24 protein-coding genes and 1 pseudogene (1 of these 25 running past the window's edge) are annotated in these 57,671 nt (G+C 73.6%); 8 read left to right on the top strand and 17 right to left on the bottom strand.

Features of this window, described 5'->3' with window-relative positions:
* The 4 genes and pseudogenes from J7E94_RS27520 to J7E94_RS34965 all read left to right on the top strand — a co-directional run.
* Positions 1 to 13,514: the 3' portion of an SDR family NAD(P)-dependent oxidoreductase gene (locus J7E94_RS27520; RefSeq protein WP_215019507.1), read on the top strand. It extends 6,175 nt beyond the left edge of the window; the window shows 13,514 of its 19,689 coding nt (coding positions 6,176-19,689); the start codon falls outside the window, past its left edge; it ends in the stop codon at positions 13,512 to 13,514.
* Positions 13,511 to 20,500 carry an SDR family NAD(P)-dependent oxidoreductase gene (locus J7E94_RS27515; protein WP_215019506.1) on the top strand — a complete coding sequence of 2,330 codons (6,990 nt, stop codon included), beginning with the start codon at positions 13,511 to 13,513 and terminating at the stop codon, positions 20,498 to 20,500. The genes J7E94_RS27520 and J7E94_RS27515 overlap by 4 nt, the downstream gene beginning before the upstream one ends.
* Positions 20,497 to 29,781 (top strand): type I polyketide synthase, encoded by a 9,285-nt coding sequence (locus J7E94_RS34970; protein WP_251057303.1) that lies wholly within the window; start codon positions 20,497 to 20,499, stop codon positions 29,779 to 29,781. The genes J7E94_RS27515 and J7E94_RS34970 overlap by 4 nt, the downstream gene beginning before the upstream one ends.
* A 369-nt stretch (positions 29,782 to 30,150) precedes the next feature.
* A pseudogene (locus J7E94_RS34965) lies at positions 30,151 to 30,337 on the top strand (CrcB family protein); the annotation flags it as partial.
* Here J7E94_RS34965 and J7E94_RS34960 read toward each other — a convergent pair.
* The 5 genes from J7E94_RS34960 to J7E94_RS27460 form a co-directional block, all read right to left on the bottom strand.
* Positions 30,258 to 30,680 (bottom strand): AMP-binding protein, encoded by a 423-nt coding sequence (locus J7E94_RS34960; RefSeq protein ID WP_251057302.1) that lies wholly within the window; start codon positions 30,678 to 30,680, stop codon positions 30,258 to 30,260. The pseudogene J7E94_RS34965 and the gene J7E94_RS34960 overlap by 80 nt on opposite strands.
* 350 nt (positions 30,681 to 31,030) lie before the next feature.
* Positions 31,031 to 32,221, bottom strand: a complete 1,191-nt coding sequence (locus tag J7E94_RS27475; RefSeq protein ID WP_215019505.1) for a cytochrome P450 — start codon at positions 32,219 to 32,221, stop codon at positions 31,031 to 31,033.
* On the bottom strand, positions 32,218 to 33,408 hold the full coding sequence (locus J7E94_RS27470) for an MAB_1171c family putative transporter (RefSeq protein ID WP_215019504.1): 1,191 nt from the start codon (positions 33,406 to 33,408) through the stop codon (positions 32,218 to 32,220). Before J7E94_RS27470 ends, J7E94_RS27475 begins: the two co-directional genes overlap by 4 nt.
* Positions 33,405 to 33,932 carry a regulator component gene (locus tag J7E94_RS27465; RefSeq protein ID WP_215019503.1) on the bottom strand — a complete coding sequence of 176 codons (528 nt, stop codon included), beginning with the start codon at positions 33,930 to 33,932 and terminating at the stop codon, positions 33,405 to 33,407. The genes J7E94_RS27470 and J7E94_RS27465 overlap by 4 nt, the downstream gene beginning before the upstream one ends.
* Before the next feature lie 240 nt (positions 33,933 to 34,172).
* Positions 34,173 to 34,628 carry a helix-turn-helix domain-containing protein gene (locus J7E94_RS27460; RefSeq protein WP_215019502.1) on the bottom strand — a complete coding sequence of 152 codons (456 nt, stop codon included), beginning with the start codon at positions 34,626 to 34,628 and terminating at the stop codon, positions 34,173 to 34,175.
* 606 nt (positions 34,629 to 35,234) lie between these two features.
* On the opposite strand from J7E94_RS27460, the gene J7E94_RS27455 reads away from it, so the two are divergent.
* Positions 35,235 to 35,432, top strand: a complete 198-nt coding sequence (locus J7E94_RS27455; protein WP_215019501.1) for a hypothetical protein — start codon at positions 35,235 to 35,237, stop codon at positions 35,430 to 35,432.
* A gap of 21 nt (positions 35,433 to 35,453) precedes the next feature.
* Here the strand turns inward: J7E94_RS27455 and J7E94_RS27450 are convergent, their stop codons facing one another.
* The 9 genes from J7E94_RS27450 to J7E94_RS27410 form a co-directional block, all read right to left on the bottom strand.
* A complete protein-coding gene (locus J7E94_RS27450; protein ID WP_215019500.1) occupies positions 35,454 to 36,605 on the bottom strand; it encodes a sensor histidine kinase in 1,152 nt (383 codons plus the stop codon).
* Positions 36,606 to 36,646: 41 nt separating this feature from the next.
* Positions 36,647 to 36,796: a hypothetical protein gene (locus J7E94_RS27445; protein WP_215019530.1), complete on the bottom strand. Its 150-nt coding sequence runs from the start codon at positions 36,794 to 36,796 to the stop codon at positions 36,647 to 36,649.
* A gap of 74 nt (positions 36,797 to 36,870) precedes the next feature.
* Positions 36,871 to 37,158 carry a hypothetical protein gene (locus J7E94_RS27440; protein WP_215019499.1) on the bottom strand — a complete coding sequence of 96 codons (288 nt, stop codon included), beginning with the start codon at positions 37,156 to 37,158 and terminating at the stop codon, positions 36,871 to 36,873.
* 145 nt (positions 37,159 to 37,303) lie between these two features.
* A complete protein-coding gene (locus J7E94_RS27435; protein WP_215019498.1) occupies positions 37,304 to 38,548 on the bottom strand; it encodes a nucleotide sugar dehydrogenase in 1,245 nt (414 codons plus the stop codon).
* 55 nt (positions 38,549 to 38,603) lie between these two features.
* On the bottom strand, positions 38,604 to 39,338 hold the full coding sequence (locus J7E94_RS27430) for a PIG-L deacetylase family protein (RefSeq protein WP_215019497.1): 735 nt from the start codon (positions 39,336 to 39,338) through the stop codon (positions 38,604 to 38,606).
* Positions 39,335 to 40,567, bottom strand: a complete 1,233-nt coding sequence (locus J7E94_RS27425; RefSeq protein WP_215019496.1) for a glycosyltransferase — start codon at positions 40,565 to 40,567, stop codon at positions 39,335 to 39,337. Before J7E94_RS27425 ends, J7E94_RS27430 begins: the two co-directional genes overlap by 4 nt.
* Before the next feature lie 118 nt (positions 40,568 to 40,685).
* Entirely contained in the window at positions 40,686 to 41,945 is a 1,260-nt protein-coding gene (gene ccrA, locus J7E94_RS27420) for a crotonyl-CoA carboxylase/reductase (protein WP_308345477.1), read from the bottom strand.
* Positions 41,946 to 42,287: 342 nt separating this feature from the next.
* Positions 42,288 to 43,325, bottom strand: coding sequence for an aminoglycoside phosphotransferase family protein (locus J7E94_RS27415; RefSeq protein WP_215019494.1), 1,038 nt, complete (start codon positions 43,323 to 43,325; stop codon positions 42,288 to 42,290).
* Between the two features lie 28 nt (positions 43,326 to 43,353).
* Positions 43,354 to 45,030 (bottom strand): MDR family MFS transporter, encoded by a 1,677-nt coding sequence (locus tag J7E94_RS27410; RefSeq protein ID WP_215019493.1) that lies wholly within the window; start codon positions 45,028 to 45,030, stop codon positions 43,354 to 43,356.
* A 361-nt stretch (positions 45,031 to 45,391) separates the two neighbouring features.
* On the opposite strand from J7E94_RS27410, the gene J7E94_RS27405 reads away from it, so the two are divergent.
* The 3 genes from J7E94_RS27405 to J7E94_RS27395 all read left to right on the top strand — a co-directional run bounded on the left by J7E94_RS27405 (position 45,392) and on the right by J7E94_RS27395 (position 49,767).
* Positions 45,392 to 47,050, top strand: a complete 1,659-nt coding sequence (locus J7E94_RS27405) for an NAD(P)/FAD-dependent oxidoreductase (protein ID WP_215019492.1) — start codon at positions 45,392 to 45,394, stop codon at positions 47,048 to 47,050.
* A 17-nt stretch (positions 47,051 to 47,067) separates the two neighbouring features.
* Positions 47,068 to 48,840, top strand: coding sequence for a fatty acyl-AMP ligase (locus tag J7E94_RS27400; protein ID WP_215019491.1), 1,773 nt, complete (start codon positions 47,068 to 47,070; stop codon positions 48,838 to 48,840).
* A gap of 183 nt (positions 48,841 to 49,023) precedes the next feature.
* The gene (locus J7E94_RS27395) at positions 49,024 to 49,767 is read left to right on the top strand and encodes a response regulator transcription factor (RefSeq protein WP_308345474.1); all 744 of its coding nucleotides are present in this window, start codon (positions 49,024 to 49,026) and stop codon (positions 49,765 to 49,767) included.
* 92 nt (positions 49,768 to 49,859) lie between these two features.
* Here J7E94_RS27395 and J7E94_RS27390 read toward each other — a convergent pair whose 3' ends face one another.
* The 3 genes from J7E94_RS27390 to J7E94_RS34955 all read right to left on the bottom strand — a co-directional run.
* The gene (locus tag J7E94_RS27390) at positions 49,860 to 50,483 is read right to left on the bottom strand and encodes a DUF1453 family protein (RefSeq protein ID WP_215019489.1); all 624 of its coding nucleotides are present in this window, start codon (positions 50,481 to 50,483) and stop codon (positions 49,860 to 49,862) included.
* A 157-nt stretch (positions 50,484 to 50,640) separates the two neighbouring features.
* Complete coding sequence (locus J7E94_RS27385; protein ID WP_215019488.1) at positions 50,641 to 56,853, bottom strand: type I polyketide synthase; 6,213 nt, start codon at positions 56,851 to 56,853, stop codon at positions 50,641 to 50,643.
* Between the two features lie 20 nt (positions 56,854 to 56,873).
* Positions 56,874 to 57,671: phosphopantetheine-binding protein (locus J7E94_RS34955; protein ID WP_251057301.1), on the bottom strand; the 798-nt coding region annotated here is incomplete at its 5' end.

Raw genomic sequence — 57,671 nt, 5'->3', positions numbered from 1 at the left:
TCGACGCCCCCGCCGGCGGCCCCTACGCACTGCGCCGCGGCGTGCTCCACCACCGCAGGCTCGTCCCGGTCGCCCTCACACCCCCGCAGGAGCGGATCCGCCGGGACGGCACCTACCTGATCCTCGGCGGGGCCGGGGGCATCGGCCTGGAACTCACCGAATGGCTGGTGCGCGGCTACCGGGCGAAGGTCGTCCTCCTCGGCCGCAGCGAACTCGACGCCGAGCGCCGCGCACGGCTGCGCGCCATCGACCCGGACGGCACCCTCGTCTCCTACCGCAGGGCCGACGCGACCGACCCCGCCGCGTTGCGGGAGGCCGTCGAGTGGACCAGGAGCGCCCACGGCGCCCTGCACGGGGTCTTCCACGCCACGATCGTCCTGCGCGACCAGACCGTCGCCACGATGACGGAGGAGACCTTCCGCTCCGTCCTCGACGCCAAGGCGCACACCTCGGTCGCACTGCACGCCGCCCTGAGAGGCGTGGGCGGCCTCGACTTCGTCCTCTTCTTCTCCTCGGCGGTCGCCCTGTCCGGCAGTGCCGGCCAGGGCAACTACGCGGCCGGATCCACCTTCGAGGACTCCTTCGCCCACCACCTCGACTGGATGCTGGCGGCCCGGGTGGCCGTCATCAACTGGGGCTACTGGGGGACCGTCGGCATCGTCGCCGACGAGCGCTACCGCGAGCGGCTCGCCGCCACCGGAATCCACTCGATCACCCCGGAGGAGGGGATGGCCGCCGTGCACGCCGTGCTCGGACGCGAGGACCGCCAGGTCGTCGTGGTCAAGGCCGACGCGGCCGCACTCGCCGCGGTCGGCGCCCAGCCGCGTCGGACCGCCGGGCAACCGGCCGGCCCGGACACCACGACGTCCGGCACGGGGACGCCCCCCGACGACGTGGCCTTGGTGCCGTCGCTGGCCCAGCTCCCCCCGGTCGCCCGGCTGCTCACCGAGGCCGACGACGCCCGCCTGACCGAGGTCATGTGCGACTGGCTGTGGACGCTCTTCCGTCGCGAAGGGGTCTTCCTCGGCGACGCCGAGAGCTGGCAGCCCGCCGCCCTCGCCGAACGGCTGGCCGTCGTCCCCGCGCAGCGCAGGCTCTTCGCCGAGCTCCTGCGCCAGCTGACCGAGGGCGGCTTCCTCGACGACCGGGGCGGAGCACTCGTCCCCGCCGGACGCGAGGCCGCCAAGGACCCCGAGGGAGACCTGGTCGAGCTGTGCGAGCGCAAGCCCGCGCTCAACCGCTTCGACCGGCTGCTGCGCCCCTGCATGCAGAACCTCTTCGGCGTGCTGCGCGGCACCGTCCGCGCCACCGACGTGATGTTCCCGGGCGGCTCCAGCGCCCTCGTCGAGGGCGCCTACCGGGGAAGCCCGGTCGTCGACCGCGCCAACGAACTCGTCGTCGGCGCCGTCCAGGACCTGCTGTCCCGCCACCAGGGCCCGCTCACCGTCATCGAAATCGGCGCGGGCACCGGAGGCACCACCGCGAGCGTCCTGCCCGCCCTCGCCGCCTCGGGCACGGAGGTGACGTACGTCTACACGGACATCTCCCGCGCCTTCCTTCGGCACGGGGAGCAGCGGTTCGCCGAGGCGCACCCGTACGTCCGCTTCCAGCGGCTCGACATCTCCGCGGACCCCGAGACCCAGGGCTTCACCCCGGGCAGCGCCGACCTGGTCGTGGCGGCCAACGTCCTGCACGCGACCGCCGACCTGCTCGCCACCCTGCGCGCGGTGACCCGGCTGCTCAAGCCCGGTGGACGGCTGGTCCTCAACGAGGCCAGCAGCAACGTCCTCACCGCCACCCTCACCTTCGGCCTGCTCGACGGCTGGTGGCTGCACGAGGATGCCGAACTGCGCCTGCCCGGCTCCCCGTTGCTCTCCGCGCCCGGATGGCGCAAGGCCCTCGCCCTTGCCGGCTTCACGCGCAGCCGGGCCGTGCCGGCGGACGAGGGGCTGAGCCAGCACGTGGTGGTCGCGGAGACCGCACCGGGCGGCACGGCTCCCGCCGCCGCGGCGCCCGCCGCGTCGCCGCGCGCCGCGGTGCCCCCGCTCCCCTCGGCCGGGCCGTCCGGCACGGAGGGCGACGCGCTGCTGGAGGCCGCGCGGGAGTACGTCAAGGACGCCTTCGCGCAGATCCTCCAAGTGCCGCGCGAGCGGCTCTGGCTGGACGAGACGTACGAGAACTTCGGCGTCGACTCGCTGACGGTGCCCCTCATCGTGGACGTCCTCGCCGAGGGCATGGGCGAGCTGCCGGTGTCCCTGCTGTTCGAGTACCCGACCGTCCGCGAGGTCGCCGACTACCTGGTCGAGCGGCACGCCGAGCGGGTGCGCGCGCTCCTTCCCGAGCCCGCCGCCGAGCCCGCCCCGGCGCAGGTCGCCGTTTCCGCCCCCGTGCCGGGCACCGTCCCGGCCGTCCAGGCGCCCGCTGCCGGCGTACGTCCGGCCGCGCGCCCGGCGCAGCCGGTGCCGGCCGCCGACCACCGCGTCGCGATCGTCGGCGTGGCCGGCCGCTACCCCCAGGCCGAGGACCTCGACGCCTTCTGGGAGAACCTGCGGTCCGGCCGCGACTGTGTGGGCCAGGTGCCCGCCGACCGCTGGGACCACCGGGCCGCCGCCGACGCGGACGGCCGGCCGGTGAGCCGCTGGGGCGGATTCCTCGACGGGATCGACGAGTTCGACCCCCGCTTCTTCCAGATGTCCCTGCGGGAAGCTGAACTGACTGACCCTCAAGAAAGGCTGTTCCTCCAGACCTCCTGGCACGCCATGGAGGACGCCGGCTACACCCGGGCCCGCCTCCGGGGCAGCCGCGTCGGCGTGTACGTCGGCGTGATGTACGGGCACTACCAGCTGTTCGAGGACGAGCGGGGCCTCGCCGGCGGCATGGGCTACGCGTCCATCGCCAACCGCGTCTCGTACTTCTTCGACTTCCACGGGCCGAGCCTGGCCGTCGACACCATGTGCTCCTCCTCCCTCACCGCCATCCACCTCGCCTGCGAGGCCCTGGCGTCCGGACAGGCGGACTACGCGCTCGCCGGCGGCGTCAACCTCGCCCCGCACCCGCGCAAGTACCGCCAGCTGGCGGCCGGCGGGTTCACCGGCGAGAGCGGGCGGTGCCGCAGCTTCGCGGCGGACGGCGACGGCATGGTGCCCGGTGAGGGCGTCGGCGCCGTCCTGCTCAAGCCGCTGGCGGCGGCCGAGCGCGACGGGGACCGCATCCTCGGCGTGATCCTCGGCAGCTCCGTCAACCACGGCGGAAAGACGGGCGGATTCGCCGTGCCCAGCCCCGGCGCCCAGGGCGAGGTCATCGCCCAGGCCCTGCGCACGGCCGGAGTGCCGGCCGACGGGATCTCGTACGTCGAGGCGCACGGCACCGGGACCCAGCTGGGTGATCCGGCCGAAGTCGCCGGACTCGTACGGGCCTTCGGTGACCTGCCGGCCGGCTCGGTCGCGCTCGGCTCGGTCAAGTCCTCCGTCGGCCACCTGGAGTCGGCCGCGGGCATCGCGGCCCTCACGAAGGTCCTGCTCCAGATGAAGGCCCGCGAACTGGCGCCCTCCCTGCACGCGGACGCCCTCAACCCGGCCGTCGACTGGAACACCGTGCCCTTCCGGGTGCAGCGCGAACTCGCCCCCTGGAAGGGCTCCGGGCCCCTGCGTGCGGGCGTCAGCGCCTTCGGTGCGGGCGGCTCCAACGCCCACCTCGTGGTCGAGGAGCACCGGACACCGGACCCGTGGCCCGATGCCGCGGCGGGACCGGACGTCTTCCCGTTCTCCGCGCGGGACGCGGAGGGCCTGCGCCGCGTCGTCGCGGGCATGCGGACCTGGCTGGGTTCGACGGGCACCGGCGCCGATCCCCGGGACATCGCGGCCGCGGCCGGCGTCCCCGTCACGGCGGTGGACGAACCCCTCGACGAACTGGGCCTGGACCCGGCCACGATGGTGCGGCTGTTGGGCCTCGGCGACGCGGTCGGGGCGGGCTCCGTGCACGGCGGCACCACCCTGCGCGAATTCGCGGGCCGCGCCGCGGGCGGCGACGGCGTCGACCTCGTCCGGCTCGCCCGCACCCTGCAGACCGGCCGCGAGGCCATGGCCCACCGATTCGCCGTCGTCGCACGGTCGGCGGGGGAACTCGCCGAGGCGCTCGACGCGTTCCTCGCCGGACGGCCCGGCGGCCACACCGGCGTCGTGACGGCCGAGCCGGGGGCCGCGGTCCGCCCCTCCGCGGCGGATCCACACGACACGGCCCGCCGCTGGGCCGCGGGAGAGGTCTTCGACTGGGAGGCCGGCCGGCCCGGTCCGGTAGCGGCCCTGTCCCTGCCCGGATACCCCTTCGCGCGCACCCGCTGCTGGATCGACGCCGTCACCCCGGCCGCCCTCGCCGCCCCGGCGGCCCCCACGGCCCCGACGGCATCAGGGACCGCGGACGCCCCCGCCAGGGGCGCCCGGCTCCGGGCCGCCGTACTGACCCTGCTGGGCGCGGTCACCGGATACGCCCCCGCCGACCTCGACCCGGCGGACTCCTTCCACGAGCACGGCCTGGACTCCCTCGGTCTCATCCGGCTCGCAGACGAGGTCTCCAACGCCTTCGGCGTGCCCATCGGCCCCGACCAGCTGCTCGCCACCCCCACCCCCTCCGCGCTCGCCGAGTGGCTGGAGAACGAGCACCCGAACGCCGCCGCGCCCCTGTCGGCCGGCCCCGCGCGGGACCTGCCGGCCGAGGACGACCCCGTCGTGATCGTCGGCATGGCGGGCACCCTGCCCGGCGCACGGAACCTTGACGAGTTCTGGGCGGCCCTCCAGAAGGGCGGCGACCTCTTCTCCGAAGTGCCCGCCGACCGCTGGGACAGCCGCGCCCACTACGGGGACCCGGCCCTGCACCCCGACCGGACCCGGATCACCCGGGGCGGCTTCATGCCGGACATCGACCGCTTCGACCCGCTGTTCTTCGGCATCTCGCCCCGCGAGGCCCGCTGGATGGACCCCCGCCAGCGGCTGCTGCTGCGCACGGTGTGGTCAGCGCTGGAGGACGCGGGCATCGACCCGACCCGCCTCGCCGGCACCGACACCGGCCTGTTCGTCGGCGTCGGCTCGTCCGAGTACGCCGAGCTCGTGCAGCGCTCGGACACGGCCACCGACGCCTACTCCTCGACCGGCCTGACCCCCTCCATGCTGGCCAACCGCATCTCGTACCACCTCGACCTGCGCGGCCCCAGCGAACCCGTGGACACCGCCTGCTCCAGCTCGCTCGTGGCCCTGCACCGCGCGGCGGAGGCCCTGCGGCTCGGACACTGCGACACGGTCATCGCGGGCGGCGTCAGCCTCATGCTCTCCCCGGTCACCTTCGCCTCCCTCGAACGGGCCGGCATGCTCAGCCCCGACGGCGTGGGCCGGGCCTTCGACAAGGACGCTGCGGGATACGTGCGCGGCGAGGGCGTCGGAGCCGTGGTGCTCAAGCGGCTCAGCCGCGCCCGCGCCGACGGCAACCCGGTGCTCGCCGTCCTGCGCGGCACCGCCGTCAACCACGGCGGCCGCTCCAACTCGCTGACCGCGCCCAACCCGCGCGGCCAGGCCGAGGTGATCGTGAAGGCCCACCGCGAGGCGGGCGTGGACCCGGCGACCATCGGGTACGTCGAGACCCACGGCACCGGCACGGTCATCGGCGACCCCGCCGAGACCAACGGCCTGCGCCAGGCCTTCGCCGAGCTCTACCGTGACTGGGGCCACCCCGCCCCGGCCGCCCCGCACTGCGCCCTGGGGGCCCTGAAGAACACCATCGGCCACCTGGAGCCGGCCGCGGGCATCGCCGCCGTGCTGCGCGTCCTGCTGTCGATGCGGCACGGACGGATCACCGGGGACCCGCACGGCCCGGAACTCAACCCCCACCTGGCGCTGGAGGGCACGGCCTGCGAGATCGCGGTCGAGGCACGTGACTGGAAGCCCGTGGCGCCCGGTGTCCCGCGCCGCGCCGGGGTCAGCTCCTTCGGCTACGGCGGGGTCAACGCCCATGTCGTGCTGGAGGAGTATCCGGCGGACGAACCGGCGCCCTCCGGCCGCCCGGCGGTGTTCGTCCTCTCCGCCCGCGACCCGGAGCGGCTGCGGGCCGCCGCCCACTCCCTCGTCGACACCCGGGACGGCTGGCAGCACGACCTCGCCGGCACCGCCCGTACCCTCCAGTCCGGCCGCACCGAACACGCCGAACGCCTCGCGTTCGTCGCGGACTCGGGCGAGCACGCGGTGGACACCCTGCGCCGCTACCTCGCCGGGGACCTCGCCGGCATCCACCAGGGGCGCGTGGAACGGCACGCCGACCGTGCGCCGTTCGACGGGCGGGGCGACGAGGAGACCGCCGCCGCGTGGGTGCGCGGCGCGACGGTCGACTGGTCCGCCCGGTGGGAGCGGACGCCGAAGCTGCGTTCGCTGCCGCCGTACCCCTTCGCCGCCGACCGGTACTGGTTCTCCGACGGAGCTCCGGCGGCTCCGGCCGCGTCGGCCACCGTCCCGGCGACGGCCACCGCGGCCGTCCCGGCGACCGGGCCGAAGGCCGACACCGGGTCCGCCGCACGGATCGATGCCGCATCCGCTCCCGGGCTCGCTGCCGATTCCGGCTCCGGGGCGGCCGACGGCCCCGCCGGCCGGGCACCCGTCAGCCTCTTCACGGCCGCATGGGTGGCCGAGCCCGTGCCGCCCGCCGCCCCGCACCCGGGCCGGGTGCTGGTCTTCGGCGACCTGCCGGTCCCCGGCGCCGTGACCGTACGGGCCGGATCGGCGTATGCCGACGAGGGCTCCACCGTCACGATCCGCCCCGGCGAGGCCGAGGACTACGCCCGGCTGCTCGCAGCCGGAGCGGACCGGATCGTGCACCAGTGGCCGCTGCTCCACCCCGAACGCACGGACCTGGGCATCGAGTCGGCCTTCCTGCTCGTACGCGCCATGACGGCCTCCCGGGCCGCCGCGCGGATCCAGGTCCTGGTGCCGGAGGGCGCCATGGCGGAGGCCTGGGGAGGGTTCGACACCTCGCTGCGCGCCGCCCTGCCCGGCACCGCCTTCGGTGTCGTACGCGTCGCCGGCCGGGTCGAACCGGCCGCCCTGCTCGCCGAGGTGGCCGCCGAGCGGCTCTCCTCGGCAGCCGTCCGCCTCTCCGTGACCGGCCGCACCGTGCGCGTGCTCACGGAGGCCGACCCGAGCCCCGTCACGGAGTCCCCGCTGCGTCCGGGGGCCGTCCACCTGGTGACCGGCGGCACGGGCGGCCTCGGGCTGCTGCTCGCCCGTACCCTGCTGTCGCGCGGCGCCCGGGTGGCGCTCACCGGCCGCTCCTCCGCCGCGGACCGGGCCGGGGAACTCGCAGGCCTGCGCGCTGTCGGCGACGTCGCCTACTTCCAGGCGTCCGTGGAGGACCGGGCCGCCATGGCCCGCGTCGTGGCGGACGTCAAGCAGAAGTGGGGCGCGCTGCACGGGGTCTTCCACCTGGCGGCGACCGCCTCGCGCACTCCGCTGCCCGGCAAGGACCTCGCGGAGTTCCGCTCCCACCTGCGGGCCCGCTTCGAGGGCACCCGTGTCCTGGACGAGGTGACCCGTGACGAACCGCTGGACCTGTTCGTGCTGTACTCCTCGCTGGCCGGGCAGCTCGGCGACTACGGCCTGGTCGACTACGCCGTCGGCGCCCGCTACCTCGACGGTTTCGCCGAGGAGCGCGCGGCCCTGCGTACTGCGGGCCGCCGCAGCGGGCACACGGTCTCGGTCGACTGGCCCATGTGGCGTGCCGGAGGCATGCACGTGGAGGCTGAGGACGAGCGCCGCTACCTCGCCGAGACGGGCTTCCGCTACCTGGAGGCCGAGGAGGGCGAACGGCTGCTTGACCTCGTCCTGCGGCTGGGACGCCCCCAGGTCGCCGTACTGCCCGGAGCGCCCGAGCGGATGCGCGAGCAGGTCGCCGCGATGCGGATCCGGGAGCACGGGCACCGCGCCCGCCCCGCCGCCCCGGCGCCCGCCCCCTCCGCTCCCGCCGCTCCCGTGCACGCGGGCGAGCTGACCGAGCGGCTGCGGGAGCTCGTCGCCGAACTGCTGGGCCTGGCGCCGAAGGCGCTCGACCCGGAGGCCGGCTTCGGGGAGTACGGACTGGACTCCTTCGGGCTCCAGTCCCTCTCCGTGGCATTGGAGGAGCGCTACGGCGTCTCGGTGCCGACGACGACCCTGTTCGGTGAGAACACGGTCGAAAGGCTCGCCCGGCACCTGCTCGCGGAACACCCCTCCCTGGCGGAACCGACCCGGACGCCCGCCACCGTGGGCGCGGAACCGGCCGCCGGACCCGCCACCACCACCGTCACCACCGCCTCCACTCCCTCCCTCTCCACCGCTCCTTCCACCACGCCCGCCCGGGAGGACGCCGTCGCCATCGTCGGCATGTCCGGACGTTTCCCGGGCTCGGCGGACCTGGAGGAGTTCTGGCGGCACCTCAGGGACGGTGAGGACCTCATCACCGAGACACCCGCCGACCGCTGGGACTGGCAGGAGGTGTCCCGGCGCTTCGGCGGCACCGCCCGCTGGGGCGGATTCCTGAGCGACGTCGACCGGTTCGACGCACGGTTCTTCAAGATCTCGCCCGCCGAGGCGGAGGTCATGGACCCGCAGCACCGGCTGTTCCTCGAACACACCTGGGCCGCCCTGGAGGACGCGGGCTGCCGGGCCGACCGGCTCGCAGGCCGCCGCGTCTCCGTCTTCGCCGGCGTCCAGTTCAACGACTACGAGTCGATGGTCCTGCGCGGCGAGCAGGTCAACCCCCACGCGGGCACCGGGCTCGCGCGGACCATCCTGGCCAACCGCATCTCGTACCTGCTGGACCTCAAGGGCCAGAGCGAGAGCATCGACACCGCCTGCTCCAGCTCCCTGGTGGCGCTGCACCGCGCCGTCCAGGCCCTGCGCGCGGGGGAGAGCGAGCTCGCCGTCGCCGGCGGCGTGAGCCTGGTGCTCTCGCCGCAGACCGTGGTGGCCGGGAACCAGCTCGGGGTGCTCTCCCCGGACGGCCGCTGCAAGGCCCTGGACGCCACGGCCGACGGGTACGTCAAGGGGGAGGGCGTGGGCGTACTCGTCCTCAAGCCGCTCTCCCGCGCCCTCGCCGACGGCGACCGGGTGCACGCGGTGATCCGCGGCAGCGCGGTCGGCCACGGCGGGCACGCCTCGTCGCTGACCGCCCCCAACCCGCTGGCGCAGGCCGCCCTGCTGGTCGAGGCCTACCAGGACGCGGGGGTACCGGTCGGGACGGTGTCCTACACCGAACTCCACGGCACCGGCACTGCCCTCGGCGACCCGGTGGAGATCGACGGCCTCGTCCGGGCCCACCGGACCCTGGCCGACGGACCCGCCACGCCCTGCGGCGTCGGCACGGTGAAGAGCAACATCGGCCACCTGGAACCCGCCGCAGGCGTCGCCGGAGTCATCAAGGTGGTGCTGGCGATGCGGCACCGCACCCTGCCGAAGACACTGCACCTCCAGACGCTCAACCCGCTGATCGACCTCACCGGTACGCCGTTCCGGCCCGTACGGGAGACGACCCCGTGGGCGCCCGCGGACGCCGACGGCGCACCCCTGCCGCTGCGCGCGGGCGTCAGCTCCTTCGGCTTCGGTGGCGTCAACGCACACGTCGTCCTGGAGGAGGCGCCCGCCAGCGCGCCCCCGGCCCCGCTGCGGGACGACGCCGAGGAGGTGTTCCTGCTGTCGGGCAGGGACGAAGCCGCCCTGCGCCGGTACGCCGCCGCGATGGTGGAGTTCCTTGACGCGGACACGGATGCGGACGCGGACCATGGCAGCGCCGGCATCGGCGCCGGCGGTACGGATGTGCCCGCCCCGTCGCTCGCCTCGCTCGCGTACACCTCCCAGGTCGCCCGCGTCCCCATGGCCGCCCGGCTCGCGGTGGTCGCCCGCTCCACCCGCGACCTGCGCGAACAGCTGGCCGGCCACCTCGCTGCCGAGCACGCCCACGGCGGTACGGACGGCGACCACGCCTGGCTGTCCGAACCCGAGGGCGCCGAGTACCTCGCCCGTCTGGTCCGGGAGGGACGGCTCGACCGGCTCGCACGGCTCTGGCAGGACGGCGCCGACATCGACTGGGCCGCGCTGCGTACCGACCGGCCGCAGCCGACGTCCATGCCGACCTACCCGTTCGCCCGCGAACGGCACTGGCTCACGGCGCCGGCCGCTACCGCGGGCACGTCCGCCCCGCAGGACTCCGCACTGCTCCTGGTCAAGCGATGGGAGGCCGCCCCGCTGCCCCCCGCCGAACTGCCCGCGGGGATCCTGGTGCTGGCCCGCGCCGAGAACGAGTCCCTCGCCACGAGGGCCTTCGGCCCCGACGCCACCGTGGTCCGCATGGACGACGGCGACGAGGACGCCGCCCGGCGGATCGCGGAAGCGGCCCGCCTCGCGACGGCCGTGATCGACCTGGCCGACGTGTCGGACACGCCGCTCACCGCGCCGGACCCCGACTGGTCTCGGATCGCGCTCCTGCGCGAACTGGTCACCGCGAACCGCACCCGCGGCTTCACCTATCTCCACCTGACCCGGGGGCTCACCACCTTCCGGACGGAGCGGCCCACGCTGCGCGGCGCGGCCTACGCGGGCCTCGTCCGGATGCTCACGGCCGAGTACCGCGGTCTGTCCGCCCGCACCCTCGACCTCGACACCCTGGAGCCGGCCGCGCTGCGCGAGGCGGCCGCTGCCGAACTCGCGGCGACCGACCCGGTCACCGAGGCCTGCGTACGGGCGGGCGTACGGCTCCGGCCGGTGCTGCGCCCCGCCGACGGGGTGCCCGCCTCCGCCGACTGGTCCGCGGACCTGGCGGGCCGGACCGTCGTGATCACCGGAGGGACGGGCGCGCTGGGCCGGCTGCTCGCGGCCCGGCTCGTCGAGCGGGGCGCCGACCGGCTCGTGCTTCTCGGCCGCACCCCGCTGCCCGCCCGGACCGAGTGGCCCACCCTCCTCGCGGACCCCGGCACCGACCCGGCCCTCGCGGCCAGGCTGCGCGACCTCGCGACCCTGGAACGCCCCGGGGTCCGGATCGCGGTCGAGACCGGTCCACTGGACGGGATTGCCGAGGTGCTCGACCGTGCCCGGCGCGAGATGGGCCCGATCGTCGGCATCGTGCACTGCGCCGGACTCGGCGTCATGCGCGACCCGGCCTTCATCGGTAAGCGGACCGAGGACGTGCAGCGGGTCCTGGAACCGAAGACCTCAGGGCTCCAGGCCGTCTTGGACGGCTGCGCCGGCGACCCGCTGCGCTTCGTCGTGCTGTACTCGTCCGTCGCGGGCGGTGTGCCCGCGCTGGCCGTGGGCCTCAGCGACTACGCGCTGGCCAACTCCGTGCTGGACCGCGTCGCCGAGTACCGGACCGCCACCGGCGGTGAATCCGCCCCCGTCATCCGGTCGCTGCAGTGGCCGAGCTGGCGTGCGGCCGGCATGCCCGAGGTCGACACCCCGGCCTACCGGGACCTCGGCCTGCGCACCCTGGCCCCCGAAGCGGGGCTGGACCTGCTGGACCGCGCCATGAGCGGCCCCGACCCGGTCGTGCTGCCCTGCGTCGTGGACGCCGGACGCTTCGACGCAGCCCGGCTGTTGGCCGTGCCCGCGCCGGGCCGGCCGGACGGGACGGCGCCCGCGCCGGCTCCGTCGGCGGCCCCGCGCGGGGTAGCGGCCGCGGACGGACTCGTCCGCCGTGTGACCGGGGTGCTCGCCTCGATGCTCCGGCTGGACCCCGCTGCGATCGGAGGGGACGAGGACTTCGCCGACCTGGGTGTGGACTCGATCATGATCGCCCAGATCCTCGCCGCGCTGGAGCGGGAGCTCGGCGTCGTCGCGGAGCCCTCGACCATCCTGGAGAACCCGACCGTGGCCCTCCTCGCCGAGGCCCTGCGCGACCTGGTGCCGGACCTCGCGCCCCCTTCGCAGGACGCCGTCCCGGCCATCGCGCCCGCCGTCCCGCCGGCCCCTGCCGAGGTCACGGCTTCGGCTCCGGCCCCGGCGCCGGCTGAGGCCGTCGTGTCCGGCGCTCCCGTCGAGGGAGCGGCCGCGCGGCGTGAGGACATCGCCGTCATCGGTATCGCCGCCCACTTCCCCGGCGCCCCCGACCACGGGACGTTCTGGCGGAACCTGATGTCGGCGACCGACTCCGTCACGGAGGTGCCGCCCTCCCGCTGGGACAAGGACCGCTTCTGGCGGCCCGATCCGCAGCCCGGCACCACGGTCAGCAAGTGGGGCGGCTTCCTCGACGCCATCGAGGACTTCGACCCGGAGCACTTCCGGATCGACCCGGCCGGGGCCGCACACGTCGACCCCCTGGTCCGGCAGGTCCTGGAGACCGGCGTGGAGTGCCTGGCCGACGCCGGGCTCACCCCGGAGGAGGTCGCGGGCCGGCGCGTGGGCGTCTTCGCGGGCGCCCGTGCGGCGAACTACGGCGCACACGTCGCCGCCGCCGGTCCGCACTCGATCAGCGGAATGGCGCAGAACTTCATCGCCGCGCAGCTGTCCCACCACCTCGACCTGCGAGGACCGTCCGTCGTCGTCGACACGGCCTGCTCCAGCGCGCTCGTGGCCGTGCACATGGCCGCTGCCGGCCTGCGGACCGGGGAGTGCGACCTGGCCTTCGCGACCGGGGTCGACATCCTCCTCGACGAGGTGCCCTTCGTCGGGATGAGCGGGGCGGGCGCGCTGTCGCCCACGGGGCGCTGCCACACGTTCGACGAGCGGGCCGACGGCATCGTGCTCGGCGAGGGCGCCGGCACGCTGCTGCTCAAGCGGCTGTCCGACGCCGTGCGCGACGGCGACCGGATCTACGCGGTGATCGAGGGCAGCGCCGTCAACAACGACGGCCGCACCATGGGCATCACGACACCGAACCCGCGCGCACAGCGGGAGGTGATCGAGGCGGCCCTGGCCGACGCCGGTGTCTCCCCGGCCCAGCTGGGCTACGTGGAGGCCCACGGCACCGGCACCATGATCGGTGACCCGATGGAACTGAAGGCGCTCACCGAGGCCTTCCGCGCCCGCACCGACGAGGTCGGCTTCTGCGGCGTCGGCAGCGTGAAGACCAACATCGGACACACCCTCAGTGCGGCCGGCATGGCCGGACTGATCAAGGTCCTGCTGTCGGTCCACCACGCGCAGCTGCCGCCGACGCTGCACTGCGCGACCCTCAACCGCCGTTTCCGCTTCGAGGAGTCGCCGCTGTTCCCCGTACGGGAGCCGCGCGGGTTCACGGGCCGCGACGGTACGCGCCGGGCCGCCATCAGCTCCTTCGGGTTCGGCGGCACCAACGCCCACATGGTGGTGCGCCAGGCACCCGAAGCCCACGTCCCCGCGCGCGGACCGCTGGACCCGCCCCGCTACCGGCGGCGGCGCTTCTGGTTCGACGCGCCCGCGGACGCCCCCGCACAGCCCGCACAGCCCGTACAACCGCCCGCGCGAACGCCCGCACCGGCCCCCGCGCCGTTCTTCGAGCTCGAGTTCTCCGCCGTGCCGGAAGGAAAGAAATGAACCTGTTGGACGGCCTGACCTGCTCCGTGGTGGTGCGCGGTACCGACCCGGTGCTGCGTGACCACCGCGTGCACGGCACGCGCATCCTGCCCGGAGTGTCGTTCCTCGACATGATCTACCGGATCCTGCGGGCTCGCGGCGTCGACACCTCCCGCGTGGAGCTGCGCCGCGTGCTGTTCCGCAACCCCGTGGCCGCCGGCCCGGACTTCGACACCGAACTACGGGTGGAGTTCACGGCGGACGCGGACGGCTACCGGGTCTCCGTCACCGGAACCCGCCGCCCCACGGGCGAGAGCGAACCGGTCCTCGACTGCCGGCTCCACCTGGACGTGCCCTTCCCGGCCGAGGCCGTTGACCTGTCCGCCCTGCGCGCGGGCATGCCCCTCACGGCCGACATGGCCGACCTGTACGCGCTCGTCCGCCGGACCGGCATCGAGCACGGGGAGTTCATGCGTGCCCGGGGCACCCTGCACGTCGGCGAGCGCGAGCTGCTCGCGGACCTGTCGCTGGGCCCGGAGGCCGCCGCGTACGCGGAGTACTTCCACCTGCACCCGGCCGCGCTGGACTCGTCGACCCTGCTGCCGACGCAGTTCGCCACGGCCGGGGCCGGCGAGGCGGCCCGGCCCTACATCCCGATGCTCATCGACTCCTTCCGGGCCCGCGGGCCGGTCGGGGACCGCACCCTGGTGCACGCCACCCCGCCCCGCGCCACCGGCCCGGCCGGCGACCTGACCACCTGCGACCTGCGCTTCTTCGACGCCGATGGCGGCGTCCTGCTGTGGCTGCGGGGCCTCACCTCGAAGCGTGTCCGGGAGGAGGACGCCATCACCCGGCTGGACGGCTCCCCGCGCGCGGCGGAGCCGGCGGGGACCGCGCTGTCCGGGGGGCTGCCCGTCGGGGAGACCACGGCCGGCCTGGTGCGCGGCCTGCTCGCCGAACGGCTCGGCCGGGCCGAGTTCGACGAGGAGGCGGGCTTCTACGAGCTGGGCCTGGACTCGACAGCCCTGCTGGGCATCGCCGCCGACCTGGAGCGGGCGTACGGCACCGACTTCTCGCCCACCCTGCTGTTCGAGCACAGCTCCTTTGAGGCCCTGGTCGAGTACCTGGGCGTGTACGGACTGCCTGAGGGCGGGGCCCGCCGGGCCGTCGGGGCGCCGCTGGAGCAGGACGTACGCGAGGACGTGCCCGCCGAGGTGGTCTGGTTCGAGTCCCGCTGGCGTGACGCGCCGCTGCCGCCGGCACCGACTCGGGCTCCGGCACCGGCCTCCGTCCTGACCGTCGACGCGAGGACCGGGCGCGACTGGGCGGCGCTGCTCACCGAGCACGACGCCTGCGACGTGCTCTGGACCCCCGCCGATCCGCAGGACGTCGAGGGTGAGGCCGTCGCCCTGACCGGCTTCGCGGCCGCCCTGCTGCGCAACCGGCGCAGCCCCGTACGGATCGTCTGCCACCTGCCCCTGGGTGCGGCGGCCTCGGCGGTCGCGGGTCTGCTGCGTACGCTCCACCGGGAGCAGCCCGGCGTACGCGCCGCGGTGGTGTGCTCCCCGGAACGCGCCGATGCCCTGGCCGAGCTTGCCGCGGGCGTACCGGACGTGGAGGTGCGCTACGAAGCGGGCAGGCGCCTGGTACGTGAGATCCTGCCCACCCCGGCCCCGGACCGGCCGGCCCGGCTGCGCGAACGGGGCGTGTACCTGATCACGGGCGGGCTCGGCGGCGTGGGCCTGTCCCTGGCCCGGCACCTGGCGCGGACCGTGCGGGCCCGGCTCGTGCTCTGCGGACGGACGGCCACCGACTCAGCGGCGACCGCGGCGCTGAGCGCCGAACTGACCGCCCTCGGGGCCGAGGTGGAGGTGGTCGGCGCGGACGTCTCCCGCGCCGAGGACGTGCGCCGCGTGGTCGACCGGGCGCTCTCCCGGTTCGGCGCGCTGGACGGCGTGGTGCACGCCGCCGGTGTGCTGCGCGACGGGCTGATCGCGGGCAAGAGCGCCGCGGACGTCCGCGCCGTACTGGCGCCCAAGGTCACCGGCACCCGCCTGCTGTACGAGGCCACCCGGGACCTGGGGCTGGACTTCCTCGTGCTCTGCTCGTCCACGGCCGCCGCCTGGGGGAACCAGGGCCAGGCCGACTACGCCTGCGCCAACGCCTTCCTCGACCGGTTCGCCGAGGGCAAGCCGGGGGTCGTGTCGATCGGGTGGCCCGGCTGGTCGGACGGAGGCATGCCGCTCGACGACCGCGCGCTGCGCCGGATGGGCCTGAGGGCCATGGACACCCCGACCGCGGTGGACATCATGCTGCGGGCCGCCGGCAGCGGCCGCCCGCACCTGGTGGCCCTCGTGGGCTCGGCGGCCGAGATCACCGAACGGTTCGCCCCCGCGGTCGCGGCCCCCACAGCCGAGGCCCCCGCCGTTCCGGCCACGGCCCCCGCCGTTCCGGCCGCGGCAGTCACCCCCGTCACCGCCCCCGCGACCCCCCTGCCGGGGGCCTCCGCCGGCACCGGTGACGAGGAGGACGCGATCGCCGTCGTGGGGATCAGCGGCCGCTACCCGGGCGCCCGCACGCTCGACGAGTTCTGGGAGAACCTAAAGGCCGGCCGTGACGGCATCACCGAGGTGCCCGCCGACCGCTGGGACCACCGTGCGATCCACAGCGACGCCAAGGGCGTGCCCGGACGCTCGTACGGCCGCTGGGGCGGATTCGTCGACGGCATCGACGAGTTCGACGCTGTCTTCTTCCACGTCTCGCCCAACGAGGCCGCCGTTCTCGACCCGCAGGAGCGGCTGTTCCTCCAGGAGGCCTGGCACGCCTTCGAGGAGGCGGGACACGCCCCCTCCGCCTGGCGGGGCCGCGCAGTCGGCGTGTTCGCGGGCGTGATGTACAACCAGTACCAACTGCACGGCGTCCGGGAGGAACCGGGCCTCGTGCCCTCGTCGTTCAGCGCGTCGATCGCCAACCGCGTCTCCTACTTCCTCGACCTCAAGGGGCCGAGCATCGCGCTCGACACCATGTGCTCCTCCTCGCTGACGGCGCTGCACCTGGCCGTCGAGGCGATCCGGCGGGGCGAGTGCGAGGCCGCCCTCGCGGGAGGCGTCAACCTGCACGTCCACCCCAACAAGTACCTGCTGCTCAGCCAGTCGTCCTTCCTCTCCACCGACGGCCGCTGCCGGGCCTTCGGCGAGGGCGGCGACGGCTACGTGCCCGGCGAGGGCGTCGGCGTGGTGCTGCTGAGGCCGCTGCGCGACGCGCTGCGCGACGGAGACCACGTACACGCAGTCATCCGCGGTACGGCCCTCAACCACGGCGGTCACACCGGTGGGTTCTCCGTGCCCGATCCGGCCTCGCAGGCCGCCCTCGTCCGCGACTCGCTCACGGCGGCGGGAGTGGACCCCGCCGACCTCGGCTACCTGGAGGCCCACGGCACCGGCACCAGCCTGGGCGACCCGATCGAGATCACCGCCCTGGAGCGGGCCTTCGACGCCGTCGGCGCGGGCCGGGGGCCCTGGCCCATCGGCTCCGTGAAGTCGAACATCGGCCACCTGGAGTCGGCGGCGGGCATCGCCGCCCTCACCAAGGTCGTCCTCCAGATGCGCCACCGCGCACTGGCGCCCTCGCTGCATGCCGAGCCGCTCAACCCGGCGGTGGACTGGGCGGGTTCGCGGTTCCGCGTGCAGCGCACCCTGGAACCCTGGAACCCGCCCGCGGACGCTCCGCTCACCGCGGCGATCAGTTCCTTCGGCGCGGGCGGCGCCAATGCCCACGTGGTGCTGGCCGAACACCCGGTCGCGCGGGGCCCGCAGGCCCCGGAAGAGGACCGTCCCCGGCTCTTCGTGCTCTCCGCGAAGGACGCCGCCCGGCTCGACGAGACCGTGGCGCGGATGCTCGCCCACCTCGACCGGGCCGGCCGGGGCGCGGGCCCCGAAGCCCTGGATCGGATCCTGACCGAGGTCGTGGGCTTCCCCGTCGATCCCGGTGAACCCTTCGCGGAACTCGGCCTCGACTACCCGCGCCTGTCCCGCTTCGCCCGCCGCGTCGAGGAGGAGTTCGGCGTCCGGCTCCACGTCGACGGGGGGACGACCCCGGCCGAGCTGACGCGCCGCCTCACCGGTACCGGCGGCGGCGTGGACCCGGCGGCGCTCGCCTTCACGCTCTGGTCCGGACGCGACCACCTCGACGAGCGGCTCGCCGTCGTCGCCACGACGACGGCCGAGTTCGCCGACGCGCTCCGCACCGGCACGGGCTGGTACCGCGGACGAAGGCGCCGCTCCGCCGCACCGGTCCACGGCGACGACCTGCGCGAGCTGGCCCGGGGCTGGGTCGAGGGCGCCGCGATCAGCCTGCCCGCGCCCGACCGGCCGCGACGGCTCTCGCTGCCCGGCTACCCCTTCGCCCGCGAGCGCCACTGGGTCGCCACCACCCGGACCCCGTCCGGGAGTTCGCCGGGCGCGGCCGAAGAGGTCGAACTGCCGGACGGACACGTGTTCAGTGAGCGGATCTCCACGGCGGAGCAGCCCTGGCTGGCCGACCACGCCGTGGACGGCGTCGTCCTGGTACCCGGGACGTACTTCGTCGACCTGGCCCTGCGGGCGGGAGCCCGGCTGCACTGCCCGCGGATCGCCGAACTCGTCACCCACACACCGCTGGCATCGGGCGAGGCCGACCTGCGCCTCGTCGTAGACCTCGCCGAGCCCGACGGTACGCGGGCCTTCCGGATCCACGCCCGCACCGGGGACGGCGGCTGGACGAGCCACGTCACCGGCGTCCTCGCCCCCGCACCCGAGGAGCCGCCGGCCGCCCCGGCCCTGCCCGGTGACGCCGAGGAACTCGACGTCACCCGCCTCTACGAGACGCTCACGGGGTACGGGCCGGCCTTCCGGGGCCTGCGCCGCGCCTGGCGCACCGCCGACGCCGTCTTCGCGGACGTAGCCGTACCCGACGGTGTTCGCGACGGCGGTACCGGGGAGCACGCGCTGCACCCCGTGCTCCTCGACGCCGCCCTGCACACGGTGGCCCTCACCTCGGCCCTCGACGGGGACAGTCCCTACCTGCCGTTCGCCTGGTCCGGCGTACGCGTGCACGCCCCCGGTGCGACCGCCGCCCGGGTACGGATGGTCCACCACCGGGCCGACGCGGTCGAGCTCCTCCTCACGGACCACGCGGGCGCGCCCGTGGCCTCCGTCGACTCGGTGGTGCTGCGCCGGGCGGACGCTCCGGCCGAGCCGCTCCACCAGGTGGAGTGGCTGCCCGTAGAGACCCCCGAGCCGTCACCGGGGGCCCGCTACGCGATCGTCGGCCCGGACCCGGAGGGGATCGGCGCCGCCCTGGAGGCCTCCGGTGCGCGGCTGGTGCGGGCCGCGGACCTGGACACCCTGACGGACGTGCCGCCGGTGGTGATCCTGCCCGTCCCGGCCGCCCCGTCCGGCGCCGCCGAGGGGGCCCCGGCCGCCCGCGCCCTCACCACCGAGGTGCTCGGCCGGCTCCAGCAGTGGCTCGCCGGCCGCCGGTTCGCGTCCGCGCGGCTGGTCCTCGTCACCACCGCCCCCGGCCTGGCCACGGCCGCGGCCTGGGGACTGGTGCGCTCCGCCCAGTCCGAACACCCCGGCCGCTTCGGCCTCGTGGATGCCGAGGACCTCGCGCCGCTGCACCGCGCGCTCGGTTCCGACGAACCGCACCTGCGCCTGCTCGACGGCCGGGTGCTGGGAGCCCGGCTGGTCCGCGTACCGGCCGCGGCGCCGGCGCCCGAACCGCGCCCGGCCGGCACCGTCCTGGTGACCGGTGCGAGCGGCGCCCTCGCCGGACCGGTGGTCCGCCACCTCGTCGAGCGGCACGGCGTACGCGACCTGCTGCTGGTCAGCCGCAGCGGCCGGGTCCCGGCCGGGCTGGCCGGGCTGGACGCCCGGGTCGAGGCGGCCGCCTGTGACGTGGCCGATCGCGTCGCCCTGCAGACCCTGCTGGCCGGCCGCCGGGTGACCATGGCCGTGCACGCCGCGGGAGTACTGGACGACGGAGTGGTCACCGCCCTCGACGCGGACCGTCTGGAGCGGGTGCTGCGGCCCAAGACCGAAGGCGCCGCCCACCTCGCCGACCTGCTGCCCGAGGCCGAACTGGTGCTGTTCTCCTCCGTGGCGGGCGTACTGGGCGGCCCGGGGCAGGGCAACTACGCCGCCGCCAACGCCTTCCTCGACGCCCTCGCCCGACAGCGCGCCGCAGCCGGCCGCCGGGCCGTGTCCGTGGCCTGGGGGCCGTGGGCGCTCGACGAGGGCATGGCCGCCGACCGGGACCGCCTGGCCCGCGGCGGCATCGAACCGCTTCCCACCGGGGCGGCCCTCGCACTGCTCGACGCGGCCCTCGCCGGACCGCACCCGGCGGTCACCGTCCTGCGGCTCGGGCGCGGTCCGGCCGCCGTCGTACCGCACGTGCTGCGCAGCCTGGTGCGCACCACGGCGGCAGCCCCCGCCGCCGACCCGGGCCTGGCCCGCCTCGGCCCCGACGAGCGGCGCGCCAGGCTGTCGGCGCTGGTCCGGGGACAGGCCGCGGCCGTCCTCGGCTACGCGGACGCCACCATGATCGAATCCGACCGGTCGTTCCAGGAACTCGGGTTCGACTCGCTGAGCTCCATCGAGTTCCGCAACCGGCTGGGCACGGCCGTCGGCCTGTCGCTGGAGGCCACGCTCGTCTTCGACCACCCCACCCCGGCCGATCTGGTCACCCACCTCGACGAGCGGTTCGCCGGCGAGTCCGAGGCGACCGACCTGCCGACCCTGTTCGCGGTCTTCGACCGCCTGGCCGCCGCCCTCACGGCGGCGGCCACGGACGACGTGTCCCGCGACCGCACCGCGGAACGCGTCCGCGGCCTGCTCGACCACCTGACGCCCCACACCGCGACAGAACCCGTCACCACGTTCGCCTCGGCGACCGACGACGAGGTCTTCGCCCTGATCGACGCCGAGCTCGGCAGCCCGCTGCCGGGACTGGAGGAACGCTCCCGATGACCAACGAGGACAAGCTCCGCGACTACCTGCGCCGGGTGACCGCGGAACTGCAGTCGACGCGGCAGCGGCTGCGCGCCGTGGAGGAGCGATCCGCCGGGCCGGTCGCCATCGTCGGCATGGCCTGCCACTACCCGGGCGGCGTCGAGTCCCCCGACGACCTGTGGTCGCTCGTCGCCGAGGGCCGGGACGGGATCACCCCTTTCCCCGGCGACCGGGGCTGGGACCTGGACACGCTCCACCACCCCGACCCCGACCACCCGGGCACGACCACCGTCCGCGAGGGCGGATTCCTGCACGGCGCCGCCCGGTTCGACGCGGGATTCTTCGGGATCTCGCCCAAGGAGGCGCTCCACACCGACCCCCAGCAGCGGCTGATCCTCCAGACGTCCTGGGAGGCCGTCGAGCGCGCCGGCCTGGACCCGAGCTCGCTGCGCGACAGCCGCACCGGCGTGTTCACCGGCGTCATGCACCACGACTACCCGGGCGCCCAGGGCGCCGGCAGCGTCGTCTCCGGCCGCGTCGCCTACCAGCTGGGCCTGCGCGGCCCCGCCATCACGGTGGACACCGCCTGCTCCTCGTCGCTCGTCGCCCTCCACCTGGCCGTCCGCTCCCTGCGCCGGGGCGAGTGCGACATGGCCCTCGTCGGAGGGGCCACGGTGATGGCCACCCCCGCCGCCTTCGCGGAGTTCAGCCGCCAGCGCGGCCTGGCCCCCGACGGCCGCTGCAAGCCCTTCGCCGCCGGGGCGGACGGCACCGCTTGGTCCGAGGGCGCCGGCGTCATCGTCGTCGAACGCCTCGCGACCGCCCTGGCCGCCGGCCGCCGCGTACTCGCCGTGGTCCGGGGCACCGCCGTCAACTCCGACGGTGCCAGCAACGGCCTCACCGCACCCAACGGCCCCGCCCAGCAGCGCGTCATCCGCGAGGCCCTCGTCGACGCCGGCCTGACCCCCCAGCAGGTCGACGCGGTGGAGGCACACGGCACCGGCACCCCCCTCGGGGACCCGGTGGAGGCCCAGGCCGTGCTCGCCGCCTACGGCAGGCAGCGCACCCGGGCGCTGCGCCTGGGATCGGTCAAGTCCAACATCGGGCACACCCAGGCCGCCGCGGGCGTCGCCGGGATCGTCAAGATGGTCATGGCCATGCGGCACGGGGTACTGCCCCGGACCCTGCACCTCGACGCCCCGACCCCGTACGTGGACTGGTCGGCGGGGGGTGTGGAACTCCTCACCGAGGACGCACCCTGGCCCGCCGGTACGGAACCCCGCCGGGCTGCCGTGTCCTCCTTCGGGGTCAGCGGCACCAACGCCCACGTGATCCTCGAGGAACCCCCGCTGCCGGTGGACGACCGGACCGCCGAACGGCCCGACGCCGAGCGGCCGGCGAGCGCCGAGAGCGCCGAGAGCGCCGAGAGCGCCGAGAGCGCCGAGAGCGCCGAAAGTGCCGAGACCCCCGCGGCGTCGCCCGCCGGGCCCGGCCCCCTGGCCTGGACCCTGTCCGCCCGCTCCGACGCCGCACTGCGCGCCCAGGCCGCCACCCTCACCGCCTTCCTGACCGGGCACCCGCAGGAACCGCGCCCCGAGGACGTGGCCCTCTCCCTGGCCACCACCCGCGCCTCCCACGAGCACCGCGCGGTCGTCCTCGGCGGCGACCGGGCCGAACTCCTCGCCGCACTGGACGACCTGGCCGCCGGCCGGCCCTCGCCCGCCGTCGTCGAAGGGACCACCGGGCCGAGCGGCGGCGTGGCCTTCCTCTTCCCCGGCCAGGGTTCGCAGTGGCGGGACATGGCCGTGCGCCTGCTGGACACCAACGCGGTGTTCCGGGAACGGATAGCCCAGTGCGAGAGCGCCCTGGCCCCCTACGTGGACTTCGAGCTGACCGCCGTTCTGCGCGGCGAACAGGACCTGGACCGGGTCGACGTCGTCCAGCCCGCCCTGTTCGCCGTCATGGTCGCCCTCGCCGAGGTGTGGCGCTCCCTCGGCGTCCGCCCGGCCGCCGTCGCCGGACACAGCCAGGGCGAGATCGCCGCCGCCTGCGTGGCCGGCGCCCTCACCCTCCAGGACGCCGCCCGTGTCGTCGCCCTGCGCAGCCGGGCCCTGACCACCCTTTCGGGCCGCGGCGGCATGATGTCCCTCGCGCTGCCCGCCGACGAGGCACGCGACCGGCTCCGCCGCTGGGACGGCAGGCTGTCGCTGGCCGCCGTCAACGGCGCGGCCTCCGTGGTCGTCTCCGGCGACACCGACGCCCTCGACGAACTCCTCGCCGCCTGCGAGGAGGACGGCGTACGGGCCCGGCGCGTCGACGTGGACTACGCCTCGCACAGCGCGCACGTGGAAGGCGTCCGCGCGCAGGTCCTGGAGGCCCTCGCCCCCGTCAGCCCGCTCGCCCCCGAAATCCCCTTCTTCTCCTCCGTGGAAGGCCGCTGGATCGAGGCCGCCGACGCCTTCGACGCCGACTACTGGTACCGGAACCTGCGCGAGACCGTCCGTTTCGACGAGGCCGTCACCGCCCTCGTCCGGCGCGACTGCACCACCCTGCTGGAGGTCAGCCCCCACCCGGTGGTCACGACCGGCGCACAGGAGACCGTCGACGCGCTCGGCACCGACACCGCCGTCGCCCACACCCTGCGCCGCGACGAAGGCGGCCCCGGGCAACTGCTGCACGCCCTCGCCCAGCTGTACGTGAAGGGCGTACGCCCCGACTGGTCCGCGCTCTGGCCCGAAGCCCGCCGGATCGACCTGCCCACCACCACCTTCCTCACCGAGCCGTACTGGCTGCGCCCCGGCCCCGGCACCGGCGGCGCGGGCGCCCTGGGCCTCGACGAGGTCGACCACCCCGTCCTGCGCGCCGCCCTGCGCGCCGCCGAGGGCCTGGTGCTCACCGGCCGGCTCGGCCTGGCCGCCCAGCCCTGGCTCGCCGACCACACCGTCGAAGGACAGGTGGTCCTGCCGGGCGCGGCCCTCGCGGAGCTCGCCTCCCGGGCGGCGGACGAGGCCGGCTGCGCCGCCGTCGACCAGCTCACCCTGCTCACCCCGGTCGTCCTCCCCGACAAGGGCGACATCCGGCTGCGCGTGGACATCACGGCCCCGGCCGAGGACGGCTCGCGCGGACTGACCCTGCACACCCTCACCGGGGCGGGCCACTGGACCACGCACGCCACCGGCGTCCTCCTGCCCAACGCCGCCGAACCGGTGGCCGCCACCACCGCGTGGCCGCCGGCCGGCGCCGAACCCCAGGACGTCGAAGCCCTCTACGCGACCCTGGAGGACGCCGGCCTGATCTACGGCCCGGCCTTCCGCGGCCTGCGGGCACTGTGGCGGGGACGCGACGGGGACCTCCACGCCGAGGTCGCACTGCCCGACGCCGACCAGGCCGGCGCGTTCACCCTCCACCCGGCCCTCCTCGACGCGTGCCTGCACCCCGTCGCCCTCGGCGGGTTCCTCACCACGGGAGAGGGCCGCCGCCCGGCACTGCCCTTCGAATGGCAGGGCCTGCGCCTCCACGCCGCAGGCGCCGACACCGTGCGCGTGACCCTGTCCGCCGCGGGCCCCGACGCCGTCCGCCTCACCCTCACCGACACCACCGGGGCACCCGTCGCCTCGGTCGACACCCTCGTGCTCCGCGAGCTTCCGGCGGGCGCCCTCGGCCGCCCCGACCGGGGCGACCTGCTGCGCCCCGACCGGGTGACCCGGGCCCTCCCCGGCGGCGCGCACGAGGACTTCGCCGTACAAGACCCGGAACTCGCCCGGCAGCTGGGGAAGCAACCCACCCAGGACCCCGCGCGCCACGTCCTGGTGCCGACTCCGGCAGGCGAGCCCGGCGAGGCCGTGCGCGGCGCGCTCACCCTCGTCCAGGACTGGCTGGCGGACGAGAGCCGTACGGATTCCACGCTCGTCTTCGTCACCCGCCGGGTCCACCACGACGTGGCGGAAGCCGCCGTCGCGGGTCTCGTACGGTCCGCCCAGCTCGAACACCCCGGCAGCTTCCGGGTGCTGGACCTGGCCGATCTCGACGCGACCACCCTCGCCGCGATCCCCGCCGCCCTCGCCGCGGACGAGCCCCAGCTCACGCTGACGTCCGGGACCGCGACCGTGACCCGGCTGGTGCGCGCCCTCCCCGCTCCGGCGGGGACCGGCGAGCTCGGCAGGACCCTGGTGACCGGCGCCTCCGGCACCCTGGGGCAGCTCGTCGCCCGGCACCTCGTCCACGCACACGGCGTACGCGACCTGGTGCTGGCCGGCCGACGCGGCTCCGACGCCCCCGGCATGGCCGCCCTCACGGAGGAGCTGGCCGGGGCCGGGGCACAGGTCCGTGCCGTCGCCTGCGACGTCACCGACCGTGCCGATCTCGCGGTCCTGGCCGGCGGAGCCTCCTTCACGACCGTCGTCCACGCTGCGGGCGTCCTCGACGACGGCCTGGTGACCGGACTGACTCCCGAGCGCCTCGACCGCGTGCTCGGGGCGAAGCTCGACGCCGCGCTCCACCTCCACGAACTGCTGCCCCAGGCACGCCTGGTGCTGTTCTCCTCGGCCGTGGGCATCCTCGGCGGCCTCGGCCAGGCCAACTACGCCGCCGCCAACGCCGGCCTCGACGCCCTGGCCCGACGCCGCCACGCCGCGGGCCTGCCCGGGATCTCCCTGGCCTGGGGCCTGTGGGACGCCACCAGCGGTATGACCGACGGCGTCGACCGGGAGCGCCTGGGCCGCTCCGGCTTCGAGCCGCTGCCGACCGCGGACGCCCTCGCCGCCCTGGACGCCGCCCTGGTCTCGGACGAGCCGGTGCTCGCCCCGATCCGGCTCGACCCCGGTGCCCTGCGGGCCCAGGGCGAGGACGTCCCCGCGCCGCTGCGCGACCTGTCCGGGAAACCGGCACGCCGCAGCGCCGCCACCGGGGGCGGCGCCGCCGTCTCCGAACTGGCCGCCCGCCTCGCCGGGAAGACCGGCCCCGAGCGCCTGCGCACCCTGCTCGACCTGGTCGTCGGACACACCGCCGCCGTCCTCGGACACGCCTCGCCGGAGGCGGTCGACCCCGGCCGGGCCTTCAAGGACGCCGGATTCGGCTCGCTCGCCGCCGTCGAACTGCGCAACCGCCTCGCCGGAACCACGGGCCTGCGCCTCCCGGCCACCCTCGTGTTCAGCCACCCCAACCCCTCGGCGGTCGCCCGCCACCTGGACGAACTCCTCGCGGGCACGGCCCCGGCGGCCGCCCCCGCGGTTCGCGCCGCGGCCGCCGACGCGGACGACCCCGTCGTCCTCGTCGGCCTCGGATGCCGGCTCCCCGGCGGCGTCCGCACACCCGACGACCTCTGGGAGATGCTGGTCCACGAACGCGACGGCATCGGCCCGTTCCCCGACGACCGGGGCTGGCCCCTGGAGCGCCTCTACGACCCCGACCCGGCCGCCCCCGGCACCACCTGCACCCGGCACGGCGGCTTCATGGCCGACGCGACCGCGTTCGACGCCGCCTTCTTCGGGGTCGCGCCCCGCGAGGCCGTCGCCATGGACCCGCAGCAGCGGATCCTGCTGGAAACCGTCTGGGAGGCCTGCGAGGACGCCGGCATCGACCCGGCCTCGCTGCGCGGCAGCCGCACCGGCGTGTTCGTGGGCGCCATGTACCAGGACTACGGCCGCCTCCTGGAGAACGCCGCCGCAGAGGGCTTCCTCGCCTCGGGCGTCGGCGGCGGAGTCCTCTCCGGACGGGTCGCCTACACCTACGGCCTGGAAGGCCCGACCGTCACCGTCGACACGGCCTGCTCCTCCTCGCTGACCGCCCTGCACCTCGCCGCGCAGGCGGTACGGGCGGGGGAGTGCGACCTTGCGCTCGCCGGCGGAGTGACCGTGCTCTCCACACCGGTGCCCTTCGTCGAGTTCAGCCGCCAGCGCGGACTGGCCGCCGACGGACGCTGCAAGCCCTTCGCCGCCGCGGCCGACGGCACCGCACTCGGCGAGGGCGCCGGAGTGGTGCTCGTCGAACGCCTCTCCCGGGCCCGCGCGCAGGGCCACGAGGTGCTGGCCGTACTGCGCGGAAGCGCCCTCAACTCCGACGGCGCCAGCAACGGCCTCACCGCCCCCAACGGCGCTGCCCAGGAGAAGGTGATGCGCGCGGCGCTCGCCGCCGCCGGCCTGCTCCCCGCCGACGTCGCCGCCGTCGAGGCGCACGGCACCGGCACGGCCCTCGGCGACCCCATCGAGGCGCAGGCGCTCCTCGCGGTCTACGGCCAGGACCGGTCGGCCCCGCTGCTGCTCGGCTCGCTCAAGTCCAACGTGGGACACGTCCAGGCGGCCGCCGGCATCGCGGGAGTGATCAAGGCGGTCCTGTCCATCCGCCACGGCCTGCTGCCCCGGAGCCTGCACATCGACGAGCCCTCCCCGCACGTCGACTGGACCGCCGGCGACATCGCCCTGCTCGGCCGGGCGCAGCCGTGGCCCGAGGAGACCGGGCCGCGGCGCATGGGAGTCTCCTCCTTCGGCATCAGCGGCACCAACGTGCACGTCCTGATCGAGCAGGCACCGAGCCCCGAGGACACCCCGGAGCCGCTGCCCGCCCTGGACGGAGTGCCCTGGCTGCTGTCGGCACGCTCCGAGCAGGCCCTGCGCGGTCAGGCCCGCCGACTGCTGGAGTCGGACACCTCCGACCTCCCCGCCGTGGCGCGGGCCCTGTCCACCACCCGGGCCGCCCACCGCCACCGGGCCATGGTGAGCGGCGCCGACGCACAGCAGAGGCGCGCCGCCCTCACGGCCCTGGCGTCCGACGGCACGGCCGACGGCCTGCGCCGGGCGCGCGCCGCCGGGCAGCGGCTCACCCTGCTCTTCACCGGGCAGGGCAGCCAGCTCCCCGCGATGGGAAGGGGCCTGTACGAGACCTTCCCCGTGTACGCGCAGGCCTTCGACGAGGTGTCCGCGCACTTCCGGCTCGACACCCCGCTGCGTGAAGCGGTCTTCGAGCGGGAGGACCTGCTGGACCGCACCGAGTACACCCAGCCGGCCCTCTTCGCCCTCCAAGTGGCCCAGTTCCGGCTGCTGTCGAGCTGGGGCGTCACCCCCGACTCCCTGATCGGGCACTCCATCGGCGAGCTCTCGGCGGCCTGCGTCTCGGGCCTGATGCCCCTCGCCGATGCCGCCGCCCTCGTCGCCGCCCGCGGCCGGGTCCTCGGCCAACTGCCGGCCGGGGGAGCCATGGTGGCCGTACGGGCGACGGAGGAGGAAGTCCTCGCCGTCCTGGAGGGCCGCGCCGACCGCGTGGGCATTGCCGCCGTCAACGGCCCCCGGTCGGTCGTCCTGTCCGGGGACGAGGAGGAGGTCCTGTCCGCGGCCCTGGAACTTTCGGAGCGCGGGCACCGCACGCGCCGGCTGCGCGTGGACGTCGCCTTCCACTCGCCCCGCGTGGACCCGGCGCTCGCCGAGTTCCGGGCGGCCGCAGCCGAGGTCCGCTTCGGACGGCCCGGAATCCCGGTCGTCTCCACCGTCCGCACCGCCCACGCGATGGACACCCCCGACTACTGGGTGGACCAACTGCGCGGCTCCGTGCGCTTCTTCGACGCCGTCCGCGAAGCCCACGGCAACGGAGCCACGGCCTTCCTGGAACTGGGACCCGACACCGTCCTGGCACCGGCCGTCGAGTCGTGCCTGCCCGGCCTCCCGGTGCGCCCCGTCTCGCTGCTGCGCCGCGACCGCGACGACGTCCGCACCGCCGTCGAGGCTCTGGGGCTCCTGCACACCCACGGAGTGGAGGCCGACTGGTCGGCCGTCCACACCGGGCGGCCGACCACCCCGGTGCGGCTTCCGAAGTACGCCTTCCAGGACCGCCGTTACTGGCCCGAGCCGGCCGATGTGGCGCAGGCCGCGCCCGTACCCGTACCCGTATCCGCAGCTGAGGCGGGGGAGGGGGCGCCCGCGCTCGATCCGTTCTGGTCGGCCGTCGAGAGCGCCGACCTCGGCGCCGCCCTCGACCTGCTGAACCTGCGGGGCGACGAGACACCGGCCCAGGTCCTCGACGCCCTCGGCCGGCTGCGCTCCGGAGCGGCGGCGCCGGTCCTCGAGGGGGCGCGGTGGACGCGGGTGCCGGACGGCCCCGCCCCCGAGCTCGCCTACGACGTCCTGCTGCTCGCCCCCTCCACGGGCGACGAGGAGCTGGCCGACGCGGTCGCGGGCGCCCTGGTCCGGCACGGAGCCCGGGTCCGCTCGGGCGGTGCCGGGCGCCCGGACCTCGTGCTGGCCCTGCCCGGGACCGAACCGGCCGCCGAGGCGGGGGTGCCCCGGTGGGCCCTCGTCGAAGGCAGCGGCGTGGTGCCCGCCTGCGACCACGCCGTGACCCTCCCGAAGGAGCTCGACGCGCCCGCGCGCAGCCGCCTGTGCGCGGCCGTAGCCGAGGGGTACCGGGAGACGCGGATCGAGCCGGACGGGCTGTTCGTGCGCGCCTACGAGCCGTTGGGCCGCACCGGTGTGTGGCGTCCCGAGGGGGACGTCCTGGTGGCCGGCCCGGCGGACGCGCTCACCGCGGCGACCGTCGACGCCGTGCTCGCGTCCGGGGCGCACTGCCTGGTGGCCGGCGGTGCCGACCGCCCGGCCGGCGCCGTGGAGTTCGGGGACGCGGAGGGGACCGTACGGCTCGCGGCGGCCATCGTCCGGGCCGGCAGCGGCTTCGAGGACGTGGCGGCGCCGCTGGTGGCCGTCGTGTCCGTGGGGGAGACCGTGCGGGAAGCGGGAGCCTCGCTCGCCGTGGCGGTCCACCCCGACCTCGACCCGAGGGCTGCCGTGAGCGGGCTGTGGCGGGCCATGTCCACCGAGGAGACGGCCGTACGCCTCCTGGACGCCGCGCACGTGACGCGGACCGCGCCGGCCGCGGAGCCCGAGGAGGCTACGGAAGAGGCGACAGACCTCACGCCGGAGCCCGAGCCCGAGCCCGAACCGAAGCCCGAGCCCGAACCGAAGCCCGGGCCCGAACCGAAGCCCGAGTCCGAGCCCCAGCCCGACGGTCCGCGGCCCCAGGACTCCGAACTTCGGGCCACCCTCGCGGGACTCCCCCGCGCGGAGTGGGCGGAGGCCGTGCTCGGCGGTGTGCGGGGCCTCGCGGCCGCCGTGCTCGGGTACGAGTCCGCGTCCGAGATCGACGCCGAGGGCGAGTTCTTCGACATGGGCCTGACCTCGGTCACCGCGCTCGAACTGCGCGACCACCTGACCGGGTTGACCGGCATGGAGTGGCCCGCGGACCTCCTCTACGAGTGCCCGACACCGCAGGTGCTGGCCGACCTCGTGGTCGAGCAGCTGAGCGCGACCCCTGCCTGAGCCGCCGGCGGCCGGACCGGCGGGGCGCCGTACTGATCCCTCAGTACGGCGCCCCGCGGATCAGGATGTGCAGGGCGGGCGAGCGTGTCGCCCCCGGGATCGACCATCACCGTCCCGCTGTCTCCGGCCCTGACGCCAGGAAGCCGGCCGATCTGTACCACCTGGACGCGGGGCCGCTGAGCAAGGACGAGATCCGCGAGGCGGCTCACCTCATCGAGCAGGCCGGTGGGCGGAGTTGGGCGGAACAGGAAGCCGAGCGGCAATTTGCAGGGCAATGACCGCGTTGGCGGCCGCCGCTCCGGCAATCGAAGGCGCACAGGCACTCACCTCACTCGCCCGGATGGTCACGTACCGCGAGCGCTGACCGGTCAGCTGCTGGTCGGCACCGGGCTGTGCGGGGCGCTGACGACGTGACTCGACTTTCTCCTACGCGCCGCTGCGGCTCGTCGAGGACGGCGCGAAGTTCTACGCGGCGGTCAACGTGGTCGCCGGCGTGGCGGCCGGCCTCGGCGCGGTGTTCGTCGGGGTCGTGCCGGCCGAGGCGCTCTGGGCCTGAGGCCCCGGTGATCCGGGCTGGCCTCCCGGGCGAGGTCCGTTGCCGTGAGCCAGCCCATGCCTGACAGCCAGCAGCCGATGACGTCCGTGGGCCGGTGGGCCCGGTGGGCGAGGCGTCTGAGCCCGACGGCGGCGGCCAGGACGGGTGCGGCACCGGCCGCTGCGGTCAGTTCGGGACGCTGCCAGTACCCGCGGCCCATCCCCGCTCCGCCGATGTACAGCTCGCCCGGTTCACCGTCCGGGACGGGCTCCCCGTCGGGGCCGACGACGAACAGGTCGGTCTCCGCGACGGGTTCGCCGATGAGGATCTCGTCCGGCTCCGGATAGTCGTCCGGCAGGTTCAAGGTGCGCAACCTGCCAGGACTTTGACCCAGCGGGCTCGCCGCAGGTCGCGAGCGAGGTCCTGTTCGGCGGAGGACCGGTGGCGGTAGACCCGTCCGAGCCCGGTCCCCGTGTACCGGGAGCAGACGGCGACCGGCCACCACAGGGGACGGGCGCAAGGCCGGCCGAATTCCGAGGTCACGTGATCGACGCAGGGGTGCGGGGCCGCTCCAGGGATGGAGAAGCCCCGCAGTTGGTGGGCGCGTGAATGAGCGAGGCTCCGCTTCGGTTCCGGAGCCCGTGCCGATGAACGGGGTGCGTTCGTAGCGTCGCGCCGGGTTCGGTCGGGGGCGGGCGCCGTGGTTGGGGTGGGTCAGGTGAGGGTGAGGGGGAGGGTGGTCAGGCCGCGGGTGAGGCGGGTCTGGCGCCAGGTCAGGGATTCTGCGGGGATGGCCAGGCGCGTGTTCGGGAAGCGGGTCACCAGGGTGTGGAGGGCGATTTCCGCCTCGGCCCGGGCCAGGGGGGCGCCCGGGCAGCGGTGGATGCCGTGGCCGAAGGAGAGGTGGCCGCCGGCATCGCGGTCGAGGTCGAGGCGGTGCGGGTCGGGGAACGCCGCCGGGTCGCGGTTCGCGGCCCCGGGGGCGATGAGCACCGGGAAGCCCGCCGGGATGGCGACCCCGCCGATACGCAGGTCGTCCGTGCTGTGACGGAAGGTGGCTACGCTCACCGGGGAGTCGAAGCGGAGCAGTTCGTCGAGGGCGCCGGGGATCAGGTCCGGGTCCCGGCACAGTCGGTCGAAGGCCTCCGGGTGCCGGAGCAGGGCCAGGACGGCGTTGCCGATGAAGTGGGTGGTGGTCTCGTGCCCGGCGACCAGGAGGAGGGCGGCCAGGGAGACGGTTTCGTCCCGGTCGAGCCCGCCCTCGTCGCAGTCGCGCAGGAGGGAGTGGAGCGCGCCGTCGCCGGAGCCGGCGCGGGCCGTGTCGACGAGGCGGGTCAGGTACTCGCCGATCCTGTGCGACGCGGCGTCGATACGGTCGTTGTCGGTTGCGTCGAAGAGGTCGTGGGACCAGCCGGCGAGCGTGGAGCGGTCGGATTCCGGCACCCCCAGCAGCTCGCAGACCACGGTGACCGGCAGGGGTACCGCCAGGTCCGCCACCAAGTCGACCTCCGAGCCCGGCCGCCACGCGGACACGAGGTCCTCGACGACCCGGGTGATGTACGGGCGCAGTGCCCGGACGCGTCCGGTGGTGAACAGCGGCGTCGCCACCCGCCTGTGGCGGGTGTGCGCGGGAGGATCGCTCGCCAGCATGTTGCGGGAGATCGCCGGGTGCAGGTCGCGGTTCGAGGGGCGATCGGCGAAGAAGCGGGCCGTGTCCTTGGACAGGCGGGGGTCGGTGAACGCCTCGCGAGCCTCGGGGTGGCCGGTGATCAGGTAGGCGTGGTGGCCGCCGGAGCCGGTGGGGATCCGCCGGACCGGACAGCTTTCGCGCAGCCGGTCGTAGGTGGGGTAGGGGTCGGCGAAGAAGCGCGGGTCGCGCAGTGGGTCCTGCCGGGGGGCGGTCACGAGGCCGCGCCCGCGTTCTCGGGTGCCGGGTGCCGCGCGTAGGCGTCCGCCACGAGCAGCAGCCACGCGGTCTCCGCCTGGAGGTCGCCCTTGCGGGAGGCGGTGCCGGTGGCGGGTGGGGCCTCGTCGCCCTCGGGGGTGACTCCGGCGTGCTTCGCGGCGACGGCCGCGGCGATGACCGCCGCCTCCACCTCGGCGTCGCCCTCGGGGGTGTCAACCGTGCCGCGGCGGGCGACCTCGGCGGCTGCGGCGTCGCGTACGGAAGCGGGGCGGTACCGGCGCAGGGCCAGCACGCAGTCGTTGATCTCGATGACCCGGCGGTGCAGGTGGAAGTCGAGGTCGTGGGTGTCGGCCCCGGTATTGCCCGGGTCGAGCACGACCTCGGGGACCGCTGCGGTGACCTCCCGCCACAGCGGTTCCAGCGCGGTGAACGAGTTCCGTTCCCAGCGACGCCGGCGCAGTTGGCTGAGCGGCCACAGCAGGGCGGGGAGGGTGAGTCCGACGGTGATGAGGAGCACGGCGACGGCGGGCGCGGTCACGCTGAACGCGCAGCGCAAGGGGGTCAGCGGCGTCGAGCACCGGGCGTGGTCCGGAACGAGCCCCAGACCGAGGCCGATGGATACCAGGGCGAAGAGCTTGTACGCGGCGTAGACGAGGGCGAAACCACAGCCCACCGAGGTCGTGCGCAGGCCCCAGCGCTGACTGCGCCGGGTCGAGCGCTTGGACTGGGCCCAGGTCTGCAGCAGGAAGTCCTTGGCCGTGTACCCCAGGTAGGAGATGTAGATGAGCACGTAGCACGCGTACAGTGCCGGGTTGCGTCCGGTGAGTTGTTCGGCGGCGAAGAAGGCGGTCATGCCGGCGACCGAGATCGCGAGGGTGATGACGCGCAGTCGGATCTGCCGGTGGGCCCGTTCGCGCTCCAGATTGAGCTGGAAGAGGAAGGCGAGGACCGAGGTGGCCGCCGTCAGGGTGAAGGTGTTGCTGAGGAGCCGGGCGACGTGGGGTACCACCGATTCGACCGCGCGCTCCACGGCGGGGGCGTAGGAGGCGAAGGCGAGGGCGAACGAGGTCAGCAGCGCCGCCATCGACCAGGTGCCCGTGGGGCGGTGTCCGCCGCGCCCTCGCACCCAGTAGACGGCGAAGCACAGCAGCACGACGGCCGTGCCCGTGAAGAGGATGTTGATCATTTCGGGTGGCGCTTCTTCCTGTGCGGCTTGGCGAACAGAGCGTCCCAGCTCTCGGCGCCGCTGGCGGGCCGGCTCGACGGACTCTCGCGTCCCCGGTACATGAGTTGTCGGATCACGCTGGCCATCACCTCGGCCTCGCGTTCGTCCTCGCTCGTGTAGCTGGTCCGGCCGGACATGCGCTGGACGAGGGTGGGGTTGAAACCGATCGCGCGGAGGGTGTCCTGGTCCAGTTCCAGACTGCCGGGGTGGTCGCAGATGATGTGGCTGATCTCGTGGGCGAGGATGTGGTTCTGGTGGAGGGGGGAGGTGGCCTCCTCGTAGAACAACAGGTCGGCGTCCGGGGTCTCCAGGCGGATCCCGCACGGAGCGTCCATGGCGCCCAGGGTGCTCAGGGGGCGCAGGATGATGGGTCGCCCGCGTTGTTCGGCCACGGCGTCGCGGAGGTCGCGGGTGCTGAAGCGGTGCGGGAGCCGAAGCGCCTCGACGCGCGCCTCACACGCGGCGCGAAGCTGCTCAAGGTCCATGTCCTCACTCTGGTGACGCCGGTCGGCCGTTGCGAACCTCTCTCTGGAAGCCCGGTATGCGTGCCCCATGTTGACATGTTCGCGACGCCGCTGCGCGGGCGGGGTGCCGCCGCGGACGTGCCGTGCGGCTCGGGATGTCGGGCCTGTCCCGGGAAACCCCTGATGCCCCCCTGTCGATGAACGGCCACAGGGAGTGTCGTGTCGGGGCGGGGGTCGTGTGATCGCCGCCCGGTGCGCGGCTCAGTCGTCCAGGTTCAGGTCCTGCGCACTGTCGTCGGTGGTGAGCCCTTCGAGCTTCCGGGCCTGTTCGATCACGGTGGACAGCATTTTCAGGCTGTCGACGCTCAGGCCGTTGGCGCGCAGGGCCACCTTGCGGACGTCCTGATCGCGCATGGCGGCGAGGAGGTCGATCTCCGCCCTGGTGCGTTCGGCCGCCGCACTGTCGACGAAGTAGCCCGCCGGTACGCCGAAGAAGTCGGCCAGGGCCTTGATGGTGTGTCGCGTCGGGTTCCGCTTGGCGCCGGTGCGCAGTTGCTGGATGGCGCTCGCCGTCACCCCGCGCCCCTCTCCGGTCACGGCCTTGCGGATTCCCTCGGCGACCTCCGCGTAGGTGTAGGGCCCCCTGGAGGGGGGGTGCACCTCGCGGAAGAGGTGGTCCAGAAGTTGGGCGAAGGTGGGCGACTGTTCATCCTCCACGTACACGGCCTCCTTGGTGTGATGCCGAGCCTTTGCCCACCACAGTGTTTCTCGAAGCCCTTCGGGCTGGCACCGGCAACACTCTCGTTGACGCCGGACGGTCACTCTGGTGTACGTTACCAATGCTTCGTCGCCACTGGAGTGTCGAGGGGGTGGCGGCGCCGGACGGGTCGGGGTCGAGCTTCACGGGGGTGAGCTCGGCCGACGGCCCGGAGCGCCGTGGCCGCGTCGGACGGGTTCGCCCCGGCCGGCGCGCGGCGCCGCCGGGGGAGGCGGGCCCGACGCCGTCCCGTTCGCCGAGTGACGCGATCGGTCGGGGGTCGGGCCCGCGGCATCGTGCCCGGGTGCGTCGCCGGTTCAGGCCGTTGTGCCTGTGGCTCTGTTCCCGGCCGCCGTGGGTTGAGGGCGGTGCCCCGACGTGCGGTCGACGGTTTCTGATGGTCCCCCACCTCGCGCAGTGCGCAGGGTGGGGGCATTGGTGTGTCCGCGGTCGGGTGGAGGCGGTGCTCCACCCGGGACTCCACCCTTGGGCCCACGCGACCTGGGGTGGGGCCTCGGTAGCGTGCCTGCGGAGCGTGCTGACCGTTGTCAAAAAGGGGGATGGGCATGGCCGTTTCAGTTGTGGTTCTGCTGTTGCTCGGCGTCATCATCTTCTTCATATGGCGCGGAGGAACGCTCAAGCTCGGGCATGCCGTGCTCTGTGTGATGCTGGGGCTCTACCTGGGACAGACGGGGTCCGTCGGGCCCTGGCTGCAGTCCGGGACGAGCTCGCTGGCCGGGCTGCTGGCCGGCGTGAAGTTCTGAAAGGTCTGATGCGTGTCCGGATTACTCCGGGACCTCGGCTGTCAGTACCCAGCGGGCGCCGCTTTGCGTGCGTTCCGTGGTGAGCGTGCCGGCGACCAGCGCGAGGCGTTCGCGGATGCCCGTCAGGCCGTAGCCGGGGACGTGGTCGGGGCTCTGGTGCGCGGGGCTCGACGTGACGTTGTCCACCGTGAGGCGTACGGAGCCCTCGGCGTAGTCGAGGCTGACCTCGACCCGTTCGCCGGGTGCGTGCTTGGCCGCGTTGGTCAGGGCCTCCCGCGCGCTCTGCACGAGGCAGACGGCGGCGGTCGGCGAGAGCCGGCGGGGTTCGCCCGAGAGGCTGAGCCCGACCTCGCCCGGGTGGTTGGAATCGTGCGTCTCCACCAGCTGCTTCAAGGCGTCCGGGAGTGACGGGATGTCGCCCCGCAGGGCGGCAACAGCGTTGCGGGCCTCCGCGAGTCCCTCGTCCGCCAGCCGGTTGGACCTGAGGACCCGGGCCATCGCGCCCTCCGAGTCGCCCTTCTCGATCAGCGCGGCGGCCACCTTGAGCTGGACCGTCAGCGCGCCGAGCGAGTGGGCCAGTACGTCGTGCATCTCGCGGGCGATCCGGGTGCGTTCGGCCAGAGCCGCGGCGCGGGCCTGCTCCTGCTGCATCAACAGGGTGTTGTCCAGGAGCTGTTCCGCCTGATCCGTGCGCAACTGCTGCTGACGGCGGTTCAGTCCCAGCAGGGTGAGTACGAGGATCAGCAGCGGGTAGCCCAGCACGTCGCTGAGCGGGCGGTCCGCCAGGGTGCAGCTGATCCAGGTGCACGCCAGGCAGGAGAAGGTCACCGCCGCGATCGTCTGCCCTGAAGGGGAGGTCAGCGAAGTGAACCGGCCGAGCAGCACGCACAGCATGATCACGGCGGTGGTGTCGGCCGCCTCGCCCACCGCCAGGGTCGGCAGCAGCGCGCTGAACGCGAGCAGGGCGGCGGCGGCTCGCGGGTACCAGGGGTGCAGCGCTATGAACAGGATCCAGCTGAGCATGCTCGCGGCGTAGAGCCCCCAGATCCACAGGGTGTCCTCGCTCGCCGTCAGCAGGGCCACGACCAGCATGCCCGTACCCAGGAACTGGACCACGAGCCAGCCGGGCGCGAGCCGGTCTATGAAGTGCCGACGGCCGGACATCGGGTCCATGCTCACCTGTTCCAGGAAGATCGGGCGGCTGTGGGGAACCGCTACTTGGTGCCGACCTTCTTATAGATGACGACCATGGCGGTCAGCACGACGACGGCCGCGATCGCCACGATACCGAGCTTCCAGAGATGGTCCTGCACGAGATGGTGCAGGAGCTCGTCCTTGTCCATGTCGCCTGATGCGATGGCCACCGGCGGGTTCATCGTCCATGCCTCCGAGATGTGGTGCGGGGTGTGGCGGGGTGTGGGGGGACAGGGCTAGGTGATTACCGGCGGTTGCCGGAGCGGCCCAGGTAGTCGAGGACCGACAGCAGCACGCTGCGCTTCAGGCTGGGACGGCTGCCGTAGCGCGAGTTGGTGTTGCGTCCTCGCTCGCTCAGGGAGCGGGCGATGGGGGCGACCTGGTCCTTCACGTTGCCCAGCTTGCCGTTGCGCTTGAGCACGATCACGATGGTGAACGCGATGATCAGGAGTACGGCAGCGCCGGCGACGACCAGTGCGAAACGCACCAGCATCACCGTCATGACCGTGTCGAGGTCGAGTGCGAGGTTCATCTTTTCGGCAATCCTTCCGGTGAATGCCGAGGACACTACGGACGGGAAGGGCGGGGCGGGCCCACCCAGCGGTGGAGTTCCGGGCGGAGATGCCCACCCGGAACTCCACCGGACGGCGGCCCGGACCGGGTGGTCCGGGCCGCCGCTACAGCGCGATGTCGGCGAGTGCCGCCGACCCTGTGGTGTCGAACAGCCGGCGGGCGCCGGCGACCCGCTCCGGGGTGTACTCCCGGTGGCGCTGGAGCAGCACCGTCATGTCGGCGCTCGCCAGCGCGCCGTCGAGGTCGGAGACGGCCGTGATACGGCCCTCCGGCCAGGTGAGCTCATCCGCGTACGGGTCGTGGAAGACCACGTCGAAGCCGCGTTCGAGCAGGGACGCCGCGATCGGCACGGCCGGCGTGTGCCGGGTGTCGGCGGTGTCCGCCTTGTACGTGACACCGAGCAGCAGCACGGTCGGGGAGCCGGCCGGGTCCGACGTGGTGCCCAGGTCCTTGGCGATCCGGTCGGCCACCCACAGCGGCATGCCCTCGTTGACCCGGTGTGCCGTCTCGGCCATGTGGAACGGCAGTCCCATCGTGGCGGCCTGGTGCACCAGGTACAGCGGGTCGGCCGGGATGCAGTGGCCGCCCACGCCGGCGCCGGGCCGGAAGGACGCGAAGCCGTACGGCTTGGTGGACGCGGCGGTGATGGTGTCCCACACGTCGATGTCCATGCTGTGGCACAGCTGCGCGAACTCGTTGACCAGCGCGATGTTCACCTGGCGGTACGTGTTCTCCAGGATCTTGGCGGCCTCCGCCTCCCTCATGCCCTTGGCCCGGTGGACCACCGTGACCTGGCGGTAGAACTCCACCGCGCGGTCCGCGCATGCGGCGGTGAGACCGCCGACGACACGCGGAGTGGTGGTGATGCCGTACGAGGCGTTCCCCGGGTCGATGCGCTCGGGGGAGTAGGCCAGAGCGAAGTCCACGCCCGCCTTGAGCCCGGACTCCTCCAGGACCGGCAGCAGCATGCCGTCGGTGGTTCCCGGGTGCGTCGTGGACTCCACGATCACCAGCTGGCCGGGGCGCAGCTGGTCCCGTACCGCCGCGGTGGCGCCCATCAGGGGCCGAAGGTCCGGCCGCTCCCCGGTCACCGGGGTCGGGGCGCAGACCACGATCACCTCGCAGTCGGCCAGGACCGCCGGATCGGCGGAGGCGCTCAGCCGCCCGCCGAGGCTGCGGATGTCCTCGTCGCTGACGGTGTCCACCGGCGACTGCCCGCCATTCACCAGGGCGACCCTGGCGGTGTCGATGTCGTAGCCGGTGACGTGATTGCCCACCCGTGCCAGCTCTACGGCGAGGGGGAGCCCGGCGTAACCGATACCGACCATACCCACGCGTTGACCGCTCATTGCCGGTCTCCTTGTCCTTGTGAAACGGTCCCTGTTCGGGCTCCGACGGGTGTGCTCAGGACTGTCCGTACGCCATGCGGTACGGGACGAAGGTCTCGGCGCAGGCGAAGTTGAGCGACGAGCCGGCGGCCGCGTCGATCATGTGGATCTGTTCGATGGAGCGCGGTCCCTGCGCGCGCATCTGGGTTCCGTAGGCCCGCAGGGCCTCTTCCTTGGCGGGCCAGAACCGGCCCGTGTCGACGTGCACCCACCACGACTCGTTCTCGGCGGACCAGCGGTCCTCCACCCCCCGGTACCCGAGCACCAGGCGGGGCGTGGGCTTGAGGCCCTCCGGCTGCACCCGCGCCGCGGCGAACGCGGCCCGGTGGACGGCCTGGTGGTCCTGGTGGAACCCGCCGGACGACGGGATCAGCAGGGCCTGCGGGCGTACGGTGGCCAGCGAGACCTCTTCATGGCGCTCGATCAGGTCCACCAAGGCGCGCTGACGGGTGCTGATGTCGAGCTCTCCGGTCTCGTCGACCCAGGCGATGGTCGACCGGGCGACGCCGAGGGCGGCGCACGCCTTGTCGAACTCCGCGTAGCGCACGGTGGGTTCGCTGGTGCTGCCCCACATCCTCGCGGCGCGCACGGTCACGCACAGGACGTGCACCTCGACACCCTCGGCCGCCAGCCGGGCGATGGTGCCGCCGGGGCCGATGGTCTCGTCGTCGGGGTGCGGGGCGATCACCAGGGCGCGGTCGCCCGGCCGCAGCCCGAAGAGCGGGCGCTGCTCCTGCTCGGCGGTGGTCATGACGCGGCCGGCGCGGTGTGCTCGGCGGCGAGGGACTCCAGGTGCGCGACCACGGCGTCGATGCCCGGCAGGCCGAGCATCTGCCGGTGGGCGGACCGCACGTTCGCGGTGATCTTCTCATCGGTCAGCAGCCGCTCGCAGACCGCGGCGATGCCCTCCGGCGTGACGTCGAGGATGGGGGCGCCGAGGCCGAGCTCAGTGATGCGCTCGGCGTTGTGGGGCTCGTCGGCGTACTGCGGGAGGGTGGCCATCGGAACACCGGCGCGGACGCCCTCGCGGATACCGTTGTAGCCGGCGTGTGTGAGGAAGACCTGCGCGCACTGCAGCAGCAGCGGCTGCGGAACCCAGTCCACGACGTGGACGTTGGGGCCGGCCTCGAGGCCCTCGACCGGCAGGCCGCCGGTGGAGACGATGGCGTGGCAGTCCAGCAGGGACAGGCCGCCGACGATGGCGCGCAGCGTGTCGACCGGGTCCATCATGCCGTCGGGCATCTCGATGCCCATCATCTGCATGCCCATCACCACGGGCAGCGAGGTGCCGACCGAGGCGAGGACGAGCGGCTTGTCACCCGAGAGCCCGGCGAACTCCGCGGGCAGCCCGGCGCTTCCGTCGGACAGCATGGGCTGGCTATAGCGGAACGGCTCCACCGAGTCGAAGGCGTTGAAGGTGTAGCCGGCCGGCATGCAGTCGATGCGGCCGTAGCGGTAGATGGAGAACTTGTCGTCCTGGCACGGCAGTCCGAGCTCCGCGCGCCGCTCGTTGAGCAGCGCGTGCAGCCCCTCCGGGTCGATCAGGTTGCCGGCGCCGGACGGCGCGGAGATGTGCGGGATGCCCAGCTTCTCGGCGATGAGACAGCCGGCGAGCTCGCCGCCGTCGCGCAGGACGATGTCGGGGCGGAACTCCTCGGCGAGCGGCAGGACGGCCCGGTAGGCGCTGGCCACCTGGGGACCGCCGGCGAAGCCGATCAGCTGCGCACGCTCGTCGACCTCGCCGCCCGGCCCGAGCAGGGCCGGGTCGAGATTGTCGCGCAGCTGGCGCATCTCCTGCATGGCCGCGATGAAGTCCGGCAGCGCGGGCTCCACGCGGGCACCGGAGTCGGCGTACACCTCGGCGAGGTGGGGCGGGAGGCAGACCAGGACCTCGTGACCGGCCTTCGCCAGGGCGCGCACCATGGGGAGCACGGCGCGTGCATGGCCCTGGGAGCCGGTGACGGTGGAGAGAACACGCATGGGGAGGAACCTTTCGGCAGTTTCTGGATGCAGAGGGGCTGAATGCAGAGGGGCGAAGCGCAGAGGGGTTGGCGCGGAACGCCGGGTGCGGCCCTCGCGGGACGGCCGACCGCAGCGGTCAGGACTGCGCGAGGGAAGTGAGGCCGGGCCGCGAGGCGTTGACGAGAACGGTCATGTTCCCCATGGGGTGAGCGTTGTCGAAGAGCAGCTGGTGGGCCCGGCCGATGTCGTCGAAGGTCCCGCAGTACGTGACGCAGGGGTCGAGCACGCCGCGGCCCATCAGCTCGATGACCTCGCGGTTCTGCGCGGTGTCGGAGGCGTGCGAGCCCTGGAGGCGCTTGCTGCGCATCCACAGGTAGCGCAGGTCCACGTCGCCGTTGTAGCCGCTGGTGCCACCGCAGATGGCGACCATCCCGCCGTTGTCGCAGACGAACATCGACGTCGGCAGGGTGTCCTGGCCGGAGTGTTCGAGCACGATCCGGGGGGCGCGGCGCTCGCCGAGGATCTCCCAGATCTTCTTGCCGAACCGGCGGGCGTCGGAGTTCCACGCCTCGGTCGCCCGGATGTCCTCGACGTCGGGCAGCCGGCCCCAGTGGTCGTAGTCCTTGCGGTTGATGACGCCCTTGGCGCCGAGCTCCATGCAGAACGCGCCGCGCTCGTCGTCGGAGACGACGGCGATGGGGATGCCGCCGCGGTAGTTCACGATCTGGATGGCCATGGAGCCGAGGCCGCCCGCGCCGCCCCAGATCAGTACGGGGTCACCGGGGCGTACGGTGTGCGGCTCCCAGCCGCACAGCTGCCGGTACGCGGTGGCCGCCGTGACGAGGAAGCTGCCGGCGTGCTCCCAGGACAGGGTGGACGGCTTGGGGTGGCACTGGATCTCGTCGACCAGCGCGTACTGGGCGAAGGAGCCGTAGTTGGTCTCGTAGCCCCAGGCCTTCATCGATTTCGAGGTCGGGCCGCTCGCCCCGAGCCGGACGTCCTCGCAGGTCTCGTCCCACTGGGCCCCGGACATGATGATCTCGTCGCCGACCTTGACGTTCTTGACGCCCTCGCCGACCGCCCAGACGACACCGGAGCCGTCGCTGCCGCCGACGTGGAAGTCCTCGGAGGCCCCGAGGGTCTTCTGCCGCATCGAGATCACATTGACCGGCTCGCCGAGCGAGGCCCAGACGTTGTTGTAGTTGATGCCGGCTGCCATGACGTAGACCAGAACCTGGCCGCGGCCCGGCTGGGGGACGTCGATCACTTCGGTCTGGAATGCCTTGAGCGGCTCGCCGAACCGGTCCTCGCGAATGACCGACGCGTACATCTGGCGCGGGACTTCGCCGAGTGGGGGGATCTCGCCGACTTCGTACAGGGGCTTGGACACGTTCACCACTCCATGGATTGTCGATTGACGACGCATTGAACCGATCCCGTTTCTGCGGTGAAAGCATTCGAACCATGGTCCGGGATCGCCGTCGCCGCAGACGCTATCGACGGCGATATTTACGGAACAAGCCCCTAACCGCCCCTACACATCCGACGGCAATCGGCGCTCGCTTTGTTTCGCTGGGGCTGCGCACAAAGAATTCCGGGCAGCGAGAAGCCCCCGCCGCCCCTCGTGAAGGGGCGACGGGTGATGTCCTGAAGCGCGGGAATTCTCCGCTGTGCGGGATACGGGCCAGTGTGTTGGCCACGAACGTTCGCCGGGATTGATCAGGCGGCTTTGAGGGCACTAGCGGCCGAGCACGACGCCGCAGGCGGCCGCCAGGCCTTCCTGGACGCCGACGGAGTGCATGGCCCGCAGGTCGGCGTCCGTGCCGGGGAACATGCGCCCCGGGGTGAGCGCCCGCAGGGCCTGGCCGACCGGGCTCACCCGGGTGGCGAGGTCGGCGAGCCGGCGCAGCTCCTCCATGGAGTGGCCGTCGTCGGTCCACGGCTCCAGGTAGACGTCCCGGATACGGGCCAGCACGGCGGGGGCCCGGTCGGCGCCGAAGCGCCGACGGATCACCCGGGCGACCACGAGCAGACTCGCGAAGGGGAACGCCAGCGAGGCGGCGTCCCAGTCGTGGAACACGTACCGGCCGGTCCCGTGGCCGAAGAGCTGGCCCTCCTGGAGGTCGGAGTGGTCGATCGTGGCCGCGATGCCCGAGCCGTTCAGCTCGGCACACCACTCGCCGAAGCGGGAGCTCATCTGCGAGAGCGCACCGTGCACCCCGTCGTCGAGTCCGCCGATGCGGTGCGTGAGCATCCCGAAGACCGGGGCGAGCACCGAGGGGCGCAGGTCGGGAACCCCGAAACCGGCGAGTTCGTTCTGATGGGCGGAGACCGTCCGCTGGAGCACGGCGTACTGGAGCATGGCCTGCTCCCAAACCGCCGGCTCGTCGGCCCGCCCGCCGAGCAGCTCACCGCCGTCGGGGAAGAGCATCCAGCCGCGCTCGGGAGACACCGCGACCGGCTCCAGCACCTGGCCCGGCACCCACTGGTGCAGGGCCCTTACCAGGGCGGGCTCGAAGACCGAGGCCTTCGGGTTCGCCTTGAACCACACGGGCGGGCCGTTCTCGACCGGGACCCGGACCACCACCGACCACGGGCGCACCCGTACGTCCAGGCTCTGCCCGCCGGAGGCACGCTTCAGGTCCCGCAGTGCCAGGGACTCCTCCACCCAGCCGAGCGCCTCGGCCCGCCAGGCCGGGTCCCTCCACGGGGTCACCGCGTCGAACCCACCGGAATCCACCGACACACCATCCACCGCCACATCATCCGTCGTCACGCCACTGCCTCTTTCATGCCGTTGCCTCTCATTCGGCCGCGTCCGACGAGGCCGCCCGCTCGGCCAGCTGGGCCGCACTCAGTTCACGCAGCGGTACTTCTTTCATGAATGCGGCCAGGACCGCGGTGATGCACATGAGGACCCCGCCGATCAGGAACACCCGGTCAGTGGCGGCGTCGAAAGACTCCCGGAACACCCGGGACAGCCGCGGATCCACCCGTTCGAGGAACGAGGAATCGGAAAGCCCCTGCCGGCGGCTGTCCATGAATTCGAAGAACGGCTCGTTGTCTCGGTCGGACGCCACCGCGGGTTCGGCGAGTACGGACACCACATCGGCGCGGGCGGCGGCATGTTCGAGCCTCCCGGGGAGCGCCCCGAAAAGGACCGAGAGGAACAACGCCACCCCGAATACCCCGGCGACCTGGCGGAAGAAGGTGAGCGAGGCGGTGGAGGACCCGATGTCGGCCACCGGCACCGAATTCTGGGCCGCGACCATCAGGGTGCGCGTGCAGTTGCCGATGCCGATGCCGAACGCGACGAGGATCAGCATGGGAACCCAGGCCGGGGTGTCCACCGTCATCATCCGGAAGCCGAACATCCCCACCCCGGTCAGGGCCGCACCCGTCACCGGAAAGGCCTTGTAGCTCCCGCCGCGCTTCAGGATCCTGCTGGACGCCACCGTGGAGATCACCACGCCGAGCATCATCGGCAGCATCATCAGGCCGGCCGCGACGGGCGAGGAGCCTCCGACGATCTGCAGGTAGAGCGGCACCACCGAGATCGCGCCGAACATGCCGCCGCCGACGAGCATCGAGACCGCGATGGCCACGCTGAACGTCTGGACGCGGAACAGGTGCAGCGGAATCAGCGCGGATTCCCCCATGCGCCGTTCGACCAGGAGGAACGCGACGAAGCCGAGTACGCCCAGCAGACAGCACACCAGCGACCACGCCGAGGTCCAGCCGCGCTGCTGGCCCTGTTCGGCGAGCAGCAGCAGCGGGACGGTGCCGGCCGTGATGGCCGCCGCGCCCCAGTAGTCGGTCCGCTGGTCCTTGCGCCGGTGCGGCAGGTTGAGGACCCGTACGACCACGATCAGGGCGAGCGCCCCGATGGGCGCGTTGAGCAGGAAGATCCAGCGCCAGCCCGTGAGGCCCAGGAACTCGTCCGCCCCGGCGAACAGGCCGCCGATCAGCGGGCCGAGCAGGCTCGCGCTGAGCCACACCGTCATGGACCGGCTCTGGTAGCGGGCGCGTTCCCTGGGTGGCACCAGATCGGCCGTGATCGCCATGGCCACGGCCATCAGCCCGCCACCGCCCAGTCCCTGGAGGCCCCGGAAGAGGGCCAGTTGGTGCATGCTCTGGGCCGCGGCGCAGGCCAGCGAGCCCAGGACGAAGGCCAGGATCGCCGTGACGAACAGCGGCTTGCGCCCGTAGATGTCCGAGAGCTTGCCGTAGAGCGGGGTGGAGACCGTCGAGGTGATCAGGTAGGCGGTGGTCGCCCACGCCTGGAGCTGGAGACCTCCGAGGTCGTCGGCGATGGTCCTGATGGAGGAGCTCATTACCATCTGGTCGAGTGCCGACAGGAACATGCCGGCCATCAACCCGGGCATGACCGCGATGATCTGACGGTGCGAGCGTTCCCGCTCCTCCTCGGAGGCCGGACCGCTCTCCTTCTGCTCCAGGCGACCCGTGCCCGAGGCCGTCATCTGTTCTCCCTAGGTGCCCTGTGATGTCCTGCCAGGTCGTCGCCTGGATTTCCGCCCGAAACTGGTCAGGGCGGCGGGCGTTAAGAATGATCTGCGCGAAAGAGCGGACGCAAGCCCCTACTTAGGGGTGCCCACCCCTAAGAAATGCGGCCCGCCGGATCCGGCGGAGCAGGCCGCGGAGGCAGCCCGGCACTGGGGCGCATAGGGGTTGCCGCTCCGTCCGGCGCCTCAATAGCGTGGACCTGCCGAACGCTGACGACCAGCGATACCCGGCCTGTTCGGCGAGACCCGGTTCTCGCCGGAATGGTCTTCCCGCCGTTTCCCGCCGGCTTTTCGCGCACGGCCCGAGAGGCTTTCCCCGATGACGTCAGCCAGTTCTCCTCCGGTCACCATGCTCGTACCGGATTTCCCTTTCTCCTACGACCGCTGGCTCAGCCATCCGACAGGGCTCGGCTCCGTTCCCCCCGACAAGCTCGGCACCGAAGTCGCCGTCATCGGCGGTGGCATGGCCGGCCTGACCGCCGCGTACGAATTGATGCGGCTGGGGCTGCGGCCGGTGGTGTACGAGGCCGGGGAGCTGGGCGGGCGCATGCGCTCCGTTCCCTTCCCCGCGCACCCCGAGCACGTGGCGGAGATGGGGGCCATGCGGTTCCCGCTCTCGGCCCGCGCGCTGTTTCACTACATCGACCGACTCGGCATCACCACCCGCCCGTTCCCCAACCCGCTGGCCCCGCAGACGCCCGCCACCCTCATCGACCTGGGCGGCCGGCGGGAATGGGCGCGCACCGAGGACGAACTCCCCGAGGTGTACCGGGAAGTGGCCGACGCCTGGGCGAAATCGCTTCAGGAGCGGACCGAACTGTCCCTGATGCAGAGCGCCATCCGCGAGCGTGACGTCAGCACCCTCAAGGGGGTGTGGAACAGGCTCGTCGGCGAGTACGACGACGTGTCGTTCTACGGCTTCCTCGCCGGGTCCCCCGCCTTCCGGTCCTTCAAGCACCGGGAGATATTCGGCCAGGTCGGCTTCGGCACCGGGGGCTGGGACACGGACTTCCCCAACTCCTTCCTGGAGATCCTGCGCGTGGTCTTCACCGACGCGGACGCCGAACAGGTCCTCGTCGACGGAGGCGCCCAGCGGATTCCGCGTGCCCTGTGGGACCACGCGCCCGCCGGCCTCGCCCACTGGCCCGCCGGCACGACGCTCGCCTCACTGCACGCGGGCGGCCCCCGCCCCGCGGTGACCGCACTGCGCCGCCGCGGCGACGGGATCCGTGTCGAGGACGCCGCGGGCGAGGCCCGCGACTATCCGGCGGTGGTGTTCACCCCGCACGTGTGGAACCTGCTCGGCCGGATCGGGTGCGACGACTCCCTGCTGAGCACCCCGGAGTGGATCGCCGTCGAGCGCACCCACTACATGGGCAGCTCCAAGCTGTTCGTGCTCACCGACCGGCCCTTCTGGCGCGACACCGACCCGCTCACGGGCCGCGACACCATGGCGATGACCCTCACCGACCGGATGGCGCGCGGGGTGTACCTCTTCGACGAGGGACCCGACCGGCCCGGCGTGATGTGCCTCTCGTACACGTGGAACGACGATTCGCTGAAGTTCGCCACGCTGTCGCCGCAGGAGCGGCTGGACGCGACCCTGGCCAGGCTCGGGGAGATCTACCCCGGCGTGGACATCAGGTCGCACATCATCGACGGTCCGCTCGCCGTCACCTGGGAGACGGAACCCCACTTCATGGGCGCCTTCCGGGCCAGTCTGCCCGGCCAGTACCGCTACCAGCGAAGGCTCTTCAACCAGTTCGTGCAGGACGGGGCGGCGCCGTCGGCCCAGGGACTCTTCCTCTGCGGCGACGGCATTTCCTGGACCCCGGGCTTCGCCGAGGGAGCGGTGACCACCGCCCTGAACGCGGTATGGGGCGTCCTCGACCGGCTGGGTGGGAGCACGCACCCGGACAACCCCGGTCCCGGCGACCTCTTCGACGGCCTCGCGCCGGTTGAACTTCCCTACGACTGACGAAAAGGACCGTACCCATGGCCCGTACCAGCTCGGAGACGGAGTCGGCCTACGCCGGCACCGTGACGGAAGCCCTCCATCTGCGCGCCGTCAAACAGCCCGACGAGACCGCCTACGTCTTCCTGCGCGACGGCGAGACCCCCGACGGCGCCCTCACCTACCGGGAGCTCGAGGCCGACGCACTCACCAGGGCCGCCGCCCTGAGCGCACTCGGCCTCGCCGACGGCGACAGCGTCCTGCTGCTCTACCCGTCGGGCCTGGAGTTCATCCGGTCCCTGCTGGGCTGCATGTACGCCCGGGTGTCCGCGGCGCCCGTACAGGTACCGACCCGCGCGCGCGGCCTTGACCGGCTGCGCCGCATCGCCGACGACGCGGGCACGACCACCGTCCTCACCACCCGTGCGATCAAGGACGACCTGGAACAGCGCTTCGGCTCCCTCCCGGAACTGGCCGGACTGACGTTCGTGGACACCGAGCTGCTGGCGCCGGGATCCGCCGACTGGACCGGCCCCCGGCCCGAGCCCGACGACATCGCCCTGCTCCAGTACACCTCCGGCTCCACCGGGGACCCCAAGGGCGTGATGGTCTCCCACGCCAACTTCCTGCACAACGTGGCGGAGACCGAGGACGTCTGGCCGACCGGGCCCGACGGGGTGGTGGTCTCCTGGCTGCCGCTCTTCCACGACATGGGGATGCTCTTCGGCATCCTGCTCCCGCTGTGCTCGGGGGTCCCCGCCTACCTGATGGAGCCCGCCGCGTTCATCCGGCGCCCGACCCGCTGGCTGGAGGCGATATCCCGGTTCCGCGGCACCCATGCCGCCGCCCCCAGCTTCGCCTACGAGCTGTGCGTGACGGCGCTCGGAGAAGCCGGCGCGGACCCGGCCGCCGCCGGAGGGCCACGGCTCGACCTGTCCTCCTGGCGGGTCGCCGCGAACGGCGCCGAGCCCGTGCGCTGGGCCGCCGTACGGTCCTTCACCGAGGCGTTCGCCGCGGCTGGCTTCGCCCCGGAGGCGATGTCCCCCGGCTACGGGCTCGCCGAGAACACGCTCAAGGCCACGGCCAGCCCCGCCGACCGGCCCCCGACCGTCCTGTGGGCCGGCACCGCCGCGCTCCTCGACGGCCGCTTCGAACAGCTCGACGAAGCAGCGGAGGGGGCCCAGCCCCTGGTCGGCGCGGGCTTCCCGGCCCTCGGGACCCGGGTGCTCGTCGTCGACCCGGCGACGCTGGAGCCCTGCCCGCCCGGACGGATCGGCGAGATCTGGATCGACGGTCCCTGCGTCGCCCTCGGCTACCGGGAGCGCGACCAGGAGACCCGGGAGACCTTCGCCGTGCGTACGGCGGGGGCGGGCTCGGAGCCCGGCGGTCCGGAGTACCTGCGCACCGGCGACCTCGGGTTCGTCCACGACGGGGAGTTGTTCGTCGCGGGCCGCCTGAAGGACGTCATCATCCGCAACGGCCGCAACTTCTACCCGCAGGACATCGAGCTGTCGGCCGAGCGGGCGGCGGCCGGGCTGCGCCCCAACTGCGCGGCGGCGTTCTCGGTGGACGACGGGGCCATAGAGCGGCTCGTCGTCGTGGTCGAGACCGACGGCCGCGTGCTGCGGGAGACCGGTGCGGAGCGACTGCGCGAGCGCGTCCGGCAGGCCGTCCGCGACGGCCAGAGCCTGAGGACCGACGAGGTCGTCCTGATCCGGCGGGGCGCCCTGCCCCGGACCACCAGCGGCAAGGTGCAGCGACGGGCCTGCCGGAGGCTCTACCTCGGCGGTGAGTTGGCTCCGGCCGGGCAGTAGAGAGAGCGCGAAGACAGCACGAAGACGGGCGGGCGCGAGCCCGCGGGCAGGACCGGCGTGAAAGCCGGACCGACCCGCGGGCGGGCGCCCGCCCTCGTATGGGGAGGTAGATTGGAAACCATGAGAACGGCTGCCAAGCTGCAGTTCTTTCAGGATCTGGAACGCGACCACGGGGGTCCGAGAGTGGCTGAGACGGATCGGTCGGCAGGCCCGGCGCGCGTGCGCGTGCTGGTGGTCGACGACCAGCAGATCATCCGGGAGGGCCTGATGTCCCTGCTTGGTCTGATGGACGACATGGAGGTGGTCGGCGGCGCCGGCGACGGGGTGGAGGCGGTACGGGCCGTCGGTGAAACCTCCCCGAACGTGGTGCTGATGGACATGCGGATGCCGCGGATGGGCGGCGCCGAGGCGACCGCGCGGATCCTGGCCGAGCATCCGGACGTCACGGTGCTGGCCCTGTCCACGTACGCCGACGACGAGTCGATCGCCGCCGTCCTGGCGGCCGGGGCCCGCGGCTATCTGACCAAGGACGCCAACCGGGACCAGATCGCCATGGCCATCCGCAACGCGGCCCACGGACAGACGACGTTGGACCCGGAGGTGACCCGCAGGCTGGCCGCCGCGCTCGGTGCGGCAGGCTCCCCCGCGGCCCCCGCCGAGGGGTCCGGCCAGGCCGCGCCGGCGGCCGGCCGCGCCGGCGGACAGCCGGAGCGCCGCCGGGTCTTCCCCGACGGCCTCACCGGCCGCGAGGTCGACGTACTGCGGCTGATCGCGGACGGTTTGAGCAACACGGAGATCGCCGGGGCCCTCTTCATCGAGGAGACGACGGTGAAGACGCACATCAACAACGCCTTCGCCAAGATCGACGCCCGCAACCGGGCCGATGCCGTGCGCTACGCGTTCCAGCAGGGCCTGGTCCAGCTCTGAGCGCTGCCGCCCGCACAGCAAAAAGGCCCTCCCCGCAGTGCGGGGAAGGCCTTTCTGCGTTACCGGACCGTACGGGGGCCGATCCGGGGTCTTCAGGCGGAGGTGACCGGGGTGGTGTGGTCGCGGGGCAGCGCGGCGGCGCTGCTCTCACTCTCGCCGGCGGTGCTGCTCCGGGCGGTCGAGCCGGCCGGGGTGGCCTGCGGCGCCGGAGGCAGCTTGAAGGAGCGGATGAGGCAGACCACGGTGCGGTAGCCGACCATGGTCATCGCCATCAGGACGAAGAAGGCGGCGATGCCTTCGGAGCCGAGGTCGTTGTTCACCATGAAGGTGCCGAACTTGTCCGAGAACCACGGCGAGTTCTCCAGCAGGAGCAGGAAGGTCGTACGGAAGACCAGCACTGCGATCCAGATGAAGAGGTAGGCCCAGCCGGCCTTGGTGTACACCTTGTGCTTCTTCTGCTCGTTACGGTAGACGACCATCTTGGTCATCAGGAAGTACCCGATGATCCCGCCGACGAGAATACCGAGTGCGGAGGCCGTGATATTCGGGCCGGTGATCGGAGTGCGGTCGTAGGTGTCCCAGTACAGATAGACCGTGAAGCCCATCGAAATGCCGAACTTGATCCATCCGAATCCGTGCTTGCCCACCTGAGTGAGAAGCACGATGGCCATCAGGCCGCCACTCAGTAGAAGCGCTTCCTGCATGGCGTCACTCATGTGAGCCTCCTCCGTCTACCCATTGATTGGTTTCGGTGATTCAGACACTAGGGCCGCCGCGCCGGCAATTCCTGGGCCCGGTGGTGGACCTCTGGGGTGAGGCTTGGAAGCCGTCTCCACCCAGGGGTCCACCTTGGAACGGCCCTGTATCCAGGGGTCATTGCTCGCTGCGGGTGGAGAGCCAGGTTTCCACGGCGCCCGCGGTGGAGGCGGCGTGCTCCTCCATCATGGAAAAGTGGTTGCCAGGGGTGTCCACCTCGGTGTGCGGGTGCTTGTACGCCGCCTGCCAGTCGTCGCCCGCGTTCCAGGCCGCCAGTGGCTCCGCGGCCCGTACGAGCAGCGTCGGGGCAGCGGTGGGCTCCGGGTCCCAGTCGGAGAAGAGCCGGAAGTATCCGCCCATCGCCGTGAGCCGGGAGTCGTCCATCGTCATGAACTCCCCGGTGTCACCGGTCAGTCCGGCGGCCAGCCGGTTCTCGATGCCCTGGAAGGCGTTCCGGCTGGGTCCGTAGATGTCGATCAGGACCAGCGCGTCCGGCCTGACCCCACGCCGCTCCAGCACGCGGACCAAGGTGTGGGCGAGGAGTCCGCCCGAGGAGTGGGCGGCGACCACGAACGGCTCGTCGCCGACATGGGCCAGCAGTGCGTCGGCGTGCGCCTCGGCCAGCGCCTCCACGCTCGCGGGGAAGAGCTCCCCGGCGAGGAAGCCCGGCGCGGGCAGGACCGATACGTCCCTGACCTCGCGGAACGCCGCGGCGAACCGGGCGTATTCGTGGGGGCCCGACATGCCCAGCACCGAGGGGATGCACACCAGGCCGGGCTTCGCCGGGCCCTTGGCGAGCCGTACGACGTCCAGTTCACCGGTGAGCTGGGCGCCGGATTCGAAGACGGGCCTGAATTCGGAGGCCGCGGAGAGCAGTCCCACGAACTCGGCCATCCGGTCCAGTTCCATCGCACGCCGCACCATCGGGCCGAACAACCCCTGCTGCTGCGGCGCCGCCCCGGCATCCGCGCCGCCACCCGCACCGGCCCCGCCGCCGGAGGCGGTGAACGCCGCGGCGACCTGGCCGGCGAGGGCCGCCGGGGTCGGGTTCTCGAAGACGACGGTGGGGGGCAGCCGGACACCGGTGGCCGCGGCCAGCCGGTTGCGGAGCTCCACCGCGGTCAGCGAGTCGAAGCCCATCTCCAGGAACGCGCGGTCCGGGTCCACCCCGCTCGCATCGGGCAGGGCCAGGACGGCAGCCACCTGGGCGCGCAGGAACTCCAGTACCACCGAGGGGCGCCGGTCCTCCTCGGTGCCCGCCAGCCGCTCCCGGAAGGCCGCTCCGGCGCCGTCGGCCAGGGCGGCCCGCCGGGCGGGCGCCCTGATCAACCCGCGCAGCAGCGGCGGTACCTCTCCCATGCCGACCCGCAGGGCGGCGAGTTCGAGCCGCATGGGCACGAGCAGCGCCCGCCCGTCCCGGACGGCCGCGTCGAACAGGGCGAGGCCCTCCTCGTTCGACAGCCCGGCGATACCGGGGCGCAGACCGGCCTTCAGCTCCTCCGCGTCCCGGTCGCCGGCCATGCCGCTGCGCTCGTTCCACAGACCCCAGGCCAGCGAGGAGGCCGCGAGCCCGGTGGCCCGGCGGTGCTGTGCGAGGGCGTCCAGGAAGGAGTTGGCCGCGGCGTAGTTGGCCTGCCCCGGGTTGCCGGCCACGCCGGCCGCCGAGGAGAACAGGACGAAGGCCGATAGTCCGAGGTCGCGGGTCAGCTCGTGCAGGTGCAGGGCCGCGTCCACCTTCGGGCGGAGTACGGCCTCCAGCCGCTGCGGCGTCAGAGAGTCGAACACGCCGTCGTCGAGAACTCCGGCGCTGTGCACCACACCGGTCAGCGGGTGCTCGGCCGGAACGGCGGCCAGCAGCGCGCCGAGTGCTTCCCGGTCGGCCGTGTCGCAGGCCACCAGCTCGGCGGAGGCCCCCAACTCGGCCAAAGTGGTGAGCAGTTCATCCGCCCCGGCGGTGGCCGCGCCCCGCCGGCTGGTCAGCAGGAGCCGGCGGACGCCGTGCCCGGTCACCAGGTGCCGCGCGACCAGCGAACCCAGGGTGCCGGTGGCGCCGGTCACCAGGACGGTGCCTTCGGGGTCGAAGACCGGTACGCCGGTCTCCTCGCCCAGGGTGACCCTGGCCAGCCGCGGGGCACTGACGACGCCTTCGCGCAGCGCCAGTTGCGGCTCGCCGGTGGCCAGCGCGGCGGCGAGAACGTGCCGCGAGGACTCGGTCCCGTCGAAGTCGACGAGCCCGAAACGGTCCGGGTTCTCCGACTGTGCGGAGCGGATCAGCCCCCATACGGCCGCGTGCCGCAGATCCGGTACGTCCTCGTCCGGTCGGGCGGCGACGGCTCCTCGGGTCACCAGGGCCAGCCGGGCGCCCGCGGCGGCTTCGCAGGCCAGCCACTGCTGCGCCAGGCGCAGCACGGCATCGGTTGCCCGGCGTACGTCGTCGGGGCCCGCGGGCTCCCCCTCGGGAGCCGGGTCGAGCGCGAGGACGACCAGCTCCGGTACGGGGGCCCCGGCCTCGGCCGCGGCGAGCAGCTCGCCCAAGTCCCCATGACGGGCGCCGAGGTCGGGCAGTGCGGTCCCGATGACCGCGCAGTCCTCGAGGACCACCCGGCCGGAGCTGGGCAGCACGGCCCAGTCCACCGAGTACAGGGCGTCCTGGTGCCCGCCGGCCGAGGTGCTGAGCTGCTCGGCGGAGACCTCGCGTACGACGAGCGACTCGGCGGAAAGCACCGGCAGACCGGTGAGATCGGCGGCCTGGAGGGACACCTGGTTCTCGGCCCCCTTCGACAGCCGGATCCGCAGGTGCGCGGCGCCGTTCTGGAAGCGGGACACCCCCGTCCAGGAGAACGGCAGCCGCAGCCGGACCGACGCCGAGAGGTCCGCCCCGGCCATACCGGCGTGCAGGGCCGCGTCCAGCAGTGCGGGGTGCAGGCCGAACTCCGCCGCGGCGAAGCGGGCCTGTTCGGGCAGGGTGATCTCGGCGAACGTGTCGTCGCCGGCGCGCCAGGCCGCCCGCAGCCCCTGGAACACGGGACCGTAGCCGACCCCGGCGGCGTTCAGCCGCTCGTACAGGCCGTCGATGTCGAGCCGCTCGGCGCCCTCGGGCGGCCAAGCGGTGAAGTCGAAGCCGGGCGCGGCCTCCTCGGCGGTGACCGTGCCGGAGGCGTGCTCGGTCCAGGGGAGATCGTCCGGGGCGTGGTCGGGCCGCGAGTGGATCCGTACGGGACGGCGTCCGTCCGCGTCGGGCTCGCCGACCGAGACCTGGAGGGCGACCCCGCCGGCCTCGGGAAGGACCAACGGCGCGGCGAGGGTGAGCTCTTCCAGCCGGTGGCAGCCCACCCGGTCGCCCGCGAGCATCGCCATTTCCACGAAGGCGGTGCCGGGCAGCAGCACGCTGTCGACCACGGCGTGGTCGGCAAGCCACGGGTGACTGCGCAGGGACAGCCGCCCGGTGAGCACGGTGGCGTCGGAGTCGGCCACCGACACGGCGGCGGCCAGCAGCGGGTGGTCGGCGGGTGTGAGCCCCGCCGACGTGACGTCGCCGAGGGACGCCGCGGTCTCCAGCCAGTAACGCTCGCGCTGGAAGGCGTACGTGGGCAGGTCGACCGGTCGGCAGGGGGCCGGGAACACGGTGGCCCAGTCGGGCAGCGCACCGTGCGAGGCAGCGTGGGCGACCGCGCTCAGGAACTGCTCGGGCCCGCCCTCCGTCCGCCGCAGCGAGGGGACCAGCGCGACGGCCGCGCCGGCGTCGTCCCCGATGCCCTGGAGCGGGACGGTCAGCACCGGATGAGGGCTGACCTCGACGAACAGGCGGAACCCGGCGTCGAGCAGCGCGCGGGCGGCGTCGTTGAACTGCACCGTCTGGCGCGCGTTGCGGTACCAGTAGTCGCCGTCCAGGGTGGTGGTGTCGACCAGCCCGCCGGTGACCGTCGAGTAGAACGGCACGTCGGAGGCGCGGGGCGCCACGGCGAGCTCGTCCAGCAGCCGGTCCCGGAGCGCCTCGACCTGGGCCGAGTGTCCCGCGGCGTCCGCGCCCCGAATGCGGCGGGCGCGGATCAGGTCCTCCTCGCAGGCGGCCACGAACGCGTCTATGGCGTCCGGCTCACCGGAGACCACGCAGGCCGAGGGCCCGTTGGCCGCGGCGACCGACAGCTGCTCGCCCCACGGCTCGATCCGGCGCAGCACCTCGTCCTGCCCGGCGAGTACGGAGGCCATGGCCCCGTGCCCGTACAGGGTGCACAAGGCGGCGTTGCGGCGGGCGGTGATCCGGGCGGCGTCCCTCAGGGTGAGCGCCCCGGCCACGTGCGCGGCCGACACCTCGCCCTGCGAGTGGCCGATCACGGCGGCAGGCTCGATCCCGTAAGAGCGCCACAGCGCCGCCAGGGAGACCATCATGGTGAACAGCGTCGGCTGCACCACGTCCATCCGGTCCCATTCGGGTGCGCCGGGCCCGGACCGCAGCACGGCCTCCACCGACCAGTCCTGGAACTCCGCGAAGGCGGCGTCGCAGGCGGCCACGGATGCGGCGAACACCGGTGAACTGTAAAGGAGTTCGGCGGCCATGCCGGCCCACTGGGTGCCGTGGCCCGGGAAGACGAAGACCGGCTTGGTGCCGGGCCTGGCCGTCCCGCGTACGACGTTCGCCGAGGTCTCGCCGTCCGCGAGCAGCGCGAGGCCGCGCAGCAGGGCGTCGCGGTCCTCGGCGACCACCGCGCCGCGCTGGTCGAAGAGGGCCCGGCGGGAGACGAGCGCGTGGCCCGCCTCGTACGGGGTGATCTCGGGGTGCCGGCGCAGATGGCCGCGCAGGGCCCGGGCCTGGGCGCGCAGCGCGTCGGCGGACTTCGCCGACAGCAGCAGCGGTACGGGGCCGGACTGTTCGGCGCCGGGCTGTTCCGCGACGGCCGCCGCGGCGCCGGATGATTCGGCGGACTCCCCGGCAGGCGCGACAGACGCCTGGGCGGGCTCCTCATCCGGCGCCTGCTCGATGATCGCGTGCGCATTGGTGCCGCTCAGACCGAAGGAGGAGACACCCGCGCGCCGCGGCTCGCCGGTCTCCGGCCACGGCCGGCTCTCGGTCAGCAGCGATACGCCGCCGCCCGACCAGTCGACCTTGGTCGTCTCCGTGTCCACGTGCAGGGTCTTGGGCAGGACCCCGTGCCGGATGGCCTGCACCATCTTGATGACGCCGCCCACACCGGCGGCAGCCTGGGTGTGGCCCACGTTCGACTTGAAGGACCCCAGCCACAGCGGCCGGCCCTCGCGGCGCTCCCGGCCGTAGGTGGCCATCAGCGCCTGCGCCTCGATCGGGTCACCCAGCGTGGTGCCGGTGCCGTGCGCGTCGACCGCGTCGACCTGCCCCGGCGACAGCCGGGCGTTGGCCAGCGCGGCCAGGATGACCTCCTGCTGCGAAGGCCCGCTCGGCGCCGTCAGCCCGTTGGAGGCCCCGTCCTGGTTGACGGCCGTACCGCGGATGACCGCGAGCACCTGATGCCCGTTGCGCCGGGCGTCGGAGAGCCGCTCCAGGACGAGCATCCCGGCGCCCTCGGCGAAGCCGGTGCCGTCGGCGGCGTCGGCGAAGGCCTTGCACCGCCCGTCGGGCGCCAACGCCTGGAGCATGCTGAGCTCCAGGAACGTCGTCGGCGTGCACATCACCGTGACGCCGCCGGCCAGCGCCAGGCTCACATCGCCCTGGCGCAGTGCCTGACAGGCCAGGTGCAGCGTCACCAGCGACGACGAGCACGCCGTGTCCACCGTGATCGCCGGACCCTCCAGGCCCAGGGTGTACGCGATGCGCCCCGACACGATGCTGCCGGTGCTCCCCGTACCGAGGAACGCCTCGACGCCCTCGGGGACCGCCGTCAGCGGGGACACGTAGTCGGAGTTGTTCATCAGCCCCGCGAACACCCCGGTGCTGCTGCCCCGGAGGGAGCCCGGGTCGATGCCCGCGTGCTCGAACGCCTCCCAGGCGACCTCGAGCATCAGCCGGTGCTGCGGGTCCATCGCAGCCGCCTCACGGGGCGAGATCCCGAAGAACACCGGGTCGAAGCCGGCGACATCGTCCAGGAAACCGCCGCTGCGGCAGTGCAGCGTCCGGCCGTCGCCGTCGACGTCCCAGCCGCGGTCCGTGGGGAACGGCGCGATGCCGTCCCGGCCTCCTTCGACCGCCTCCCACAGGTGCTCCGGAGTCTCGATTCCGCCGGGGAACCGGCAGCCGATCCCGACGATCGCGATCGGTTGGTGAGCTTTCGCCTCCTCCTCGTGCAGCCGCTGCCGTGTCTGATGCAGATCCGCCGTGACCTGCTTGAGGAAGTGACGGAGTTTGTCTTCGTTCGCCATCTGGTTGCGCTCCTCGCAGATCAGGAAATACCGAACTCTTTGCCAATGAAGTCGAAGATCTCGTCGTCGCTCGCGGACTCGATCGAACCGGGGACGTCCTCGCCGTCCGCCGGGGTGTCGCCCTCGGACCACGCCGCCAGCAGCGTCCGCAGCCGTGCCGTGACCCGGGCCCGCTGGCCGCTGTCGGGCTGTGCCGCGGCCAGTGCCTCGGCGAGCCGGTCCAGCTCGCCGAAGACCGGCGAGGCGCCCTGGGAGCCGGGCAGTTCGGCCGAGATGTGCGTCACCAGCTCCGCTGTCGACGGGTAGTCGAAGACGAGCGTCGCCGGCAGCTGCAGGCCGGTGGCCGCGCCGAGCTGGTTGCGCAGCTCGACGGCGGTCAGGGAGTCGAAACCGAGGTCCCGGAAGGCCCGGTCGGCCTCCACCTCCTCCACCCGGGCGAAGCCGAGCACGGCGGCCACCTGGGTGGCCACCAGGTCGAGCAGAACCGCCTGCCGCTCCGGCTCGGCCAGGGTCACCAGCCGCTCGCGCAGCGCCGTGGCCCCGGCGGAGCCGACGGCCGCCGCCCGCCGGGCCCGAGCCTTGACCAGCCGGCTCAGCAGCGGAGGTACGTCGCCCTCCGCACGCAGCGCCGCCAGGTCGAGCCGGATCGGCACCAGGGCCGCCCGGTCGGCGGCCAGGGCCGTGTCGAACAGGGCCAGGCCCTCGGTGACGGTCAGGGCCGAGACACCGCTGCGGTTCATCCGCCGCACCTCGGAGCCCTCCAGAGCGGAGGCCATGCCGCCGCTCTGCTCCCACAGGCCCCAGGCGATGGAGGTGGC

This window comes from Streptomyces sp. ISL-94 (assembly GCF_018614075.1).
Lineage (GTDB): Bacteria > Actinomycetota > Actinomycetes > Streptomycetales > Streptomycetaceae > Streptomyces.
Note: the sequence above shows the minus strand (reverse complement) of the source record. Positions and strands in the feature narration are given on the sequence as shown.

What these genes read in the sequence shown, in the direction of transcription:
- J7E94_RS27515 (WP_215019506.1), top strand. Translation starts at nt 13,511, where the DNA reads ATGAACCTGTTGGACGGCCTGACCTGCTCCGTGGTGGTGCGCGGTACC.
- J7E94_RS34970 (WP_251057303.1), top strand. Translation starts at nt 20,497, where the DNA reads ATGACCAACGAGGACAAGCTCCGCGACTACCTGCGCCGGGTGACCGCG.
- J7E94_RS27470 (WP_215019504.1), bottom strand. Translation starts at nt 33,408, where the DNA reads ATGATCAACATCCTCTTCACGGGCACGGCCGTCGTGCTGCTGTGCTTC.
- J7E94_RS27465 (WP_215019503.1), bottom strand. Translation starts at nt 33,932, where the DNA reads ATGGACCTTGAGCAGCTTCGCGCCGCGTGTGAGGCGCGCGTCGAGGCG.
- J7E94_RS27455 (WP_215019501.1), top strand. Translation starts at nt 35,235, where the DNA reads ATGGCCGTTTCAGTTGTGGTTCTGCTGTTGCTCGGCGTCATCATCTTC.
- J7E94_RS27450 (WP_215019500.1), bottom strand. Translation starts at nt 36,605, where the DNA reads ATGGACCCGATGTCCGGCCGTCGGCACTTCATAGACCGGCTCGCGCCC.
- J7E94_RS27440 (WP_215019499.1), bottom strand. Translation starts at nt 37,158, where the DNA reads ATGAACCTCGCACTCGACCTCGACACGGTCATGACGGTGATGCTGGTG.
- J7E94_RS27435 (WP_215019498.1), bottom strand. Translation starts at nt 38,548, where the DNA reads ATGAGCGGTCAACGCGTGGGTATGGTCGGTATCGGTTACGCCGGGCTC.
- J7E94_RS27430 (WP_215019497.1), bottom strand. Translation starts at nt 39,338, where the DNA reads ATGACCACCGCCGAGCAGGAGCAGCGCCCGCTCTTCGGGCTGCGGCCG.
- J7E94_RS27425 (WP_215019496.1), bottom strand. Translation starts at nt 40,567, where the DNA reads ATGCGTGTTCTCTCCACCGTCACCGGCTCCCAGGGCCATGCACGCGCC.
- J7E94_RS27410 (WP_215019493.1), bottom strand. Translation starts at nt 45,030, where the DNA reads ATGACGGCCTCGGGCACGGGTCGCCTGGAGCAGAAGGAGAGCGGTCCG.
- J7E94_RS27405 (WP_215019492.1), top strand. Translation starts at nt 45,392, where the DNA reads ATGACGTCAGCCAGTTCTCCTCCGGTCACCATGCTCGTACCGGATTTC.
- J7E94_RS27400 (WP_215019491.1), top strand. Translation starts at nt 47,068, where the DNA reads ATGGCCCGTACCAGCTCGGAGACGGAGTCGGCCTACGCCGGCACCGTG.
- J7E94_RS27390 (WP_215019489.1), bottom strand. Translation starts at nt 50,483, where the DNA reads ATGAGTGACGCCATGCAGGAAGCGCTTCTACTGAGTGGCGGCCTGATG.
- J7E94_RS27385 (WP_215019488.1), bottom strand. Translation starts at nt 56,853, where the DNA reads ATGGCGAACGAAGACAAACTCCGTCACTTCCTCAAGCAGGTCACGGCG.